Annotated in this window: 41 protein-coding genes (1 of these 41 only partly in view); 21 read left to right on the top strand and 20 right to left on the bottom strand. The window is 72.9% G+C overall.

All coding sequences use genetic code 11. From position 1 onward, the window contains the following. Both ACWDZ7_RS18450 and ACWDZ7_RS18445 read left to right on the top strand, forming a co-directional pair. On the top strand, positions 1 to 199 hold a 199-nt coding region (locus ACWDZ7_RS18450; protein ID WP_451798118.1), incomplete at its 5' end, for a hypothetical protein. Further along, entirely contained in the window at positions 189 to 1583 is a 1395-nt protein-coding gene (locus ACWDZ7_RS18445) for a helix-turn-helix transcriptional regulator (RefSeq protein ID WP_451798093.1), read from the top strand. The genes ACWDZ7_RS18450 and ACWDZ7_RS18445, both read left to right, overlap by 11 nt. Positions 1584 to 1620: 37 nt before the next feature. Here the strand turns inward: ACWDZ7_RS18445 and ACWDZ7_RS18440 are convergent, their stop codons facing one another. The 5 genes from ACWDZ7_RS18440 to ACWDZ7_RS18420 form a co-directional block, all read right to left on the bottom strand. Beyond that, positions 1621 to 2445 (bottom strand): maleylpyruvate isomerase family mycothiol-dependent enzyme, encoded by an 825-nt coding sequence (locus tag ACWDZ7_RS18440; RefSeq protein ID WP_451798091.1) that lies wholly within the window; start codon positions 2443 to 2445, stop codon positions 1621 to 1623. A gap of 72 nt (positions 2446 to 2517) precedes the next feature. After that, positions 2518 to 4323, bottom strand: coding sequence for an ABC transporter ATP-binding protein (locus ACWDZ7_RS18435; protein ID WP_451798089.1), 1806 nt, complete (start codon positions 4321 to 4323; stop codon positions 2518 to 2520). 54 nt (positions 4324 to 4377) lie between these two features. Continuing rightward, complete coding sequence (locus ACWDZ7_RS18430) at positions 4378 to 6201, bottom strand: thiamine pyrophosphate-dependent enzyme (RefSeq protein ID WP_451798087.1); 1824 nt, start codon at positions 6199 to 6201, stop codon at positions 4378 to 4380. Between the two features lie 223 nt (positions 6202 to 6424). Beyond that, positions 6425 to 9466 (bottom strand): helix-turn-helix transcriptional regulator, encoded by a 3042-nt coding sequence (locus ACWDZ7_RS18425; RefSeq protein ID WP_451798085.1) that lies wholly within the window; start codon positions 9464 to 9466, stop codon positions 6425 to 6427. A 213-nt stretch (positions 9467 to 9679) separates the two neighbouring features. Next, on the bottom strand, positions 9680 to 9823 hold the full coding sequence (locus tag ACWDZ7_RS18420; protein ID WP_451798083.1) for a hypothetical protein: 144 nt from the start codon (positions 9821 to 9823) through the stop codon (positions 9680 to 9682). A 133-nt stretch (positions 9824 to 9956) separates the two neighbouring features. On the opposite strand from ACWDZ7_RS18420, the gene ACWDZ7_RS18415 reads away from it, so the two are divergent. Further along, a complete protein-coding gene (locus tag ACWDZ7_RS18415; protein WP_451798081.1) occupies positions 9957 to 10379 on the top strand; it encodes an HAD-IA family hydrolase in 423 nt (140 codons plus the stop codon). A gap of 27 nt (positions 10380 to 10406) precedes the next feature. Here ACWDZ7_RS18415 and ACWDZ7_RS18410 read toward each other — a convergent pair whose 3' ends face one another. Continuing rightward, positions 10407 to 11012 carry a TetR/AcrR family transcriptional regulator gene (locus tag ACWDZ7_RS18410; protein ID WP_451798079.1) on the bottom strand — a complete coding sequence of 202 codons (606 nt, stop codon included), beginning with the start codon at positions 11010 to 11012 and terminating at the stop codon, positions 10407 to 10409. Positions 11013 to 11129: 117 nt separating this feature from the next. Between ACWDZ7_RS18410 and ACWDZ7_RS18405 the strand changes: the two genes are divergently transcribed. From ACWDZ7_RS18405 to ACWDZ7_RS18395, 3 genes are all read left to right on the top strand, one after another. Further along, the gene (locus ACWDZ7_RS18405; RefSeq protein WP_451798078.1) at positions 11130 to 12611 is read left to right on the top strand and encodes a cytochrome P450; all 1482 of its coding nucleotides are present in this window, start codon (positions 11130 to 11132) and stop codon (positions 12609 to 12611) included. A gap of 89 nt (positions 12612 to 12700) precedes the next feature. Continuing rightward, entirely contained in the window at positions 12701 to 12994 is a 294-nt protein-coding gene (locus tag ACWDZ7_RS18400) for a hypothetical protein (RefSeq protein ID WP_451798076.1), read from the top strand. Further along, the gene (locus ACWDZ7_RS18395; protein ID WP_451798074.1) at positions 12991 to 14034 is read left to right on the top strand and encodes a glutathione S-transferase family protein; all 1044 of its coding nucleotides are present in this window, start codon (positions 12991 to 12993) and stop codon (positions 14032 to 14034) included. The genes ACWDZ7_RS18400 and ACWDZ7_RS18395 overlap by 4 nt, the downstream gene beginning before the upstream one ends. A 59-nt stretch (positions 14035 to 14093) precedes the next feature. On the opposite strand, the gene ACWDZ7_RS18390 is transcribed toward ACWDZ7_RS18395, so the two are convergent. Together ACWDZ7_RS18390 and ACWDZ7_RS18385 are read right to left on the bottom strand one after the other, a co-directional pair. Next, positions 14094 to 14324, bottom strand: a complete 231-nt coding sequence (locus ACWDZ7_RS18390; RefSeq protein WP_451798073.1) for a hypothetical protein — start codon at positions 14322 to 14324, stop codon at positions 14094 to 14096. Positions 14325 to 14380: 56 nt separating this feature from the next. Further along, positions 14381 to 14956, bottom strand: coding sequence for a TetR/AcrR family transcriptional regulator (locus tag ACWDZ7_RS18385; protein ID WP_451798117.1), 576 nt, complete (start codon positions 14954 to 14956; stop codon positions 14381 to 14383). A 214-nt stretch (positions 14957 to 15170) separates the two neighbouring features. On the opposite strand from ACWDZ7_RS18385, the gene ACWDZ7_RS18380 reads away from it, so the two are divergent. Beyond that, complete coding sequence (locus ACWDZ7_RS18380) at positions 15171 to 16643, top strand: purine-cytosine permease family protein (RefSeq protein ID WP_451798071.1); 1473 nt, start codon at positions 15171 to 15173, stop codon at positions 16641 to 16643. Between the two features lie 57 nt (positions 16644 to 16700). Further along, positions 16701 to 18371: an amidohydrolase gene (locus ACWDZ7_RS18375; protein ID WP_451798070.1), complete on the top strand. Its 1671-nt coding sequence runs from the start codon at positions 16701 to 16703 to the stop codon at positions 18369 to 18371. Between the two features lie 9 nt (positions 18372 to 18380). Here ACWDZ7_RS18375 and ACWDZ7_RS18370 read toward each other — a convergent pair whose 3' ends face one another. Next, entirely contained in the window at positions 18381 to 19325 is a 945-nt protein-coding gene (locus ACWDZ7_RS18370) for a LysR family transcriptional regulator (protein ID WP_451798068.1), read from the bottom strand. Positions 19326 to 19484: 159 nt separating this feature from the next. Between ACWDZ7_RS18370 and ACWDZ7_RS18365 the strand changes: the two genes are divergently transcribed. Beyond that, positions 19485 to 20726, top strand: coding sequence for an MFS transporter (locus ACWDZ7_RS18365; protein ID WP_451798067.1), 1242 nt, complete (start codon positions 19485 to 19487; stop codon positions 20724 to 20726). 172 nt (positions 20727 to 20898) lie between these two features. On the opposite strand, the gene ACWDZ7_RS18360 is transcribed toward ACWDZ7_RS18365, so the two are convergent. From ACWDZ7_RS18360 to ACWDZ7_RS18350, 3 genes are read right to left on the bottom strand one after another with little or no spacing between them, the layout of a single operon-like run. Beyond that, positions 20899 to 22122: a glycosyltransferase gene (locus ACWDZ7_RS18360; RefSeq protein ID WP_451798066.1), complete on the bottom strand. Its 1224-nt coding sequence runs from the start codon at positions 22120 to 22122 to the stop codon at positions 20899 to 20901. Beyond that, positions 22119 to 23018, bottom strand: coding sequence for a MerR family transcriptional regulator (locus ACWDZ7_RS18355; protein WP_451798064.1), 900 nt, complete (start codon positions 23016 to 23018; stop codon positions 22119 to 22121). Before ACWDZ7_RS18355 ends, ACWDZ7_RS18360 begins: the two co-directional genes overlap by 4 nt. Positions 23019 to 23073: 55 nt before the next feature. Beyond that, complete coding sequence (locus ACWDZ7_RS18350; RefSeq protein WP_451798063.1) at positions 23074 to 23661, bottom strand: helix-turn-helix domain-containing protein; 588 nt, start codon at positions 23659 to 23661, stop codon at positions 23074 to 23076. 30 nt (positions 23662 to 23691) lie between these two features. Between ACWDZ7_RS18350 and ACWDZ7_RS18345 the strand changes: the two genes are divergently transcribed. The 3 genes from ACWDZ7_RS18345 (at position 23692) to ACWDZ7_RS18335 (ending at position 25623) form a co-directional block, all read left to right on the top strand. Beyond that, positions 23692 to 24213, top strand: a complete 522-nt coding sequence (locus tag ACWDZ7_RS18345; RefSeq protein WP_451798061.1) for a hypothetical protein — start codon at positions 23692 to 23694, stop codon at positions 24211 to 24213. Between the two features lie 66 nt (positions 24214 to 24279). Next, entirely contained in the window at positions 24280 to 24450 is a 171-nt protein-coding gene (rpmF, locus tag ACWDZ7_RS18340) for a 50S ribosomal protein L32 (protein ID WP_451513960.1), read from the top strand. A gap of 12 nt (positions 24451 to 24462) precedes the next feature. Next, positions 24463 to 25623 (top strand): GTP-binding protein, encoded by a 1161-nt coding sequence (locus ACWDZ7_RS18335; protein ID WP_451798059.1) that lies wholly within the window; start codon positions 24463 to 24465, stop codon positions 25621 to 25623. A gap of 48 nt (positions 25624 to 25671) precedes the next feature. Here the strand turns inward: ACWDZ7_RS18335 and ACWDZ7_RS18330 are convergent, their stop codons facing one another. Beyond that, complete coding sequence (locus tag ACWDZ7_RS18330; protein WP_451798058.1) at positions 25672 to 26823, bottom strand: hypothetical protein; 1152 nt, start codon at positions 26821 to 26823, stop codon at positions 25672 to 25674. Between the two features lie 268 nt (positions 26824 to 27091). Between ACWDZ7_RS18330 and ACWDZ7_RS18325 the strand changes: the two genes are divergently transcribed. Then, positions 27092 to 28348 (top strand): lactonase family protein, encoded by a 1257-nt coding sequence (locus ACWDZ7_RS18325; RefSeq protein ID WP_451798057.1) that lies wholly within the window; start codon positions 27092 to 27094, stop codon positions 28346 to 28348. A gap of 46 nt (positions 28349 to 28394) precedes the next feature. Here the strand turns inward: ACWDZ7_RS18325 and ACWDZ7_RS18320 are convergent, their stop codons facing one another. The 3 genes from ACWDZ7_RS18320 to ACWDZ7_RS18310 form a co-directional block, all read right to left on the bottom strand. Beyond that, positions 28395 to 29315 (bottom strand): hypothetical protein, encoded by a 921-nt coding sequence (locus tag ACWDZ7_RS18320; protein WP_451798055.1) that lies wholly within the window; start codon positions 29313 to 29315, stop codon positions 28395 to 28397. Between the two features lie 114 nt (positions 29316 to 29429). Beyond that, positions 29430 to 29600 (bottom strand): hypothetical protein, encoded by a 171-nt coding sequence (locus tag ACWDZ7_RS18315; protein WP_451513965.1) that lies wholly within the window; start codon positions 29598 to 29600, stop codon positions 29430 to 29432. Positions 29601 to 29780: 180 nt separating this feature from the next. Next, positions 29781 to 30359 carry a cysteine hydrolase family protein gene (locus ACWDZ7_RS18310; protein ID WP_451798054.1) on the bottom strand — a complete coding sequence of 193 codons (579 nt, stop codon included), beginning with the start codon at positions 30357 to 30359 and terminating at the stop codon, positions 29781 to 29783. A gap of 84 nt (positions 30360 to 30443) precedes the next feature. Here ACWDZ7_RS18310 and ACWDZ7_RS18305 point away from each other — a divergent pair, with 84 nt between their 5' ends. Continuing rightward, positions 30444 to 30731, top strand: a complete 288-nt coding sequence (locus ACWDZ7_RS18305; RefSeq protein ID WP_451798052.1) for a YkvA family protein — start codon at positions 30444 to 30446, stop codon at positions 30729 to 30731. Here the strand turns inward: ACWDZ7_RS18305 and ACWDZ7_RS18300 are convergent. The 3 genes from ACWDZ7_RS18300 to ACWDZ7_RS18290 form a co-directional block, all read right to left on the bottom strand. Beyond that, entirely contained in the window at positions 30696 to 31409 is a 714-nt protein-coding gene (locus ACWDZ7_RS18300) for a DUF2470 domain-containing protein (RefSeq protein ID WP_451798050.1), read from the bottom strand. The genes ACWDZ7_RS18305 and ACWDZ7_RS18300 overlap by 36 nt on opposite strands. Positions 31410 to 31545: 136 nt before the next feature. Next, the gene (locus ACWDZ7_RS18295; RefSeq protein WP_451798048.1) at positions 31546 to 32208 is read right to left on the bottom strand and encodes an MBL fold metallo-hydrolase; all 663 of its coding nucleotides are present in this window, start codon (positions 32206 to 32208) and stop codon (positions 31546 to 31548) included. After that, a complete protein-coding gene (locus ACWDZ7_RS18290) occupies positions 32208 to 33293 on the bottom strand; it encodes an S-(hydroxymethyl)mycothiol dehydrogenase (RefSeq protein WP_451798046.1) in 1086 nt (361 codons plus the stop codon). Before ACWDZ7_RS18290 ends, ACWDZ7_RS18295 begins: the two co-directional genes overlap by 1 nt. Before the next feature lie 153 nt (positions 33294 to 33446). Between ACWDZ7_RS18290 and ACWDZ7_RS18285 the strand changes: the two genes are divergently transcribed. The 3 genes from ACWDZ7_RS18285 to ACWDZ7_RS18275 all read left to right on the top strand — a co-directional run bounded on the left by ACWDZ7_RS18285 (position 33447) and on the right by ACWDZ7_RS18275 (position 36065). Next, positions 33447 to 34256: an ABC transporter permease gene (locus ACWDZ7_RS18285; protein ID WP_451798044.1), complete on the top strand. Its 810-nt coding sequence runs from the start codon at positions 33447 to 33449 to the stop codon at positions 34254 to 34256. Positions 34257 to 34267: 11 nt separating this feature from the next. Further along, the gene (locus ACWDZ7_RS18280) at positions 34268 to 34756 is read left to right on the top strand and encodes a glutathione peroxidase (RefSeq protein WP_451798043.1); all 489 of its coding nucleotides are present in this window, start codon (positions 34268 to 34270) and stop codon (positions 34754 to 34756) included. A 100-nt stretch (positions 34757 to 34856) separates the two neighbouring features. Beyond that, positions 34857 to 36065 (top strand): D-alanyl-D-alanine carboxypeptidase family protein, encoded by a 1209-nt coding sequence (locus ACWDZ7_RS18275; protein WP_451798041.1) that lies wholly within the window; start codon positions 34857 to 34859, stop codon positions 36063 to 36065. Between the two features lie 120 nt (positions 36066 to 36185). Here ACWDZ7_RS18275 and ACWDZ7_RS18270 read toward each other — a convergent pair whose 3' ends face one another. Then, complete coding sequence (locus ACWDZ7_RS18270) at positions 36186 to 36599, bottom strand: SsgA family sporulation/cell division regulator (RefSeq protein ID WP_451798039.1); 414 nt, start codon at positions 36597 to 36599, stop codon at positions 36186 to 36188. Positions 36600 to 36843: 244 nt separating this feature from the next. Here ACWDZ7_RS18270 and ACWDZ7_RS18265 point away from each other — a divergent pair, with 244 nt between their 5' ends. The 4 genes from ACWDZ7_RS18265 to ACWDZ7_RS18250 all read left to right on the top strand — a co-directional run. Then, entirely contained in the window at positions 36844 to 38391 is a 1548-nt protein-coding gene (locus ACWDZ7_RS18265; RefSeq protein WP_451798115.1) for an ATP-dependent DNA ligase, read from the top strand. 69 nt (positions 38392 to 38460) lie between these two features. Beyond that, positions 38461 to 38946 (top strand): cation:proton antiporter regulatory subunit, encoded by a 486-nt coding sequence (locus tag ACWDZ7_RS18260; RefSeq protein WP_451798037.1) that lies wholly within the window; start codon positions 38461 to 38463, stop codon positions 38944 to 38946. A 4-nt stretch (positions 38947 to 38950) separates the two neighbouring features. Then, positions 38951 to 40207 (top strand): cation:proton antiporter, encoded by a 1257-nt coding sequence (locus tag ACWDZ7_RS18255; protein WP_451798035.1) that lies wholly within the window; start codon positions 38951 to 38953, stop codon positions 40205 to 40207. 84 nt (positions 40208 to 40291) lie between these two features. Beyond that, positions 40292 to 40762, top strand: the 5' portion of a protein-coding gene (locus ACWDZ7_RS18250; RefSeq protein ID WP_451798033.1) for a hypothetical protein. 195 nt of this gene lie beyond the right edge of the window; 471 of the gene's 666 nt are visible here — the first part of the coding sequence; its start codon is at positions 40292 to 40294; its stop codon lies off the right edge, out of view.

Below are 40762 nucleotides of genomic sequence, written 5' to 3'. Positions count from 1 at the left end.
GCAGAACGTGTCGGCCGCCTCGACGGGCCTGACCGACATCTCCTTCACCCTTCCGAAGGACGAGGGCCGCAAGGCCATCGACGCCCTGGACCGGGGAGGGCCGCCGCGCCGCCGATCTCGCGACGCGGGCCGCCCCGCACATCACCGATCCGCTGCGCCGCGCCGAACTGGTGAAGGTGCGGGCAGCCGTGGCCCGTGAGCAGGGGCGGCTCGAAACGTCGTACACCCTGCTCGGCGAGGGCGCGGCCGAGGTCGCCGCGACGGCTTCGGGAACCGCGGCGTTCATGCTGTACGAGGCGGTGACGGCCGCCTGGCACGGCGGTCCGCAGTCCGCCGTATCCGAACTCACGGCCCGCCTCGCGTCCTTGGAACTGCCTCGGAGCGCGGAGACCGCGCCCTTCGTCGACGCCGCGGTGGCCCTGGAGCGGCTCGCCGCGGGCGAACCGAAGGTGGCGCTGCCCGCGCTGCGCGGACTCGTCTCGGGCCTCGGCGGGCGGCACGCGGGGCTCGACCTGCGCGAGCGGCTCTCGATCGCCGCGTGGGCGTTCTCCACGGGCGACCTGGAGGCAGGGCACGGGCACTTCACCGCGCTGGAGCGCGAATGCCGCTCGCAGGGGGCGATCGGTCTGCTGCCGCTGGCCCTGATGCTCCTGGCCCGCTCGCACACGTTCCTGGGCCGCCACCGCGACGGCCACACCGCCGCGGCAGAGGGACTGCGCGTGGCCGAGGACATCGATCAAATGCCGTACGTCGACCAGCTCCGCGGTGTCCTGGCGCACTTGGCGGCCGTCGAAGGGGACGAGGAGCGGTGCAGGGAGCTGGCGGAGCAGCACGACGCGCGGACCGGGCCGTCCTGTCTCGTGTGGAACGTGTGCGCGCTGAGCCTGCTCGACCTGGGCCTCGGCCGCCCCGAGGCAGCCCTGCGGCGGTACGAGGAGCTGCTCTCGGGCCCCGCGCGGCACGCCGTCAAGATCCTCTACTCCCTGCCGGACCTCGTCGAGGCCGCCGTCCGCACCGGGGCCACCGACCGCGCGTCCGAGGCCCTCGCCCGCTACGAGACCTGGGCCGAAGCCACCGGCCAGGCATGGGCCGAGGCGATCGGGCTCCGCTGCCGGGCGCTCCTCGCTCCGGAGTCCCAGGCGGGTGAGCTGTACGAACAGGCGTTGCGCCTGCACCACGGAAGTGGCCGCCTCTTCGAGCGGGCCCGCACCGAACTGCTGTACGGCGAGTGGCTGCGCCGAGCGGGCCGCCGCACCGAGGCCCGCGTCCCGCTGCGCGCCGCGGCCGACGCCTTCGAGTCCCTGCGCGCCGCGCCATGGGCGGAACGGTCCCGCGCCGAACTCCGCGCCACGGGCGAGTCCCGCCCCGCGTCGGCCCCGTCCGGCGACCGCTTCACCACGCTCACCCCGCAGGAACTACAGGTGGTCCGCCTCGCGGCGACGGGCCTGAGCAACCGCGACATCGGCGCCCAACTCTTCCTGAGCCCGCGCACAGTGGGCTATCACCTGTACAACGCCTACCCGAAGCTGGGGGTGGCGTCGCGGGGCGAACTGGCGCGGCTGGGCGAGGCGTCGCCGTCGTGATGGGCTGGCAGGAGGCGCGGTGACGTCCCCGTACGTCTCACCTCCGCAGCCAGTGACCGGCGCCCTCCAGCCACGTGGTCACAAGCGCCTCGTCGCCCAGGACGTCGATGCCGTCGGCGGCGGTCGGGGAACGGCGCCGGTACACGAGGAGGAGCAGGTCCGCGAGTGAGCCGCGTACCGCCGTGGTCGCCTTCTTGTGGGCGTGGCTCACGGTGATGGGGGCCTCGGTCAGGTCGATGAACCACTCCCCCGCCCCCTCGGGAGCGTCGGTGTCGGCGTCGGTGGCGTGGAAGTGAAGGGTGCGGCCGGGTCCGAGCAGCGCGCGATGCGCGGTCTCCGACTCGTACGCCTGCGGCAAGGTGGCGAACTCCAGCCACTCCGCGAGCCCGTCGAGCGCGACATCCGTATCCAGGGTGTACGTCCCGCCGACCGCGGCGGTCGCGTCGAAGCGGTGGACGACCGTCTCGTACGTCATACGGCGGGCCCAGAAGAGCGGGGTGCCGCTCGGGGCCGGGGTCCACACCTTGGCGTCCGGCCCCGTCGTGCGCAAGGCGTCCACGAGCCGGGCGGTGCACTCCGTGAGCCAGGTGGTCAGCGTGACCATGTCGTCGTCCGCTTCGGGCGTGACCTGGTTGACCTGCTCGTCCGGGACGGGCGCGGTGGCCCGGGTCCGCACGATCGTCTCGGCCCAGCTGTGCGTGCCGCCGACGTGGCGCAGCAGGTGGGCGAGGGTCCATCCAGGGCATCCCGGCACCGGCGCGGCGGCGTCCGCGCCGTCGAGGGCCGACACCAACTGGGCGGTCTGGTCGGAGAGTCGGGCGACGTAGCGGTCGTACACCGCACTGGGGCTCGGACGCGTCATGCCGTCACGGTAGACCACGTACCGCTGCCCCACGCAACGCGTCAACACGTACCCAGCGGCTCCAGCGGCCGCTCACGCCGATGTCGAGGACGCCGCCAGGAACTGGGTCGCCGCGAGTTCCCCGTACAGCGGGTCCGCCGCCACCAGTTCGGTGTGCGTGCCCACCGCTCGTACCTTCCCCGCGTCCATCACCACGATCCGGTCCGCCAGCATCACCGTCGACAGGCGGTGCGCCACCACCAGGACCGTCACCTCGCGGGACACCTCCGCCACCACGTCCCGCAGCGCCAGTTCGTTGACCGCGTCCAGCTGTGAGGTCGCCTCGTCGAGAAGGAGCAGGCGGGGCTTTCGCAGCAGCGCCCTGGCGATCGCCACCCGCTGCCGCTCGCCGCCGGACAGCTTGGAACCCCGGTGGCCGACCAACGTGTCGAGACCTTCCGGCAGCTGTTCGACCACGCGGTCCAGCCGGGCGCGTACGAGGACCTCGCGGACCTCGGCCTCGGTGGCGTCCGGCGCCGCGAAGAGGAGGTTCTCGCGGACGGTGCCCGCGAGGACGGGCGCGTCCTGCTCCACGTATCCGATGGTGGCCCGCAGCTCGGCCAGCGGCCACTCCCGTACGTCCTTGCCGTCGACCAGGACCCGGCCGCCCGTCACCTCGTAGAACCGCTCGATCAGGCCGAACACCGTCGTCTTGCCCGCTCCGGACGGGCCCACGAAGGCCGTCATGCCGGGGCCCGGCACGTCGAGGCTCACGCCGTGATGGACGTACGGGAGGTCGTCCCGGTAGCGGAAGGTCACGTCGTCGAAGGCCACGGAAGCCGGGCCGGACGCCGTCGTCCTTGGGCCGGCCTCCCGCCCCGGCCCGCCGCCCCCCTCCGTCTCTTCCGTCCCTTCCGTCTCCAGGCGCTCCGCCTGCACGATCCGTGCGATCGCCGCCGAACCCACCTGGTACTGCGAAGCCGCCTCGACCATGCGCGACACCGGGTCGATCAGATAGAAGAGGAAGAGCAGGAAGGCCACCAGCGTCGAGATGGATATCGCGCCGGACGCGACCCGCGCGCCGCCGATGCCGAGCACCGCGAGGAACGACACCTGCACGGCGAGATTGACCGAACTCCACGCCAGCGCCTGCCACTTCGCCGACCGTACACCGTGCCGCCACGCCTCACGCGCGGCCTCCTGCACCACATCCGTCTCGCGCCGCTCGGCACCGGAGGCCTTGAGCGTACGGAAGGCCCCGAACGCCCGTTCAAGCCCGGTCGAGATCGTGCCCACCGCCTCCTGCCCGCGCCGCGTCTCCCGCGCGATCTTCGGCATGACGACGGAGACCGCGCCGCCGATCAACACGATCACGCCGAGCGTGACACCCAACAGGACGGGGTCCATCAGCCCCATCATCACGATCGTCGCGAGGAAGGTGAGACTGCCGGACGCCGCGGACACCACGCACTGAGTCGTCACGGCCCGCAGCAGCGTCGTGTCCGAGGTGACCCGGGACATCAGGTCGCCCGGCTGGGTCCGCTCCACCTCCGCGAGGCGCAGCCGCAGCAGGCGCCCGATGAGGGTGCGCCGGGCCGCGAGCACCACGGACTCGGCGCTGCGCTCCAGGATGTACGCGCCGAACGACTCGATCGCGGTGCCGAGGACCACGAGCGCGGTGAGGAGCACCAGGATGCCGGTGATCGACCCGTCGCCGCCGAGCTTGTCCACGAGGGACTTGGCCGCCAGCGGCTGGGCCAGCCCGGTCGCGGCGCCGATCAGCGTGAGGAAGGCCCCGAAGGCCACGGCGCCGCGGTGCGGGCGGAAGTGGCGGTACAGGGCACGCCAGGTCTCCTTGGCGGGAAGCCGCTCGGTTTCGGCGGCGGGTTCGGCTGTCACATGGGACAGGACGCGATCGGCGGTGATCCACCTGACTCGCCGCGTCGTGAGTTGTCAGCGGTAGCGGGCGATGTCGTCGTGGTGCTGTCGCAGGGCTGGTGACATCGCGACGCGGTCGTCTTGCAGGAGGTTGCCGGCGATGGCGGAGGCGGCCGCCTCGCCCTTGCCGAGGGCCTGGGCGATGTGGGCGGCGTGAGTGGGCTGGAGGCTTTCGCCGAACGGCGCCTCGTAGGGGTCAGTGACGGCTTCGATCAGACAGGGCCCGTCGAAGGCCATGGCCTGGGTGAAGACGTCGGCGGCCTCGGCGGGGTCCTCGATGCGGAAGGCGTGGAGTCCGCAGGCGCGGGCGACGGCGGTGAAGTCGATGGGGTGCAGTTCGCAGCCCATCTGGGGGTTGCCGAGCAGCGCGGTCTGCTCCCACACCTCCAGGGCGAGGGAGTTGTTGCGCAGGACGACGACTTTGACGGGGAGGTCGTACTGGGCGAGGGTGGCCAGTTCGCCCATGCCCATGCTCATCGATCCGTCGCCGGTGAAGGCGATCACCGGCCGGTCGGGGTGGGCGATCTGGGCGCCGATCGCGTAGGGCAGGGCCGCGCCCATGGTGCACAGGGTGCCGGAGAAGGAGTACTGCATGCCGCGGCGCAGCCGCAGCCGGCCGCCCCACGCGGTCACCGTCCCGGCGTCCCCCGTGACGATCGCGTCATCGGGCAGCGCTTTCGACAGTTCCCAGGTGACCACCTGGGGGCGCATGGGGGTGCCGGAGGAGGCGGCCTGCTCGCCGATCAGCTCCCACCAGCGGCGGGTGGTGGCTTGAGCACGTTCCAGGAAGGACCGGTCCGTCTTGCGCTCCAGCAGCGGCAGCAGCTGTTCCAGGACAGCCGCCGCGTGGCCGACCAGGCCCACCTCGACGGGATAGCGCATGGCGATGCGGTCGGCGTTCAGATCGATCTGCACCCCGCGCGCCTGCCCGGGCTGAGGCCAGAACTCGTAGTACGGCGTGGAGGAACCCACGATCAGGAACCCGTCACAGTCCTCGAACGCCTCGTGGGAGGCGCGGGTGCCGATCAGTCCCATGCCGCCGGTGGTGTACGCGCTGTCGTCAGGAACACAGTCCTTGCCCAGACCGGCCTTGATGATGGGCGCGCCCAGCACCTCGGCGACCTGCTCCAGCAGATCACCCGCCCCGCGAGCGCCGGCCCCGGCGCAGATCGCCACCCGCTCACAGGAATTCAGCACCTCGGCCGCCGCACGCAGCCGCTCGCCCGGCGGGACGACGGTGAACGGCTGCCCGGCCAGCGACAGATGTCCGGGCACATTCTTCGGCGAGAGGGTGTCCTGCTCCAGCGTGAAGGACTGGACGTCGATGGGGATCGCCAGGTGGGAGGGCGTGCGGTTCATCAGCGCGCTGCGTACCGCCAGATCGGTGGCGGTCACAGCGTGGGCCGGGCCCATGACCCGCTCGGAGAACATGCACGCCCCCTCCAGCAGCCGGTCCGAGGGCAGGTCCTGCAGGAAGTGGGCACCAACCGTGTCGTGATACGACAGGCCGGTGATGGCGATGACCGGGGCGCCGTCGATCCGCGCGTCGTACAGGCCGTTGAGCAGGTGCACCGCCCCCGGGCCCGCGGTGGCCACGCAGGCGGCGGGGCGGCCGGTGAACTTCGCATGGCCCACACACGCCAGCGCCGCGTTCTCCTCGTGCCGTACATGCACGAAACGCATCTCGGGGTGGGTGCGCAGTGCTTCGAAGAATCCGTTGACCTGGTCCCCGCAGATGCCGAAGCAGGTGTCCACGCCCCATTCCAGCAACCGCTCGACGATCAGGTCGGACGTCGTCTTCGCGTTGCCCGGCTGCTCGTTGCTGGGCGGTGCGGACATCAGGCAGCTCCTCGGTGTGCGGGTACAGGACCGCTTCCACCCTCCGCCCGGCCCTCCGGGCACGCACCCTCACCGAGGCCGTCCGAGCGACGGAAACAATGTGCGGATCCTGGTCGTACAGGATCGCGGCGAGCGCGATGCCGCATCCGAAGAGCAGGACGAGGGCGCACAGCGACACGGACGGCGGCCAGCAGCGGGCGGGCGTCCTCGGGGAAGAGCACGGTTACGTGGTGTCGGTCGGGTGCCGCGGGTCCGGGAGGGCGGGCCCGCGCGGCGTCTCCGGGCCACGGGATGCCGGGTCGCGTGGGCTCGGGACGGAGCCCGCGCCGGGCTGTGGTGCGGGGCGGTCCGTGACACGGGGCCCGGGACCGTCGTCGGCCCCGGGGTGGGTGCGCGCCAGGTCGATCCGGGACCGCAGCCGTAGCTTCCGGTAGATCTGCCGCAGATGGAAGCCGACGGTGTGCGAGGACAGGAACATCTGATTCGCCACCTGACGGTTGGTCAGCCCTTGTGCCACCAGGTCCGCGACCCTGCGCTCGGTGTCGGTCAGGCTCGCCCACCCGGATGCGGGCCGGTCCGCGTGCTTCCAGTGCCGCCGACGCACCCCGAGACGGCGCAGCCGGCGCCGCACCCGGGCCTCGTCCCGTGCGGCGCCCAGCCGCGCGTACTTGGCCATGGCCCACTCCAGTTCCGTCACCGTCGTCGCACGGTCGGCCGCGCACAGCGCTCCCAGGTCCTCGGCGGCGGAGGCCCCGCACCATGGGTCGCGGTGCGTCTGCACCGCGCGCCGCAGCGCGTCGGCGTCCTGCCGGTGCACCCCCTGCGCGTGCGCGGCGGCGGCCAGCAGCGAAGGTACGTCCGGGTTGTCGGCGGCGAGCCGTCGCGCGGCCCGCACGGTGGCGTCGGCCCGTTCCCCGTCGCCCCGGTCGGTCGCCGTGCGCACCAGCCAGGCGGCCGCCGCCGGTTCCTCGCAGAGGAGCAGGCGCAGGGTGCTGTGGTCCGTGTGGACGGTGGCCAGCGCGGAGTCGAGGCCTTCCAGGTCACGCCGTGCCGCGGCGAGCTGTGCCGTCATCCACGCGGCGCCCGCCCGTGACGCGGCCGCCGCGGCGCCGTCGAGCCCCTGCTCCGCCACCGTCCGCGTCAGCTGCCTGACGTGTCCGTCGGCCGCGGCGAGATCCCCACGGCGCAGCGCGACCTCGGTGAGGGTCCGCCAGGCCAGCGGCGAGTACCGCGGCATGCCCGCCTCGTCGGCGGCCGCGAGCCCCCCGGCGGCCTGTGACTCCGCTTCCTCCAGGGCGCCCCGGGCGAGGGCGAGGGACGACCCGAGGATCATGCCGGCGCCGCGCAGCACCGGCCATCCCTCGGCCCCGCTGTCACCGCGGAGGGGGCTCAGGACGGCCGCGGCCTCCGTGGTCTCCCGCAGGTGGGTGAGCATGGTGGCGAGTGCGAGGCGGGGCGGGAACGGCCAGCACACGCCGTGTTCCCCGTCGGGCGGGCCGGCCGCCTCGCGGGCCTGCCGCAGCGCTTCGCCGACCCGGCCCGCGTACCAGTGCGACCGGGCCAGCACGCACCGCAGTCCGGCGGACGGGCGGCCGTGGCGTGTCATCTCCTGCCGTGTCTCGTGTTCGGCGGCTGCCGCGTCCAGGTCGACCAGGGCGTTCAGTCTGCCCAGGACGATGCGGTCCGTGAGTTCTTCGGCGCCCGTGGTGCCCGGCGGAGGCGGCGCCCCTGCGACGGCGACGGCCCGTGCGGTCCGGCCCGCGAGCAGCAGCGCCGAGGACAGCTGGCACCGCACGACGGCGGCCTGCTCCTTCGGCAGTACCCCGCCCAGGGCCTCCTCGGCCAGCGTGATCGCCCGGGGCAGGGGCCCGCAGCGGGCCAGCGCCTCGACCGCGACACGGACCAGATCCGCCCGTACGGGGTGCGGCGGACCGGTGATCTCCAGTGCGCGCTGGGCGAGTCCGGCCGCCGTACGCGGGTCGGTCGCGACGACCGCGGTGGCCGCCGCGCACAGCACCGTCACGGCCCGGGTGTCGCCGCGGCGGGCGCCGTGCACCAGGTGCGCCGCGGCCGGCAGGACACCGCCGTCCCGGCCGATGACCATCTCTGCCGCCCGGCGGTGCAGTGACCCGCGCAGCGGTCCGGGCAGTGCCGCGAGCAGTGCCTGCCTGACCAGTTCGTGCCGGAACGCGACGGTGTCGCCCTCGCACACCATGATCCGGGATTCCAGCGCCTCCCGCAGTGCCGGCAGCATGGAGGCCGTGGTCTCGCCCAGTATCTGCGCGATGTCCTCGGGCGGGGCGGTCCTGCCGAGGACGCAGGCCACGTCGAGCAGCAGCCGGGTGCCCGGCTGGAGGGCCGTCGCCCGGTCGCGCACCAAGGTGCTGAAGCGGCGCGGCACTTGCGCGTTCGTGAGCTCTCCGGTCGGCCGGGCGCGCCCGTCGGTCACCCGTACGTGGTGTTCCACGACGAGGCCGTCGAGGAGCGCGATCAGTGCCGCGGGGTTGCCGTCCGCGCCCTTGGCGTAGGAGAGCAGCTCGGGTGCGGGCTCGGCCGACAGCCGGTCGGCTGCCAGCTCCGCCACGGCCTGGTCGTCCAGGGGCGGCAGGTGCAGCCGTTCCGCGCGGTCGGCGTCGCCGAGCACGGTGAACAGCTTGCCCGGCAGCGATTCCGTCCCGCCGGTACGGCGGGCCATCACCCACACCACCGGCCGGCCCGCGCTGCGCGCGACCAGAGTGCTCAGCGCGGCCAGTGTCATGGTGTCCGCCCACTGGAGGTCGTCCAGCACGACGGCCACGGGGCCGCGGCGCAGCCGTTCGCCGAGCGAGAGCCGCATCCGGTCGATCAGCCAGGCGGAGTGGGCGCCCATGGCGCCCGGGTCCTCGTGCGGGGAGCCCGCGTCGGTGGTGGGGTCCAGGGCGGCGATCAGGGGTGCGAGGGGGATGGCGCGCCGGATCTCGTCGGCGGTGCCGTACGCGACGGAGAAGCCGCACTGGGCCGCCACGGCCGCGGCGTCGCTCAGCAGCCTGCTGCGGCCGGTGCCGGCCGCTCCTTCGACGAGGGCGACGCCTCCTCGCCGGGGGCCGGACCGTGTGGTGTCGAGCAGGTGCAGCAGCCGTACCCACTGCCGTTCCCGGCCGCGCAGCCGCGGCCCGGGCGGCGGGGACGGCGGGGACGGTGCTGATGGTGTGGGTGGTGTGGGGGTGTGCGGGGAGCGGGACGAGGGAGTCGAGTCGATGTGGGGGGTGTGAGCACGTGATGACAAACGAATCCCCTTGTGCCTGGTCAGATCGGCTTGGGTGAAATCGTCGAGGGACGGGCGCACATCCGTCAACACCACCCGAAGATGGACATGTTGTCCTCTTCTCCACCGCGGTCGCCGAGCGGTTCGCGTCGGTGGCCCGGGAGCGGTTCGGTCACTCCGGGGTTCCCTGGCTTCCGGCGCTCCCTGGCTGGTGAGTGACACCGCCGCGCACCGTCAGGAGCGCGCGGCGGAGGTGGTGGGGCGCTGCTGCGGCTGGGGGTCGCGCAGGACGCCGGCCGTGCACGCGGGCGGCACACGGCGAGCGGGCCCGCGTACGACACCCTGCTCTTCGACATGTTCGGTGTCATCGCGCGCCATCAGTCCGAGGCCGGCAAGGCCCGCCTGGCCGCCACCGCGGGCGTGCCCGACACTCTCTTCCCGGGAGGCGTACTGGGGTCTGCGGCAGCCCTACGACCGCGGGGACGCCACCGGCCCCGGCTACTGGCGGCAGGTGGCCGACGCGCTCGGCGCCGACTTCGGGCACGACCGGGTCGCGCGGCTCATCGAGGCCGACATCGCCAGTTGGAGCGCCGTCGACGACACGATGGTCGCGCTGGTCGAGGAGCTCGCGGCGGCGGGCAGGCCGATCGCGCTGCTCTCCAACATCCCCGAGGAGCTGGCCGCCCACTACGAGGAGCGGCACGCCTGGCTCAAGCAATTCCGAGTGCGCGCCTTCTCCTGCCGCATCGGCCACGCCAAGCCGGAGGCGGGCGCCTACCGCTGGTGCCTGGACGCCCTGGGCACCGAGCCGGGACGGGTGCTTTTCGTCGATGACCGCGAGGAGAACATCCGCGCGGCGCAGGCGAGCGGCGTACGCGGCCACCTCTTCACGACCCCCACCCGCCTGCGGGAGGAGCTGCGCCTCAGCGCGTGATCGCGGCCTCAGCGCGTGATCGCGGCCTCAGCGCGTGATCGCGCCGAGCAGCGCCTTTGCGCACAGGTCCCGCACCTGTGCGCGCGTCAGTTCCGGCTCCGCCAGCCACTCCAGGCAGACGGCCACCATGAAGGCGAGCCAGCCGCGCACCGCGAGGCGCAGCGCGGGCGGGTCCTGGACGAGGTCGGCGTCCGGGTCCGCGGCGAGGGCCGCGAGGATCTGCCGCTCCTGGGCCGCGAGGCCCCGCCCGTAGACCTCGCGGACCAGCGGATCGCCCGCCGCCTCGGCCCGGTGGAAGGCGCGGAAGCCCTGCGCGTGGCTCTCCACATAGCCGAGGAACGTGTCGAGGCCGCTGCTGATCTGCTCCCGCACCGGCAGACCGGGCTCGGCCGCCGTCAGGCGCAGCATGCGCTCGCTCTCGCGCTGTACGACGGCGGCGAAGAAGTCCCGTTTGGTCGGGAAGTAGTGGTACAGGAGTCCGCGTGAGACGCCCGCGATCTCCGCGACCCGCTCGATCCACACATCGTCGTACGGCTTCTGCGCGAACAGCCGCGCCCCGACCGAAAGCAGCTGCTCACGCCGCTCCTCGGTGCTCATTCTGCGGCGCGTGCGCTCCGGTGGGTTCGCGGCCATGCACGCACCTTACTTGACGCGAATTCAATAGCGGGCCCAGACTGAGGACTCTTATTGAATCCACGTACAACAGGCTCGTCGGAGCCAACGGGCGCGCTGGACAAGGGAGATGGGCACATGGCGCAGACGACGCGGTCAGCGGCCGGGCAGACGGTGTCGGCGCAGCCCCCGCCCAAGGGTTTCCGCAGCGCGGAACTCGGCTGGCCGGAGCTGCCTCACATACCCCATCCGCCGCGCCGCCTGCCGTTCCTCGGCGACGTCCTGGGGGCCGACGCGCGGACGCCGTTGCAGGACTCGATGCGGATGGGACGCCTGCTGGGGCCCATCTTCCGGCGCAAGGCGTTCGGCAAGGAGTTCGTCTTCGTGTGGGGCGCCGAGCTGGTCGCCGACCTGGCCGACGACTCGCGCTTCGCCAAGCACGTGGGCCTCGGGGTGGCCAACCTCCGTCCGGTGGCGGGCGACGGGCTCTTCACCGCGTACAACCACGAACCCAACTGGCAGCTGGCGCACGACATCCTCGCCCCGGGGTTCAGCCGCGAGGCCATGGCGGGCTACCACCCGCTGATGCTCGACGTGGCCCGGCAGCTGACGGCGCGCTGGGACGAGCGGGAGTCGGCGGGGCGGGCGGTGGACGTGCCCGGCGACATGACGAAGCTGACGCTGGAGACGATCGCCCGCACCGGGTTCGGGCACGACTTCGGCTCCTTCGAGCGGTCGGCGCCGCACCCCTTCGTGACGGCCATGGTCGGCACGCTCTCCTTCGCCCAGCGCCGCAACGTCGTCCCTCCGCTGCTCACCCCGCTGCTGCTGCGCGGCGCCGACCGGCGCAACGACGCCGACATGGCATACCTCAACCGCACCGTGGACGCGGTGGTCGCCGCCCGCCGCGCCGCGTCCGGGTCGGGCGGCCACGGCGATCTGCTCGACCGCATGCTGGAAGTGGCCCACCCCGGGACGGGGGAGCGGCTGTCTTCGCAGAACATCCGCCGGCAGGTCATCACCTTCCTGGTGGCGGGGCACGAGACGACCTCCGGGGCGCTGTCCTTCGCGCTGCACTACTTGTCGCGCTCCCCGGAGGTGCTCGCCCGCGCGCGGGCCGAGGTCGACGAGGTGTGGGGCGCCGAGGAGGAGCCCGCGTACGAGCAAGTGGCCAAGCTGCGCTACGTACGCCGGGTGCTCGACGAATCGCTGCGGCTGTGGCCGACCGCTCCCGCATTCGCCCGTGAGGCCCGCGAGGACACCACGCTCGGGGGCGTGCACCCGATGCGCCGGGGCGCGTGGGCGCTGGTCCTCGCCACGATGCTGCACCGCGATCCGGCCGCGTGGGGCGAGCGCCCCGAGGAGTTCGACCCCGACCGGTTCGCCCCTTCGGCGGTACGTGCCAGGCCCGCCCATGTCTTCAAGCCGTTCGGCACCGGCGCGCGGGCCTGCATCGGACGACAGTTCGCCCTGCATGAGGCCACGTTGGTGCTCGGCCTGCTGCTGCGCCGCTACGACCTGCACGCCGATCCCGGTTACCGGCTGCGCGTCGCCGAGCGTCTGACGCTCATGCCGGACGGCCTCACTTTGCGGCTCACCCGCCGGTCAGCGGCCGCGTAGGAGCGCCATTGTCAGACCCGTGCGCCACAGTGGTGGGTGGCATCGCCGCGATGCCGCCCACGCCATCCAGCGCAGAGGAGTCGCTCGACATGACCGGCACGACGTCCGAGGAACTGCTCGCCGCCCAGGCCTGCTTGCGTCTGCTGCACACCGCGCGCGCCGCGCTGTCCGACGCCTGCGAGGTGCCTCCCGCCGCCGCGGCCACGCTGCTCGCGGGGCCGATCGCGGAGGCCGACGACGCGCTGCGCCGCGCCGGCCTCGCGGGCAACGAAGCGGTGCTCATCGACCGGATCTACGATCTGGTGCCATCCCCGGCCCGCGCGGAACCGGACGGAGGCGCCCCGGTGGCCCGCACGGGTGCGCGGGAAGGCAGCCGGTCATGAGCGCGGCGGCGGGAAGCCCGGCGGAGGGCAACGCCTCGTACGGGCACAAGGAGTTCAAGCGCTCCAAGAGTCATTTCGCGGACCGTGTCACCGCCGACGGCGGCGGTGACGGCGGTGACGGCTGGCCCGTCGAGGCGGGGCGCTACCGCCTGGTGGTGAGCCGCGCCTGCCCCTGGGCGGGCCGGGCGCTGATCTCCCGGCGGCTGCTCGGTCTGGAGGGCGCCCTGTCCCTGGGGGTCACCGACCCGATCCAGGACGACCGGAGCTGGCGGTTCACGCTCGACCCCGACGGCCGCGACCCCGTGCTCGGCATCCGCTTCCTGAGTGAGGCGTACGAGGCGCGTGAGAGCGGCTACCCGGGCGGCGTCAGCGTGCCCGCGCTCGTGGACGTGCCGAGCGGCAAGCTGGTCACCAACGACTTCCAGCAGATCACCCTGGACTTCGCCACACAGTGGACGGCGCTGCACCGCGAAGGGGCGCCCGACCTGTACCCGGAGCCGCTGCGCGACGAGATCGACACGGTGATGGAGGGCATCTACCGCGACGTCAACAACGGCGTGTACCGCGCGGGTTTCGCCGCGGAGCAGAGTGCGTACGACGCGGCGTGCCGCGAGGTGTTCCGCCGCCTCGAGCTGACCTCCGAGCGGCTGGTGAGCCGTCGCTACCTCGTCGGGGAGACGATCACGGAAGCGGACATCCGGCTGTTCAGCACGCTGGTGCGGTTCGACGCGGTGTACCACGGCCACTTCAAGTGCAACCGCCGGAAGCTGTCCGAGGACCCGGTGCTGTGGGCGTACGCGCGGGATCTGTTCCAGACGCCGGGGTTCGGGGACACCATCGACTTCGACCACATCAAGCGGCACTACTACCAGGTGCACTCGGGCATCAACCCGACCGGGGTCGTGCCACTGGGCCCCGACCTGGCCGGGTGGCTGACGCCGCATCACCGCGAGGAGCTGGGCGGGCGCCCGTTCGGCGACGGCACGGCGCCGGGTCCGGTGCCCGCCGGGGAGGAGGTGCCGGCGGCCGGGCGGCCGTGACCCGGGCGTTCGACGGGGCGCCAGGTCAGTGCGGCCACCCGGTCAGCGCGGCCACCCGGTCAATGCGGCCGCCAGGTGAACTTGTCGCCGCCCACCCATCGCACGGCGTCCGGATCGTCGAGGTCGTGCACGGGGATGCCCGCCATGGCGGCCGCGTCCAGGACGTCCGTGACGGTCTTCGCCGTGCCGACCACCTCACCGTCGATCTCCACGATGCGGAACGGCGGGCTGCCGTGCTGGACGCCGAGGACCGTGATCCGAGGGTTCGCCGTGTACGGATACTCGCTCATACCCGGAACTCTTCCACGGTGAGCGGAGGAAGCGCCCGGCCAGTCGGCCGCTCGGGCTACTGATCGGGCCGCTGCTCAGCCGCCTGCCCCACCAGCCGCCGGGCCGCCGAGCGGGCCGACGCCAGGGCGCTCCTGCGGTCCGCGCCCCGCTGGCCGAGCACCACACGCGTACTCAACCCGTCCAGCAGGGCGAGGAGTTCACCGGCACGGCCCGCGCCGTCGTCGACGGCGAAGGCGTCCGCTGCCGCGCCCTGGGCGAGCAGTGCGGTGAGATCCTCCTGCCAGCCCTGGTCCAGCTCCTCCTGGGCCGTGCGGAGCGGTTCGTTCCCCCCGGCGCGCGCCCAGAGTTCGATCCACAGCATCCAGCGGGGGTCGCGCGGGCCCTTGGGCAGGTAGAGCTGGAGGAAGCGGTCGAGTCTGCGGGCGGGCGCGGCCCGGCCCGAGAGCAGGGCGCGGCGCTCCTCGGTGAGCGCCGCCTCGCTCCAGCGCAGCGCTTCGAGGAGCAGCCGGTCCTTGCTGCCGAAGTAGTACAGGATGTGGCCGCCGCTGGTGCCGAGGCGGTCGGCGAGCGCGGACATGGTGAGCGCGGCGAGGCCGTTCTCCGCGATGGCCGTCATCGCCTCTTCGAGCATCCGGTCCCGCGCGACCTGTCCGTCCCGCCTTCGTGCCACGTGCGCTCCCGTTCTCCCTCACCGCCGGTCCCTGTGCGCCGACCCTATCCCCGCCCGGCCGCACGGTGGTTTCGGCCAGGGTCTTGACGCCACCGGCACACGTGCCGCACTTTGAATGCCGTTCTAACTTCTGGAACGGCATTCAAGGTCTGGGTGCCGGAGAGCGAGGTCCCGCATGGCGCGACAGGCCCCGGTGTTCCCCGGGACAGGCACGGGAGTCACCAGCGACGAGGTGTTCCGCGTCGAGACGCACGGCATCGACCCCATCCCCCAAGCGGATCGGCACGGCAGCGCCAAGGACCTGTTCTGGCTCTGGTTCGGCTCCAACCTGACCTTCACCTACGTCATCAACGGCGCCCTCGCGGTCTCCTTCGGTCTCAGCTTCTGGCAGGCCGTGGCGGTCGTCGTCATCGGCGGTCTGTCCTTCTTCGCCATCAGCGCCACGGGCCTGAGCGGCATCCGCACGGGCACCGCGACCCTCGTCATCTCCCGGGCGCCGTTCGGTGTCCTCGGGAACCTGCCCGCCGGGCTGCTCAACTGGGTCGTGTCCATCGGCTACACCGTCGTCAACACGGTCGTCGGCACGCTCGCCCTGGAAGTCCTCTTCGCCGGCCTCGGCCTCGGCGGCGGCGACACGGCGCGCGCACTGGCGCTCGCGGCGACGCTCGCCATGACCTTCGCGGTCGCCATGTGGGGGCACGCGACGGTGCAGCTCGCCGAGCGGTGGCTGGCGTACGTCCTGGCGGCCGGCTTCGGCGTGCTGCTGCTTCTCCTGCTGCCGGGCACCGAGTTCGGCGGGGCGTTCGGGGCGGCGGGCGGCGCGGAGGGCGCGGGCGGGGCGGGTGGCGCGGGCTTCTCCGGGTGGACGCTGGCCTTCGTCGTGATGCTGGCGGGCCCCTTCTCGTATCTGCCGATGCCCGCCGACTACACCCGCTATCTGCCGCCGGACACCTCGCTGCGCTCGATCACCCTCTCCGGCGCGCTCGGCGGGCTCGTCTCCTCCGTCGCGCTCGGTGTCGCGGGCGTCGCGGCCGCGACCCAGGCCGATATGACGGATGCCGTAGCCGGGGTGGAGGGCCTGCTTCCGGGCTGGTTCCGGCCGGTCTTCCTGCTCCTGGTCCTCGGCGGCTCGGTGACCAACTCGATCCTCACGCTCTACTCCTCCAGCCTGAACCTCCAGGTCCTCGGTATCCCGTGGAGCCGCGCCAAGGCCATCGTGATCAGCGTCGCCGTCACGGCGCTCGGCTCACTGGGCTCGCTCTTCCTGACGGACTTCACCGAGTCGCTGCTCAGCTTCCTCTCCCTGCTGATCATCGTCTTCGCGCCGTGGGGCGGGGTGTTCCTCGCCGACATGCTGCTGCGCCGCTGCCGTTACGACACCGAGGCCCTGCACGCGAAGGGACGCGCGGGGGCGTACTGGTACCGCGCCGGGTTCCACCCCGCCGGGATGGCCGCGCTCGTCACCGGCATGGCCTTCGCCGCGCTCACCTGCGACTCCGAGCTGTGGACCGGCCCGCTGGTGGCACCGCTCGGCGGCGGCGACCTCACCCTGCTCGGCTCACTCGTCTCCGGGCTCACCTACTGGGCCCTGGCCCGCCGCACCGTCCGAGCCGCGCCCCTCACCCGGCCTCCATCTCGTACGCCCTGAACAGCACGCACATCTCGTACGCGCCGAACGACACGCACCGTTCCAGGAGTTCACCTCATGACCCGCACGACCACCGCCGCCCCCTCCCCCGCCGACCTGGTGCTGCGGAACGCCCGCATCCACACCGTCGACCCGGACCTGCCCGCCGCCGAAGCGCTCGCCGTCCGCGACGGACGTCTCGCGTGGCTCGGGCCGGACGCGGAAGCCGACCGCTGGACGGGGCCGGGCACGCGGGTGATCGACGGGCGCGGGCGGCTCGTGCTGCCCGGGTTCATCGACGCCCACAACCACGTACGGCTCGGCTCGGACGACGCCTGCGTGCAGCTCGCAGGCGCCCGCACCCTCGGCGGGATCCACGACCGGATCCGCGCCTGGCGCGGCGCGCACCCCGACGCGGAGTGGATCGAGGCGGAGTCCTTTGACTACTCCGCGATCCCCGGCGGCCGTATGCCACGCGCCGCCGACCTCGACCCGGCCACCGGTGACACCCCCGCCTTCGTCCTCAGCTACGACGTCCACACCGCCTGGCTCAACACGGCCGCCCTGCGCCGCCTCGGCGTCGACCGCGACCATACGTCCCTGCCGTTCGGCCGCGCCGAGATCGACCCGGCGACGGGCGAACCGACCGGGTTCGTCAAGGACTTCGCGGTCAGGGGCCTGAGCCGCGACGGCCACCGGGCGCTGCGCGCGCTGGGCGTCCCGTGGGCGTCGCCCGACCGGCAGTACGGGCGGCTCGCCAAGAGCCTGGACGACGCGATCGGCTACGGCATCACCACGGTCGTCGAACCGCAGAACTCCCTCGACGACCTGGCGCTGTTCGAGCGGGCTCGCGCCGAGGGGCGGCTGCGCTCGCGGATCGTCGCCGCCCTCTTCCACCCGCGTGGCACCGGCGACGCGGACCTGGACGACTTCGCCGCGGCGGCGGAGCGCTTCGCCGACGACCGGCTCCGCGTGGGCCCGCTGAAGCTGTACATCGACGATGTCGTGGAGCCGCGCACGGCCTCCCTCCTGGAGCCGTACGCCGGGTGCGGGCGGCATCGCGGGGACACGTTCTACCCGCCCGAGGAGTTCGCGGAGCTGCTGGCGAAGCTGGACGCCCGCGGCTTCCAGTGTTTCGTGCACGCCACGGGCGACCGCGGTATCCGCACGGTCCTCGATGCCGTGGAGCACGCCCGCTCCGTCAACGGTCCGCGCGACGCCCGCCACCAGGTCGTCCACGTCGAGTGCCTCGACCCGCGCGACACGCCGCGCTTCGCGGAGCTGGGCGTGGTCGCCTGCATGCAGCCCCGTCACTGCGCCCCCGACATCGCGGGGCCGGGCAAGGACTGGGCCGAGAACGTCGGCGCCGACCGCTGGCACAAGGCCTGGCCGATGCGGAGCCTGCACGAGGCGGGCGCGGTGCTCGCCCTGTCCAGCGACTGGAACGTCGCCGAGATGGACCCGATGGCGGGCATCTACACGGCGGTCACCCGCCGCCCACTGGCCGGCGGGACCGCCTGGCAGCCCGCCGAGACCCTGGACGTGGAGACCGCGGTGCGCGGCTACACGATGGGCTCCGCGTACGCCAACTTCCTGGAGGACGAGCGCGGTTCGCTGACCGTGGGCAAGCTGGCCGACTTCGTCGTGCTGTCCCGGGACATCCTGCGCGTACGCCCCGATGAGATCCCCGGGACGCGGGCCGAAGTGGTCGTGGTGGGCGGGGAGACGGTCGTCGACCGGCGGAACTGAGACTTCCGCTCACCGTTCCCATGCCCAGGTCCATGCCGGTGTCCAGGTCGCGGTGGCGGCGTCGGCGGTGGGGCGGGTCCCGGTGAGATGGGTGCGGAGTGCGGTGAGCGCCGGGTGCGGGTTGTCCGCGCGCCGGATCAGGGAGTGCGGGTAGACCGGCGTCGGGTCGTGCACCGGGATGCGCCGCAGGTCGTCGTCGGCGGGCCAGACCAGACGGGTCTGCTCGCCCACGAAGGTGGCGAGCCCCGGGGAGTCCGCGATGGTGTCCAGGAGCGGTTCGGTGCCGAAGTCGGGTCCTGTCGCCTCGATGGTGAGCCCGAACGCCACGGCGAGTTCGTCGTAGTAGGCGGCCCACTCGGTTCCGGTGACGATGCCGGGCATCCAGATCCGGTGCCCGACGAGCTGAGCCGGGGTGACCGCGCGGGCGCCCGCGAGCGCGTGGCCCGGTCCGGTGAGGAGCTGGATGGGCTCGTCGTGGACGCGGGCGGCCTCGATGCCGTCGGGGAGCCGCTGGGCGGGCACCGTGACGGCGCGGAAAGCCGCGTCGATCGTGCCCGACCGTACGGCGGTGATGGCCGCGTCGGCGTCGAAGAGCGTCACCACGTCGAGCGCGGTGTCGGGGTGCGCGCGGTGGAAGCCGCGCAGCAGGGCGGCCGGCGCGAGCCGCCGGCCGATCACGTCGACGCGCAGCGCGCGGCTGCCGGGCCGTACGGAGGCGGCCGCGCGCTCCTCGGCCTGGAGGAGTTCGCGGGCGTGCGGCAGGAACACCTGTCCGTCGATGGTGAGCCGGGCGCCGCGCGCGGTGCGGGTGAACAGCCGTACGGCGAGTTCCTTCTCCAACGCGGCGATGCGCTTGGAGACGGCCTGCTGGGTGATCGACAGGTCGGCGGCGGCGCCCTGGAACTGGCCCGCCTCCGCGGCGGCGAGGAAGGCGCGCACTGCATGGAGATCCATGACTGCCACCCTACGAACGGCGGCCCCCTTCACACAACGCATGGTTGTGGCCGGCCAGTGGGACGGTTGTTTGATCGGGCGGTGGGAGAGCCGGTTGGATGGCGCCGGTCAACACAGGGTTGTCGGGTCGTCGGGGTTGTCGGGTGAGGGGTGCGCGGGATGGCGGGGAGACGGTCGCTCGGGCGGCGGTTCGGGTGGCTGTGGGCGGCGTACGCGGTCAGTACGTTCGGTACGCGGCTGGCGTTCGACGCGTTTCCCTTGATCGCGATCCTGGTGCTGCACTGCGGTCCCACGCAGGTGGCGCTCCTTGCAGCCTCGGGTCTCGCGGTGGGGGCGGCGGTGGCGGTGCCGCTCGGGCCGTGGGTGGAGTTCCGCCGCAAGCGGCCGGTGATGATGGCGATGGACCTGATCCGGTTCGCTGCGTTGATCAGCGTCCCCGCCGCGTTCGCGCTCGGGCTGCTCGGCTTCGCGCAGCTGCTCGTCGTGTCGGTCGTGGTCGCCGCGGCCGACATCACGTTCGGCGCGGCCGCCGGCGCCTACCTGAAGGGGCTGGTGCCTCCACGGGACCTGCTCGTCGCGAACGGGCGGTTCGAGTCGACGACCTGGACGGCCACCATGCTCGGGCCGCCTCTCGGCGGGGCGGCGATCGGTCTGTTCGGACCCGTGCTGACCGTGACGGCCGACGCGGTCAGCTATCTGCTCTCGGCCGTGGGCCTGCGGGCGATCGGCGGCAAGGAACCCCGTCCCGTGCGCACCGGGGCACCGGACCGGCTCCGGGGAAGGGATCTGCTCGACGGGTGGCGGTTCATCCTCGGCAGCCCTGCGCTGCGCCCGCTGTTCTTCAACACGCTGCTGGTCAACGGCCTGATCATGGCGGCCTCGCCACTGCTCGCCGTGCTGATGCTCGGCAGCCTCGGCTTCGCTCCCTGGCAGTACGGTCTCGCCTTCGCGGTGCCCTGTGCCGGAGGGCTGATCGGCTCCCGGCTGGCCCGGCGCCTCGTCGCGCGGTACGGGCAGCACACGGTTCTGCTCTCCTTCGGGGTACTGCGCGTGTGCTGGTCCGCGGGGCTCGCCCTCGTCCGCCCGGGCGTCGCCGGGCTCGTCCTCGTCATGGTCGTCGAGTTCGGCCTGATCGCCTGCTCCAGCGTGTTCAACCCGGTGGTCGCCACGTATCGCCTCGAACAGATCCCGACGGACCGCGTCGCCCGCACACTGTCTGCCTGGTCGATCACGGGCAAGGTCACCACCGCGGCCACGACCGCCCTGTGGGGCCTACTGGCCGCCCTCACCGGCCCGCGCACCGCGATCGCGACAGCCGGCCTGCTCATGCTGGCCACGCCGCTGCTGCTGCCGCGTCAGAACCGCCGGCCGCGGCAGCCGGCGGTTGTCGGCGGCGGCTAGGGCGGGCGGCCTCAGCAAGACTCGGCTAGCTCTGGCCGCCTGAGGCGCGAACGGGGCCCCAGAGGCGGCCTGCGGGCCCTGCTCAAGTCGCCCGAGGCGATCGCAGCGGCGCCCGCGGGGGGTCACCGGTGTCCTGAGCAACCACCCGCCGCCAGGCGCACCGCCACCGCCGCTAGAGCAGCCGCTCCACCGTCTTCAGCACATGCCCCGCACCGTCGTCCTCCGTGGCCATCCGCCGCGCGATGTCCGCGGCGGACCGCGCGTATGAGTCCTCGCTCGCCACGCGACGGAGCGCCTCAGCGAGGCGAGGGGCGGTGAGGTCCCTGAAGGGGAGGGGCGCCGTCGCCGCGCCCAGGGACGCGAGGCGGGCGGCCCAGAAGGGCTGGTCCGCCGTGACCGGCACGGGAACGGCCGGGAGCCCCGCACGCAGCCCCGCCGCCGCCGTGCCCGCCCCCGCGTGGTGCACGACCGCCGCCATCTCCGGGAAGAGGACGGCATGCGGCACCTCCCCCACGGTGAGGACGTCGTCGCCGGACGCCGCGAGACCCGCGCGCCCGGCCTGCAGCACGCCCCGCAGCCCCGCCGCACGCAACGCCGCGACCGCGATCTCGCTCAGCCGCTCACCGTTCCCGGCCGCCATGCTGCCGAACCCGATGAACACCGGCGGCGGCCCGGCCCGAAGGAAGTCGTCGAGTTCACGGGGCAGGGCGGCTTGCCCCGGGTCGTGGTGCGGCCACCAGTTGCCGACGACGTCGAGCCCGGCGCGCCAGTCCGCGGGCCTCGGCACCACGGCCGGGCTGAAGCCGTGCAGCACCGGCCAACCGGCCCGTTCCTGGCGGGCCCGGACGGCGCCCGGCGCCTCCGGCGGCAGCGCCAGACGGGCGCGCAGGTCACGCACCGCGTCGGCGTAGACGCGGTCGACCATGCGCAGCGAGAAGCGGCCCAGAGCCCTGTTGCCGAACCCGCCGAGCGACCGGGCACCGCCGACGACCGGCGGGAACTCCCGCGTGGGGTGGGTCGGTTGGAGATACGCGCCCACGGCCGGTATGCGCATGGCCTCGGCCAGGTGCCAGCCGAGCGGGGCGGTCGTCGTGGAGAGCACGAGCAGTTCGGCGCCGCGCACGGCGGCGTCCGCGAGACCGTCCCCGAGGTCGCGTACGAAGGCCGCGGCCGTCCGCATCAATTCCCTGCGTCCACCTCCCGTGGCCCCGTCGCCGGCGGGCACGCCGGCGGGCAGCCCACGGAACTTCAGACCCGCCGCCTGGACCAGCGGCGCGAAGGATTCCTGCGTGGCGAGCGCCACGTCGTGCCCCGCTTCGCGCAGGCGTACGCCGAGGCCGGTGTACGGGGCGACATCGCCGTACGAACCGGCGGCGGTGATGAGGACGCGGGTCATCGGTCTCTTCCTCCGGGTCGAGGAGCGGAGTCGCTGTCAACCTCACCTTTAGGGTGAGTGTTTCTGTCCGGCTGAGGCTCGTGAGGCTCGCCCTGTTCCTGAGGGTGGTCCGCGGCGTCCTCCGCACCAGCGCGGCGAAGGGCGTTGGCGTGGACAGCCGTACGCAGGTACGTGGCGAGCCCCGGCCTCTGCTGGGACGGCGGTACGACGAGGGCGAAGGCGCGCGGATCCTCGGCGAAGTCGTCCGCGATCCGCAGATGCGTCTCGGGAGGGCACGGGGTGAACCAGCGGGCGATGTACTGCCGGTGCGCCTCGGCCAGCCCCGTCGCGGCCTCGCTCCCCGCGGGCTCCCCCGCGTCGAAGGCGGCGAGCAACTCGTCCCGCCACCGCGCCGCCTCGTCCATGAGCCGCGCCCAGTCCTCCTTGGAGTGCGCGGCGGCGCTCTTCATGGCCGCCCGGTATCCCGGGCTGTCCTGCCACTTCAGCTCGGCCTCGGTGGCGTAGCTCAGGTCGAAGGCGATCTCCCCGAAGACCTCGAACCGCTCCTGGGGGCTGAGACTCACGCCGGTCCGCTGCACCTCCATGGCACGCTCGGCGACCTCCACCAGGCGCTCCAGCTTGCCGATCTGCTCGCGCAGGGCCCGGCGCCTGGCCTTCAGCTGGTCAAGGGCGTTGGCCTGCGGGTCGGCCAGGATCTCGGCGATCTCGTCGAGGGCGAAGCCGAGTTCCCGGTAGAAGAGGATCTGCTGCAGCCGGGCCAGATCGGCGTCGCTGTAGAGGCGGTAGCCGCCAGGGCTGCGCTCCCCGGGTGTGAGCAGCCCGGCCCGGTCGTAATGGTGCAGGGTACGGACGGTGACCCCCGCGAAGCCGGAGACCTGCCCGACGGTGTAGCTCATGGACCTCCCTTTCGTCGACGTACAGCCTGAAGCCTGACGCGACGTGAGGGTCAAGTCAGCGGCGGCGAGAGCGAGGGCGAGGGCAAGGGCGACGGTCCAGCGAGCCGGGGGTACGTCCGGTGAAGCGCCGGGCGGCGCGGGTGAGATGCGCCTGGTCCGCGAAGCCTGCGTCGGCGGCGGCGTCCGCGATCCTCACGCCGCCCGCGCCGCCCTCCCCCACGAGCGATCCGAACGCGGCCCGCAGCCTTCCCCACTGGCGCAAGGTGGCCAGCGGAATGCCGACCTCCGCCGCGACCAGGGCGCGCAGCCGGGCCGGCGAGAGGCCCAGCTCGGCGGCGACGGCGTCGATGCGGGAGGCGGGTGCGCAGGCCGCCCGTACGGCATACGGCACGCGCGGATCGACGCCCGTACGCGGTCCCGCGACGGAGGCCACCTCGGCGCGCAACGCCTCCACGTCCGGCACACCGCCCACACCGCCCGCGCCATCGCCACTGCCCGAGGCATCAAGGAGCCGCCGAACGGCCCTGCCGTCCAGCCACGTCGGCGCGGAGGGGTCCGCCCGCAGGCACCAGGGGTCGAGGAAGACCGCGACGAAGGCGGACGTGGTGGCGCACACGTGCGTGTACCGCGGTGGAACCAGCACGCCCGCCCCGGCCGACTCCCCCACTAAGGCGTGACCACCGATCGGCAGGACGAGCTTCCAGGCGGGATGCCGGTGCGGCGTGACTTCGTACGGACGGGCTTCACAGAAGAGGGCGATGTCACCACCCCCTGCGCAAGCGTTCTGTTCAATACGCCGCTCAAGGCCCGGCGCGACCATCGCCGCATGCACACCCTCGCCGCCCTGGCCCTCGCGGTCTTCCTCTCCTGCACGGCTCTCGCTCACGTCGCCTTCCCCGCGTACTTCCGCACCCTGGTTCCGGGCCGGCTGCCGTCGCCCTCCATCATCGTCGCCGCGAGCGCTCTCGCCGAACTCGTGACGGCAGGGCTGCTGTTCGCCCCCGCCACGCGCGGGGCAGGCGGCTGGGTCGCGGTCGTGCTGCTCGGTGTCTTCCAGATCTCGCACCTGGACGCCGCCCGGCACACCCGCTCCGCCACCCGCTTCCTCGACACGGGACCCGGCGTGGCGGCGCGGCTCGTCGTGAACGCCGCGTATCTCGCCTGGGCAGGCGCCGTCGCCATCGCCAGTTGTTAATGGTATCCATTTTCATATAGCGTCGGGGCGCCACCCCGACCTCACATCTCAGGAGGACCAAGACCCATGGCCGTACCCAAGCGGAAGATGTCCCGCAGCAACACCCGTCACCGCCGCGCCCAGTGGAAGGCCAGCACCCCGCAACTGGTGCCCGTCACCGTCGACGGCACGCGGCACATGGTCCCGCAGCGGCTGCTGAGGGCGTACGAGCGTGGCCTGCTGCGCCCGGAGAGCTGAGCGCCGCCCCATATGACGCACGTACGAACCGCGGCGCGCGACCGGCTGCCCGTGACCGTCCTGTCCGGCTTCCTCGGCGCGGGCAAGACCACGCTGCTCAACCATCTCCTGGGCAACCGCGAGGGCCTGCGCGTCGCGGTGATCGTCAACGACATGAGCGAAATCAACATCGACGCCGCGCTGGTCCGCGGCGGCGAGGCCGCCCTCTCGCGCACCGAGGAACGCCTGGTCGAGATGACCAACGGCTGCATCTGCTGCACCCTCCGCGACGACCTGCTCGAAGAGGTGGACCGGCTGGCCCGCGAGGGCCGCTTCGACCATCTGCTCATCGAGTCCAGCGGCATCTCCGAACCGATGCCGGTGGCCGCGACCTTCGCCTTCCCGCGCGACGACGGCGCCACGCTCGACGATCTGGCCCGGCTCGACACCATGGTGACCGTGGTGGACGCCGCGAACTTCCTGCCTGAACTGAGCGACGGGGACGGCCTCGTGGAGCGCGGCCTCGACCAGTACGAGGACGACGAGCGCACGGTCAGCGACCTCCTGATGGACCAGGTGGAGTTCGCCGACGTCATCGTCCTCAACAAGGTCGACCTCGTCGACGCGGACACCGCCGAGCGGCTCGCGGCCACCCTGGCGCGCCTCAACCCGCTCGCCCGCGTGGTGCCCGCGACCCGGGGGCGCGTGGATCTCACGCAGGTCCTGGACACCGGCCTGTTCGACCTGGAGCGTGCCCAGCAGGCTCCAGGGTGGGTGCGGGAGCTGAACGGAGAGCACGTTCCGGAGACCGAGGAGTACGGCATTTCGAGCACGGTCTTCCGTGCGGAGCGGCCCTTCCACCCCGGCCGGTTGTGGTCCTTCGTCACGGAGCAGATGGACAGCGGAGCCTTCGGGCGGATCCTGCGCTCCAAGGGCTTCTTCTGGCTGGCGAGCCGCCCCCGGGTGACGGGTCTGTGGTCGCAGGCCGGCTCCGTGGCCCGCTTCGAGCCCTCGGGGGCGCGCACGGCGGACGACCCGCAGGGCCAGGAGCTGGTGTTCATCGGTACGGAGCTGCGTGCCGGGGCGCTGCGCGCCGCGCTGACCCGCTGTCTGCTCGCCGAGGGCGAGGAGGCGCCGCGGAACGATCCCTTCCCGGCGTGGGACACGCACGGCGTCGACGCGTGCGAGGCGTGACGCCACCCTGTCATTGCGGGGCCTTACGCCGCCCGACACACGGAGTGATCACTCACGGCCGCCGCACACCGTACGCGTACGTGCCGCATACGACCGGGCCGCCACCAGGAGGCCGCCGCCCAGGCCCCCGAAGGACAGCCCGCCGAAGGTCACCATCCACGTCATCCCCTCGGCGGTGGTGAAGACCCCGGCGGGTTCGACCCCCCGCACCACGCCGAGCGCGCTCAACAGGGCGTATACGAGGAGCCCCGCGCCGTAGACCGACAGGGCGGCGCCGGTCAGCCAGGCGGGGATCAGCGGCAGCAGCCGCGGTACGCGTCGCCCGGCGAGGAGCAGCGTCCAGCGCGGGAACACCTGGCCCCAGCGGTACATCAGGCCGGCCAGCAGGAAGACGCCGAGCAGCGCCGCGAGCACGGTGACGTCGACGCCTACCGCGGCGAGGGACCGCGATGCGCCCTCCGCCTCCGCCTCCACGTCGTTCTGCCACGCCTCGCCGCTCACGCCGATCGCGTCGCCGCCGAAGAGCCAGACGGTCTTGACCACGGACCAGGGCAGCAGCCCGCACACGAGGACGTACGCCGTCACGCGGGTGCGCGGCGACGCGGTGGAGGCGGGGGGATGGACCGACGGGCCGCCGCTCGGCCCCGCGTGCTCCCGGCCGCAGCGGGCGCACCGGCCGCGCGAGCGGCGCCGGTACGCCACCGCGACCATGACGAGGAGTCCGGTGCCGCACGTGTTCAGGAGCATGTGGGCGAGCCCTGTGGCGCTCTCCACTCCCGAGCCGGAAGCCAGCGTCACGAAGTGCATCGGCAGCCCGATCGCGCCCCAGCCGAAGGCGGGGATGAGGAGTACGAGCGAGATCCCCACGACGATGCGGCCGGTTCCGGCGCGATGTCCGGGCGGCGCCGCGCAGACCCCGGCGGCCAGTACGGCGAAGGCGGCCTGGGCGAGTTGGAGGGCCTTCGGCTGGTACGTGTGCGCCGTGAGCGGCACGGCGGTGCCCGTCGCGGCCCATCCGATGAGGATTATGGCGTAGAGCCCGCCCCAGACCTGGGCCGCGAGGGGCGCCCAGTCGGGCCGGCGGCGGACCCAAGGGGCGCGGGGGGCGCCGTCGGTTCTCGGCCACGAGCGCCTGGACTGTGGGGGCTGGGTGGGCCGTGAGGGCCCTGGGGGCTGTGGGGTGTTCGCGGGGGCCGTCACAGTTTCCTCCAGGGGGCCGAAGATCGCCGTCCTCCCCGAGGCTCGCGCGCGAGCGCCGCCGCCACGTCGGCCCCCGGGTCCGTCCACCTCCGCCGGACGGCGGACCCGAACGCCCGCGGATCACCCTCGGGCGGTCAGGCGGGCGGCGGGCAGGCATGGCTCGGACGAGGCGCAGCCGGCGCTCGGACGGTGCGCCTCTTGTCGGGCTGATCGTGTACGGGGCACTGTGGCTGCCACATCCGTCACCACCGACGCGTGAGGTACAGCCATGAACAGCGGAGCAGGGACGGCCGGAGCTTCCGGGAGCCGGCCGGGGCGGCGTCGGTTCATCGCGGCGCTGGCGGGGGCGGTGTCCTCGACCGCGGCCTGTGCCTCCTCCGGCCCGCCGGACCGCGGCGCCCCTGAGCGCGAGACCCCGGACCGCACGCGCAAGGACCCCGCCTCGTCCACCTCCACGGCCCACCGTCCGCGCCGTGAGGGACAGTTGTTCCTGGGCACGTACACCTCCCAGGAAGGCGGCGGTCCGGGCATCGGTCTGGCGACGTACGACGAGACGACCGGCCGCGTCACCGGCACCGGCACGATCACCGGCGTGCCCGACCCCTCCTACCTGGCGCCGCACCCCTCCGGCCGCACGCTCTACGCCGTCAACGAGGTGGAGAAGGGCGGCGTGACCGCCATCGCGCTCTCCCCCGGCGGCAAGCACGAGGTCCTCGGCACGCGGGGCACCGGCGGCGCGGGCCCCTGTCACCTCTCGGTGCACCCGAGCGGCCGCTGGCTGCTCAGCGCGAACTACCTCTCGGGCAGCGTGGCCGTCCACCCCATCGGCGCATCCGGTGCGCTGGGCGAGCGGACCGACCTGGTCACGCACTCCGCCCCGCCGCCGGGCCCGGACCAGGAGAGCCCGCACGCCCACCAGATCGTCACGTCCCCGGACGGCCGCCACATTCTCGCCGTCGACCTGGGCAACGACACGGTCTACACCTACCGGCTCGACCCCGGCGCGGGCACGCTCCGCCGGGTGTCGTACGCGGTCACGCGGCCCGGCGCGGGACCGCGCCATCTCACCTTCCACCCCTCGGGGCGCTTCGCGTACCTCGCCAACGAGGTGGACGACACGGTCGTCGTCTGCGCGTACGACCCCACCACGGGCCGCCTCACGCCGGGCAAGCCGCAGCCGACGGGCTCCGGCGACGGCACCAACTATCCGGCGCAGCTGGTGGTGACGCGCGAGGGACGCTTCGCCTTCCTCGCCAACCGGGGCCACAACAGCGTCGCGCGGTACGCGATCGAGGGCGACGGCGCCCGGCTGCGGCTCCTGGGCACGGTGCCGGTGCGCGGGGACTTCCCCCGGCACCTCGCCCTCTCCCCGTCCGAGGGGCTGCTGTTCACCGCGAACCAGAAGTCGGACTCGGTGAGCGTGTTCCGGGTCGACCGGCGCAGCGGTGCGCTGCGCCTCGCGGGCAAGCCGTTCGCGGCGCCGGTCCCGGTGTGCGCGCTGCCGGTCCGGCACGGCCCGGCCTGACGCTCGTGAGCGCCGCCGCCCCGGCCCGGCGCGACGGTGTTCCGCTTCAGCCGAGATAGACGCGGGCGGCGGCGATCGGGCGGTCGGCGACCTTGCGGGCGGTCGCGGAGTTCACGCTCCAGCGGTAGCCGGCGAACAGCTTCGTGGTGGGGTCCGCGTAGAAGACCATGTGGCCGTAGCCGACACCGTTGTGCTCCTCCCAGCCGGTGCCGTCGGGCGCCTCCTCGATGCGGGTGTCGGGGAAGCCCCGGTACGTCGCCTCGGCGGTCGCGGAGGCGGCCGGGTTGCCGTGCGGGTCGCTGGTGCAGTCGACGACCTCGAAGACGTACGGCACGACGCCCTCGCCGACCTGGCCGTCCACCGGTGACGCCAGGGTCCCCTTGCGCTCCCGGATCATGACGATGTGTCCGGTGTAGGGCTTGGAGGTCTCATCCGGGTCGTAGTCGAAGGCGACCAGGTCGCCGGGCCGCAGGTTGACCGGCTTCGTGACCCCGGTGAAGTGCGGGATCGACGCCGCGTTCGCGAAGCCCTCGCGGAACTTCTCGGCCGTCGGGTAGAACTTCCCGGCCTCCGTCTTGAAGTGCTGGCTGAAGAACTCCCTGGTGGCCCAGTCGTACGCCGTTCCGGTGCCGTAGGCGCGCTGGAGGACCAGGGTGAGGAACGAGGAGCACTGGGCGAGCGCGGAGAACTGCTTCGGATGGCCGGGCGCGCCCCAGACGACGGCGGAGTTCTCCTCCGGGAACTCCCCGGCCGTCTTGTAGCGGTTGGCGTCGTCGCTCCAGGGACGTATCCGCAGGTAGTCGATCAGGGCCTCGGCCTCGATCTGGTGCGGCGGCTTGAGTGCGTACGGGCTCGGCGTCGGCGTGGCCGCGGCCGACGCGGCACTCGCCGAGCCGGCCACCAGCGCGGCGCCCGCGCCGGCGGTGCCGGTCAGCACTCCGCGGCGGCTGAGAAAGTGACGAGACATGGATGTTCCCCCCGGGTTCGAATGATCTTGACGACGTTCGGGATCCTACGTCCTGAACTCGAACGCCTGGCCGAGAACGGCCATAACAGTCATCCGACCCGGGCCGGCGGCGGCTCAGCGGCGGCGGGAAGGCCAGGACGTACCAATGCCCGCGACGTGCAGCGCCAGCAGCGTCAGCCCCAGCAACATGACGTTGCCCGAGGTGAACACGTCGTTCGTACCGATGTCGGCGGCGTTGATGAGGAAGGCGATGAAGAACAGAACGGCGGCGGCTATGCCCAGCATGGGACGACTCCTCTGTACGGAGGGGTGGACGGTCTCGGTGCCACAGTCCGTGTGCCCCGCGGTCACGCTCGCAGACATCCGAACAGCAGCAGCGGACGGCCGCCGGTGTCGCCACCGCCGTCCGGGTGCGCTACGTCATAAGTGAGCGTCGCGCCGGGCGCGTCCAAGGGCGGTCGCAACCTAGGGCTTTGTGAACCCGACGTCACCGGCCCGGGCCACGACCTCGACCTCGTCGCCGAGGGCCCACTCGGCCACGCGCGAGACCATCGCGGCCGGCACCACGTCGCTGATGCCCTCGGCGGCCGGGATGTCGTACGTCGCGTGGGCGTCGTGCGGCAGGACGACGCGGAAGCCGAGGTCCAGGGCGGTGCGCGCGGTGGCGCTGACGCACATCTCGGACATGACCCCGCAGACGGCCAACTCCGTGACGCCGGCGTCCCGCAGCAGTTCCTCCAGGCCGGTCTCCTCGAAGCCGTCGTCGGCGGTCTTGCGCAGGACGACCTCGCCGCGGTCGGCGTCGGCCGGCAGGTGGATGTGCCAGCCGGGGGTGCCGGGTTCGTCGGGGGTACCGGGGCCCCCGTCGTTCTGCAGCTGGACGACGAGCGCGCCGCTCCCGCGGGCCCGGGTCATCAGGTCGCGGACCTTGTCGAGCAGACGGCCGGCGTCGGGTACGGCTCCGTCGCCGCTGACGAAGGCGGACTGCATGTCGACGACTATCAGGGCTTGGACGGGCGCGATGGACTTGGGCTGCTTCTGCATCCCGCCATCATGCATGCCGACCGGGCGACATCGGGTGGCGCCGAGCGACGCCCAGCGACGCCGCCGTCGGTAACGTACGTATGTATGAGCACGGAAATGACCGTTCTCCTCGTCGGCGCAGCCATTCTGGTCGTCGCGACGCTGGCCGTCGCCATCGTGCTGCTCATACGCCTCGTCCGCACCCGCCGCGCCCTGCGCGGAGCCGGGTTGCCCGTCGAGCGGCGGTGGGTCTTCTGGGGCGCGGTCGCCTACCTCGTCCTGCCCGCGGACCTGCTCCCCGACCCCGTCTACCTGGACGACATCGGGGTGCTGCTCCTGGCGCTGCGGTCGATGCGGTCAACCCCCGACGGGCCGCCCCCGCCGGGCCGTTGAGAGGCGGGCCTTCGCCAGCAGGGCGTGCATGCACTCCGTCACCTGGGAGACGTCCTCGACGGTCTGGTGGAACGGCAGGCGTACGTCGGCCTGGCCGCGGGCGCGTTCGAGGCGCAGGGAGATCCCGTGCCGGTCGATGGCGAGCGGGCGGACCCGCACCACGCCCTGGAGGCTGTCCGGGCCGATGAGGCGGGTGAGCTGTTCGACGGCGTCCGGGTGGGCGTCGGCGAGGTGGGTGAGCAGCCGTGACTCCGCCTCGGCGAGCGGGTCGGGCACGGTCAGGGCGAGTTCGTCGAGTTCGACGCCCTGGCGTTCGCCGTTCGAGTCGTGCAGCACGGCGCACGTCGGCTCGAAGACGAGGTGGTCACTGTCGTACGTCAGTGACCCCGACAGCCACAGGCGTGCGCGGATCCGGTCCCTGAGCGGTACCGGCGCGACGTCGGCGAACTCGATCAGCGTGGACGGCTCGCCGCGCGGCGCGCAGATGAGGGCGGCGGCGAGCGCGCTGTCCTCGGGCGGGCACAGCCGCAGTCCGCCGTCCTCGGTGACGCTGTGCGCGCCCACGAGTTCGTCCCTGCCGATCTCCGTGGTCACCGCGCAGGACCATGCGGTGGCGAGCACTGAACGAGCGCGTGCCGCCGCTGTGGGCACGGTCGTGCTGCTGTGACGGACACTCATTCCCAACCTCCATTAGGTAAGCCTTGCCTAACTTATCGGAGATCGTGGGGCGGTGCCAGTACGCGGTACCAGTCGCGTGCCAGTACGCGAACGGCCCCGCGTGGCGCACCACGCGGGGCCGTACCGGGTCGAGGTTTCAGTGCCCCCGGGCGATCCACTCCTCAAGATGCGGCGACTCGGCGCCGACCGTGGTGCTGTCGCCGTGGCCCGTACGCACCACCGTCTCGGGCGGCAGCGTCAGAAGCCGCTCCCTGATGGACTCCACGATCGTCGGGAAGTCGCTGAAGGAGCGGCCCGTGGCGCCCGGTCCGCCGGCGAAGAGCGTGTCGCCGGTGAAGACGGTGCCGAGAGCCGGGGCGTACAGGCTGACCGCGCCGTGGCAGTGCCCCGGCGTGTGCAGCACCTTCAACGGCGTACCGGCGACGGTCAGTTCCTGCCCGTCGGAGAGCTCGCCGTCGGGAGCGCGGTCGGGGTGGGTCCGCTTCCACAGCTCCATGTCGGCCGGATGGAGAAGGACCGGCGCGCCGGTCCGGGCGGCCAGCGCCGGGGCCGCGTCGATGTGGTCGTCGTGCGCGTGGGTGCAGACGATGGCGACGAGGCGCCGCTCCCCCACCGCCCGCGCGATGGCGTCCGCGTCGTGCGCGGCGTCGATGACGACGCACTCGCTGTCGTCGCCCACGATCCATACGTTGTTGTCGACCTCCCAGGTGCCGCCGTCCAGGGAGAAGGTCCCGGACGTGACGAGGTGGTCGACGCGCGCGCCGGACGCGCTTCCCAGGGGGTCAGCGGCCGTCCCCATCAGAACATCACCACCGAACGCAGCACGTCTCCGTGGTGCATCCGCTCGAAGGCCTTCTCCACGTCCTGAAGGGCGATGGTCTCCGTCACGAACGCGTCCAGGTCCAGGCGGCCCTGCCGGTAGAGGTCGATGAGCATCGGGAAGTCCCGCGAGGGCAGGCAGTCGCCGTACCAGCTCGACTTCAGCGCGCCGCCGCGCCCGAAGACGTCGAGGAGCGGCAGTTCGATCTTCATCTCGGGGGTCGGCACGCCGACCAGGACGACCGTGCCCGCCAGGTCACGGGCGTAGAAGGCCTGTTCGTACGTCTCCGGGCGGCCGACCGCCTCGATGACGACGTCGGCGCCGTTGCCCCCGGTCAGCTCGCGCACGGCCTCGACCGGGTCGGTGGAGCGGGAGTTGACGGTGTGCGTGGCGCCGAGGCCCTTCGCCGTCTGAAGCTTCTTGTCGTCGATGTCCACGGCGATGATCTTCGCGGCTCCGGCGAGGCGGGCGCCGACGACGGCGGCGTTGCCGACCCCGCCGCAGCCGATGACGGCGACCGAGTCGCCGCGGCCGACCCCGCCGGTGTTGATGGCGGCGCCGATCCCGGCCATCACCCCGCAGCCGAGGAGGCCCGCCGCCGCGGGCGAGGCGTCCGGGTCGACCTTCGTGCACTGCCCGGCGGCGACGAGGGTCTTCTCCGCGAAGGCCCCGATGCCGAGGGCGGGCGACAGCTCGGTGCCGTCGGCCAGGGTCATCTTCTGCTTCGCGTTGTGCGTGTCGAAGCAGTACTGGGGGCGGCCGCGCAGACAGGCGCGGCACTGTCCGCACACGGCACGCCAGTTGAGGATCACGAAGTCGCCGGGCGCGACCTCGGTGACGCCCTCGCCGACCGACTCGACGACGCCCGCCGCCTCGTGCCCGAGCAGGAACGGGAAGTCGTCGTTGATGCCGCCCTCGCGGTAGTGCAGGTCGGTGTGGCAGACCCCGCACGCCTGGACCTTCACCACGGCTTCTCCCGGGCCCGGGTCCGGGACGGTGATCGTCTCGATCCGTACCGGCTCGCCCTTCGCGCGCGCGATCACGCCCTGCACCTGCTGCGCCATGACTACAGCCCTTCTTTCTTTCTCTCCACGTCTTTCCGGCCCCATCGTTACAGGTCACCCGCCTCATGTCCCGAGCGGTGCCGGAACGCGTGCGAGCGCGGCGGCCCACGGTCCGACACCGGCCCCGGTGCGGACACGCCTTAGGGTCATCGCGTGCGTGATCTCGCTGCCCAGGCCCTCCTTCCGGTCAATACGGCGCTCGCCGTGGCCCTGCTCGCGCTGCTGCTCGTCGCCGCCGCGACGGCGGCCGTCTTCCGGCTCGCTCCCGATGTCTCGCGCGGCAGGGCGCGCGAGATCCTCGTCGCCGGGGTGCGCGCCACGGCCCAACTGGCCGTGGTCTCACTGGCCATCGGCTGGGTGGTGCACCACGCGGCGGCGCTGTACGCGTTCCTGCTGCTCATGTTCGCCGTGGCCGCCCGCACCGCCGGGCGGCGCATCACCCCGAACGGCACATGGTGGTGGGCGGCGCTGCCGATCGCGGGCCCCGTCGTCCCGGTGGTGACCGGCCTGACCGTGGCCGGGCTGCTCCCCGTGCGGGGCATCGCCATGGTCCCCGTGACGGGCATTCTCATCGGCGGCGCGCTGACGGCGACGGTGCTCGCCGGGCGCCGTTCCCTCGACGAACTGCGCTCCCGCCACGGCGAGTTCGAGGCGGGCCTCGCCCTCGGCCTCGCCGACCGCGACGCCCGCCTGGAGGTGGTCCGTCCGGCCGCCTCCGACGCCCTGCTGCCCGGCCTCGACCAGACCCGCACGGTCGGGCTCGTCACCCTCCCCGGCGCCTTCGTCGGCATGCTCCTGGGCGGCGCGTCCCCGGTGCTCGCGGGCGCCGTGCAGCTGTTCGTCCTGATCGCCCTGATGGCGGTCCAGGCCCTGTCCGTGGCCCTCACGGTCGAACTGGTCGCCCGCGGCCGGCTGCACCGCGAGGAGCCGGGCGCTTCCCGGGAGGTCCAGGGGCGGGCGTAGGCTCAGTGACCATGTCTGTCTACGAAGAAGAAATCGGCGCCCTGCGGGGCGGCTCCGCCGACCTGCGCCAGTTCGAGGGCAAGACCGTCCTCGTCGTCAACGTCGCCTCCAAGTGCGGGCTGACTCCGCAGTACGCGGCCCTGGAGCGGCTCCACGAGCAGTACGGGCCGCGCGGCTTCAGCGTGCTCGGCGTGCCCTGCAACCAGTTCATGGGCCAGGAGCCCGGGACCTCCGAGGAGATCGCCGAGTTCTGCTCGGCGACGTACGGCGTGACCTTCCCGATGACGGAGAAGGTCGACGTCAACGGAGAGGGCAGGCACCCGCTGTACGCGCGCCTGGTCGACACGGCGGACGCCGAGGGGCACACCGGGGACATCCGCTGGAACTTCGAGAAGTTCCTGATCGACGGTTCCGGCGAGGTCGTCGCCCGTTTCGGCCCGCGCACCGAGCCGGACGCGCCCCAGGTCGTCGCCGCGATCGAGAAGAGCCTCCCGGCCTGACGCCGCAGCGGCCCCGCGCCGCAAGCGAGGTGACGGGGTGATGCCTCCAGCCGGGCCAAGCCGATCTGCGGACTCGGGGCGGCGCTCCTACGGTGGCTGGATGGCCATCAGGTACCTTTCGCGCTCCTCTTCCGTATGCGCCGCGGCTTTCGCGCTCGGGGCTCTGGTCCTTACGTCCACACCGGTCTCGGCGACCGACGCCCCGGCCGAGCCCGCGCCGCCGAGGCCGCTTCCGGCGTACTCCTCCGTCCTCCTCGACCGGCCGGGCGTCCAGGTCCGGCCCGGGCCCGCCGCGCCCGGCCTGCCCGCCGATGTCTCCGCGCTCGCGTGGCTGGTGGCGGACGCCCGTACGGGCGAGGTGCTCGCGGCCAAGAACGCGCACCGGCCGCTGCCGCCGGCCTCCACGCTCAAATCCCTCTTCGCCCTGGCGGCGCTCCCCCGTCTCGAAGCCGAGCGACGCCACATCGTCACCGAGCACGAGCTGGACGAGGTCGGTGACGGCAGCAGCCTGGTGGGCGTGGCGCCGGGCCGCGCCTATCGGGTCGCCGATCTGTGGCGCGGGGTCTTCCTCAGCTCGGGCAACGACGCCGTGCACGTCCTCGCGCGGCTCAACGGCGGTCTGCCCAGGACCGTCGAGCAGATGCGGGCCAAGGCCCGCGAGCTGGGGGCGCGGGACACCCACGTGGTGTCGCCCGACGGTTATGACGCCGACGGGCAGGTCTCATCGGCGTACGACCTGGCCGTCTTCGGCAGGGCGGGGCTCGCCGATCCGGAGTTCTCCCGCTACTGCTCGACGCCTGTCGCCCGCTTCCCCGCGGGCGGCTGGTCGTACCCCATCCACAACACCAACCGGCTGCTGACCGGCGCCGACGGCGTCGCGCCCTACCCGGGTCTGCTCGGCGTCAAGAACGGCTACACCAGCCACGCGGGCTCCACCCTGATCAGCGCGGCCCAGCGCGGCGGGCGCACCCTCGTCGTGACGGTGATGAAACCCCGGACGGACGGCCTGCAGGCCGTGTACGAGGAGGCCAGGTCCCTGCTCGACTGGGGCTTCGCGGCGGCCGGGAAGGTGCGGCCGGTGGGCTCGCTGCTGCCACCGTCGAAGGCGTCCGGCACCGCGCCGGGCCCCGCGCAGGTCTCAGCGCGGGGCACGGCGTCGGCCATGCGGTCGGACGACTCCGACTGGCCCGCGGTGGTGCTGGTCGCCGCGGGCTCGGTGGTCGTGCTCGCGGGCGTGGTCGTGGCACTCCGGCGGCGGGCGGTCGCGGTGGCCCGACGCAGGTGCGTCAGACGGGAGTTCGACGAGTGAGCGAGCGCGAGGGGGCCGCCGGGTCGGCGAACCGCACCAGATAGTCGGCCCGCCGGGGCCGGGCGGAGGGGCCGAGCGGCCCGCGCTGTACGGCTGAGCGCGCTTCCGGGGATGCCTGGGTCAGACACCGCCGAGCAGGCGCGAGAGACCCTGGTCGAGATCCAGGCCGCTCTCCTCGCCGCCCGCGGGCACCACGGCGTACGACCGCATCAGGAAGCGGCGCAGTGCGATCCTGTCGAACTGTACGAGGGCCAGGCCCTGGTACGCGTGGAACTCCATCACCGTCCGCGCCCGCCCGCACGGCCAGATGTGCACGTCACCGCTGCCCGCCGGGGCACGGAGGCCGTCTTCGAGGAGCTGGCGCGCGAAGATCCAGGTGACCTCCACGCCGTCGAGCGAGGCCTCGGAGGGAAAGGTGAGCTGGACCGCGAAGGGATCCTCAGCCGAGTAGCGCAGGACCACGGAGAGGCCGCGCTCATGACCGTCCGGGATGATGAGGCGGGCACGGGTGGGCTGCTGGAGGGTGACGGCCATGATCGAGCTCCACTTCTGCGTTTTTCCAGTTCTGGGCGTCCGGTCGCGGGACCCCTGTGCCCTTACGACCCCGCGAGGCGGGGTCTCATTACGGCGACACACCAAGAGATCCATGTGACCTGCGCCACTCCGACCATGGCCGACGTCCCCGCCGGCGGCCGTGTGTCCGTCCGTGTGCCCGTCACAGCGGAGTACACACGTGTCTTTGAAGAACAGCAGCCTCGCCCCGTTGCAGGATGGGCCCATGCTGCTCGCCCGGCTCGCACACGTGTCCAAGGATGTGGCCGCCACCTCCGCGCGGTCCCGGAAGATCGCTCTGCTCGCCGAGTTGTTCCGGGCGGCGGAGCCGGAGGACGTGCCCGTCGTCATTCCGTATCTGGCGGGGCGGCTGCCTCAGGGGCGGCTCGGCATCGGGTGGAGCACGCTCAAGGACGCGGGGCCGCCCGCCGCCGAAGCGACGCTGACGGTGCGCGGCGTGGACGCGGCGCTCACGGCGATCGGCGCGGTGGCCGGTGCCGGGTCGCAGGCCGAGCGCAGGCGGCTGGTCGGTGAGTTGATGGGGGCGGCGACCGCGGACGAGCAGCGGTTCCTGGTGGGGCTGCTCACCGGTGAGGTCCGGCAGGGCGCCCTGGACGCGGTCGCCGTCGAGGGCCTGGCGGTGGCCACGCGGGCTCCCGCGGACGCCGTGCGGCGCTCGGTGATGCTCGCCGGCGCCGTGAGCCCGGTCGCGCAGGCGCTGCTGGCGCGCGGCCCCGAGGCGCTGGACGAGTTCCGGCTGACCGTGGGCCGCCCCGTCCTGCCGATGCTGGCGCACAGCGCCACGTCGGTCGCCGAGGGCATCGACAAGCTCGGCGCGTGCGCGGTCGAGGAGAAGCTGGACGGCATCCGCGTACAGGTGCATCGCAGCGGAGACGACGTACGCGTCTACACGCGGACCCTGGACGACATCACCGGCAGGCTGCCCGAACTGACATCCGCCGCGCACGGTCTCGCGGGCGAGCACTTCATTCTGGACGGTGAGGTCATCGCCCTGGACGACGAGGGACGGCCGCGCCCCTTCCAGGACATCGCGGGACGCGTCGGGTCACGCGTCGACGTGGAAGCGGCGGCGGCCGGGCTGCCCCTGTCCCCCGTCTTCTTCGACGCCCTGTCCGTGGGCGGCCGGGACCTGCTCGGCCTGCCGTTCGCCGAGCGGCACGCGGAGCTGGCCGCCCTGGTACCCGAGCCGATGCGGGTGCGGCGCACGCTGGTCGACGACCCGGGTGACGAGCGGCTGCGCGGCGAGGCGCAGGAGTTCTTCGAGGCGACGCTCGGGCGCGGTCACGAGGGGGTCGTGCTGAAGTCGCTCGACGCCCCGTACAACGCGGGCCGACGCGGCGCGTCCTGGCTGAAGGTCAAGCCGGTGCACACGCTGGACCTGGTGGTGCTGGCCGCCGAGTGGGGCCACGGCCGCCGCACCGGCAAGCTCTCCAACCTCCACCTGGGCGCGCGGCGGGCCGACGGGACGTACGCGATGCTCGGCAAGACGTTCAAGGGCATGACGGACGCGATGCTCGCCTGGCAGACCGAACGCCTCCAGGAGCTGGCGGTCAGCGACAACGGCCACGTGGTGCACGTACGTCCCGAACTCGTCGTCGAGATCGCCTACGACGGCCTGCAGCGATCCACCCGCTACCCGGCCGGCGTCACCCTCCGCTTCGCCCGTGTCCTGCGCTACCGCGAGGACAAACCCCCCGAGCAGGCGGACTCCGTCGAGACGGTGCTTGCCACGTCTGCCGCGTCTGCCACGTAATTTTGCCAACACTTGGCCCCGATAGGGTGACACCCCGGGATGATCACCTATCGCGCAAGGGGTAAAGCTGTGCCCGCATCACGTCTCAGCCGTACGCCGCTCCCAGGCATCGGCATCCGGTACGACCTGACGACCCGAGAACAACGGCGCCTGTCGGTGGTCGCGCACCGGGACGGGGCACGGACGCTCAGCGCGTACCGTTCCGACGATCCGGACGAATGCGCTCTGTCGCTGCGGCTGAGTTCGGGCGAGGCGGAGGCGCTGATCGACGCGTTGATGCCGTCGCACCACAGCCCCAATCTGCTGCACACCACGGATCTGGGCCTGGTCGCCGAGCGGGTGCTGCTCTCGGCCACCTCGTACTGGAACGGGCGGCTCCTCGGCGAGACCCGGATGCGGACCGAGACCGGTGTCTCGATCGTGGCGGTCCTGCGGCGGGCCGACGCCATTCCGTCGCCCGCCCCCGACTTCCGCCTCTCGGGTGGCGACACTCTCATCGTGATCGGCACGCGCGAAGGCGTGGAGACGGCCGCGACGATACTCGGGCGGGAGTGATCGCGTGCATTCCGCTGTCTTTCTGATCGAGTTCGGCGCCATCATCCTGGCCCTCGGTCTGCTCGGCCGGTTCGCGGGGCGCTTCCGGTTCTCGCCGATACCCCTGTATCTCCTCGCGGGGCTCGCGTTCGGCGAGGGCGGGCTGCTCCCGCTCGGCGCGAGCGAGGAGTTCGTCGCCATCGGCGCCGAGATCGGCGTCATCCTGCTGCTGCTGATGCTCGGGCTCGAATACACGGCCAGCGACCTCGTCAGCAACCTCAAGACGCAGTATCCGGCCGGTATCGTCGACTGCACGCTGAACGCGCTGCCGGGCGCCGTCGCCGCGCTCCTCATGGGGTGGGGTCCGGTCGCCGCCGTCGTACTCGCCGGTGTCACCTGGATCTCGTCGTCCGGTGTCATCGCCAAGGTCCTCGGAGACCTCGGGCGGCTCGGCAACCGCGAGACGCCGGTCATTCTCAGCGTCCTCGTCCTCGAAGACCTGGCGATGGCCGTCTACCTGCCCATCATCACCGCCCTGCTGGCCGGTGTCGGGCTGGCCGCGGGCAGCCTCACGCTGGCCATCGCGCTCGGCGCGGCCGGGCTCGTCCTCTTCCTCGCGGTGCGCTACGGACGGCTCATCTCCCGCTTCGTCTCCAGCGACGACCCGGAGAAGCTGCTCCTGGTAGTGCTCGGCCTGACCATCCTCGTCGCGGGAATCGCGCAGCAGCTCCAGGTGTCCGCCGCCGTCGGCGCGTTCCTGGTCGGCATCGCGCTGTCGGGAGAGGTCGCCGAGGGCGCGCACTCGCTGCTCGCGCCGCTGCGGGATCTCTTCGCGGCCGTCTTCTTCGTCTTCTTCGGGCTGCACACCGATCCGGCGAGCATCCCGCCCGTGCTGCTGCCGGCGCTGGCGCTCGCCTTCGTCACCGCCCTGACGAAGATCGCCACCGGCTACTGGGCGGCCCGCCGCGCGGGCATCTCCGTCAAGGGCCGCTGGCGGGCGGGCGGCGCGCTGGTGGCGCGCGGCGAGTTCTCCATCGTCATCGCGGGGCTCGCGGTCGCCGCGGGCATCGAGCCGTCGCTCGGGCCGCTGGCGACGGCGTACGTCCTGATCCTCGTGATCATCGGCCCGCTGACCGCCCGTTACACCCAGCCCGTGGCGGGTTTCCTGGGCGGCGTCCTCGCGCGGCGCCGGGAGAGCGCCGACGCCGGGGCCGCGCGGGTGCCCGTCCCTCGGGAGGCGGTCGAGTCCCTGGAGGGGCAGGACGCGGGCGACCGGTCCTAGTTCCAGTACTGCTCCTGGCTCCAGTTACGGCGATTGCGGGACTCGGTGCCCGCCACCGCCCCGCCGCCTGGCACGATGCTCCCCATGACGTCAGGGCCCGCGTTCCGCCTCGCACGGGCCGCCGTGTTCGCGGCCGTGTGCGTGGTGGCGACGGCCTTCGGTCACGCGCTCATGTCGGGTGCCGCGCTGCCCTGGTGGGCGGTCGGCTACGCGTTCGCCGCCACGTCGGCCGCCGCCTGGTGGCTGACCGGGCGCGAGCGCGGGGCGCCGACAGTCATCGGCGCGACAGTCGTGGCGCAGCTGGGCCTGCACGAACTGTTCGGCGTGGCGCAGGGGATCAGCGCGCGACCGGCTCCCGCCGGTGACGGCATGAACCACATGAACCACGCGATGCCGATGCCGCCGCGCCCCGGCTCCGCGACGGCCACCATGTCCCATGAGGACATGCCGGACTGGCTGACGGCCGTCTTCGGGCAGAGCGGCTTCGGGATGTTCCTCGCCCACCTCGTCGCCGCGCTGATCTGTGCCCTGTGGCTGTGGCGCGGCGAGGCCGCG

It is taken from the genome of Streptomyces sp. NPDC003032 (assembly GCF_053591415.1).
This window is presented reverse-complemented; position numbering and strand designations above follow the sequence as displayed.

Bases quoted from the DNA above. Each gene is read 5' to 3' on its own strand.
- ACWDZ7_RS18305 (WP_451798052.1), top strand. From the start codon at position 30,444: ATGAGCACGGAAATGACCGTTCTCCTCGTCGGCGCAGCCATTCTGGTC.
- ACWDZ7_RS18335 (WP_451798059.1), top strand. From the start codon at position 24,463: ATGACGCACGTACGAACCGCGGCGCGCGACCGGCTGCCCGTGACCGTC.
- ACWDZ7_RS18265 (WP_451798115.1), top strand. From the start codon at position 36,844: ATGCTGCTCGCCCGGCTCGCACACGTGTCCAAGGATGTGGCCGCCACC.
- ACWDZ7_RS18370 (WP_451798068.1), bottom strand. From the start codon at position 19,325: ATGGATCTCCATGCAGTGCGCGCCTTCCTCGCCGCCGCGGAGGCGGGC.
- ACWDZ7_RS18410 (WP_451798079.1), bottom strand. From the start codon at position 11,012: ATGGCCGCGAACCCACCGGAGCGCACGCGCCGCAGAATGAGCACCGAG.
- ACWDZ7_RS18355 (WP_451798064.1), bottom strand. From the start codon at position 23,018: ATGAGCTACACCGTCGGGCAGGTCTCCGGCTTCGCGGGGGTCACCGTC.
- ACWDZ7_RS18430 (WP_451798087.1), bottom strand. From the start codon at position 6,201: ATGTCCGCACCGCCCAGCAACGAGCAGCCGGGCAACGCGAAGACGACG.
- rpmF (WP_451513960.1), top strand. From the start codon at position 24,280: ATGGCCGTACCCAAGCGGAAGATGTCCCGCAGCAACACCCGTCACCGC.
- ACWDZ7_RS18280 (WP_451798043.1), top strand. From the start codon at position 34,268: ATGTCTGTCTACGAAGAAGAAATCGGCGCCCTGCGGGGCGGCTCCGCC.
- ACWDZ7_RS18365 (WP_451798067.1), top strand. From the start codon at position 19,485: ATGGCGGGGAGACGGTCGCTCGGGCGGCGGTTCGGGTGGCTGTGGGCG.
- ACWDZ7_RS18270 (WP_451798039.1), bottom strand. From the start codon at position 36,599: ATGGCCGTCACCCTCCAGCAGCCCACCCGTGCCCGCCTCATCATCCCG.
- ACWDZ7_RS18395 (WP_451798074.1), top strand. From the start codon at position 12,991: ATGAGCGCGGCGGCGGGAAGCCCGGCGGAGGGCAACGCCTCGTACGGG.
- ACWDZ7_RS18320 (WP_451798055.1), bottom strand. From the start codon at position 29,315: ATGTCTCGTCACTTTCTCAGCCGCCGCGGAGTGCTGACCGGCACCGCC.
- ACWDZ7_RS18440 (WP_451798091.1), bottom strand. From the start codon at position 2,445: ATGACGCGTCCGAGCCCCAGTGCGGTGTACGACCGCTACGTCGCCCGA.
- ACWDZ7_RS18295 (WP_451798048.1), bottom strand. From the start codon at position 32,208: ATGGGGACGGCCGCTGACCCCCTGGGAAGCGCGTCCGGCGCGCGCGTC.
- ACWDZ7_RS18310 (WP_451798054.1), bottom strand. From the start codon at position 30,359: ATGCAGAAGCAGCCCAAGTCCATCGCGCCCGTCCAAGCCCTGATAGTC.
- ACWDZ7_RS18390 (WP_451798073.1), bottom strand. From the start codon at position 14,324: ATGAGCGAGTATCCGTACACGGCGAACCCTCGGATCACGGTCCTCGGC.
- ACWDZ7_RS18400 (WP_451798076.1), top strand. From the start codon at position 12,701: ATGACCGGCACGACGTCCGAGGAACTGCTCGCCGCCCAGGCCTGCTTG.
- ACWDZ7_RS18315 (WP_451513965.1), bottom strand. From the start codon at position 29,600: ATGCTGGGCATAGCCGCCGCCGTTCTGTTCTTCATCGCCTTCCTCATC.
- ACWDZ7_RS18290 (WP_451798046.1), bottom strand. From the start codon at position 33,293: ATGGCGCAGCAGGTGCAGGGCGTGATCGCGCGCGCGAAGGGCGAGCCG.
- ACWDZ7_RS18385 (WP_451798117.1), bottom strand. From the start codon at position 14,956: ATGCTCGAAGAGGCGATGACGGCCATCGCGGAGAACGGCCTCGCCGCG.
- ACWDZ7_RS18325 (WP_451798057.1), top strand. From the start codon at position 27,092: ATGAACAGCGGAGCAGGGACGGCCGGAGCTTCCGGGAGCCGGCCGGGG.
- ACWDZ7_RS18275 (WP_451798041.1), top strand. From the start codon at position 34,857: ATGGCCATCAGGTACCTTTCGCGCTCCTCTTCCGTATGCGCCGCGGCT.
- ACWDZ7_RS18405 (WP_451798078.1), top strand. From the start codon at position 11,130: ATGGCGCAGACGACGCGGTCAGCGGCCGGGCAGACGGTGTCGGCGCAG.
- ACWDZ7_RS18360 (WP_451798066.1), bottom strand. From the start codon at position 22,122: ATGACCCGCGTCCTCATCACCGCCGCCGGTTCGTACGGCGATGTCGCC.
- ACWDZ7_RS18420 (WP_451798083.1), bottom strand. From the start codon at position 9,823: ATGGCGCGCGATGACACCGAACATGTCGAAGAGCAGGGTGTCGTACGC.
- ACWDZ7_RS18375 (WP_451798070.1), top strand. From the start codon at position 16,701: ATGACCCGCACGACCACCGCCGCCCCCTCCCCCGCCGACCTGGTGCTG.
- ACWDZ7_RS18300 (WP_451798050.1), bottom strand. From the start codon at position 31,409: ATGAGTGTCCGTCACAGCAGCACGACCGTGCCCACAGCGGCGGCACGC.
- ACWDZ7_RS18380 (WP_451798071.1), top strand. From the start codon at position 15,171: ATGGCGCGACAGGCCCCGGTGTTCCCCGGGACAGGCACGGGAGTCACC.